The following is a 44,110-nucleotide window of genomic DNA, read 5'->3' on the forward strand; positions in this document are numbered from 1 at the left end:
CGGTGCTCTTGCACCAGACGTACCGCACGCTCACGCACTTCGGGGGAATACTTCTTGGCTTTGCTCATGGCTCCATTCTCTCAAGTGTTGGAGCCTCCGCAAATCCCGGGGCGGTTCAACTTTCGATCGAGATAGACACCTGAGACCTTCTCCTTGGAACTGCGTTTGACTCAAGCTCGGCGGCAACGCCGCGGGACTCGAAAAGCGGCCCAGCAGCGCACCGCGCAATAGTGTGAACAGGCCCTAGGAACCGTCGAGCCCATGTAAGGTATTCCCGTTCCATCCCCCATTCAAACAGAGCAGAACATTTGAGCGACTCCACGTCGCTCGCCCTCCCCCGATCACTTGCGGCATTACCGATTATCAAGTTTCCGAACTGAAAATGACTCATAAATGCTTGATTTTAAGGAAATAGAATCCGGAATATTACGCTCTGACAACATTGCCGCGACGGCCGCAAAACGCCACGTATACTCGCCGCATGATGACATTTCCTCCTATCTGCGATTACGAAGGCTCCAACTACCGGCAGCGTTTTTGGGAAGGCCAGGGGCGCGAGTACGAAGACCTTTCCGAACGCGTCGCCTTGCGCCGTCTGATGCCCGGTAGCGGGTCGGTTCTGATCGAAATCGGCGCCGGCTTTGGACGTTTGGCTTCCGAATACAGGGGCTATAAAAAAGTCGTATTGTTCGACTACTCGCGCTCGCTGCTGCGTGAAGCGCAGGCCCGTCTGGGTAACGACCCACGCTTCATCTATGTAGCCGGAAACTGGTACGACATGCCATTCGTCGACGGTTTGTTCGATACGCTAGTGCAAATCAGATCGCTGCACCATACCGCCGAACCGGCCACACTCTTCGATCAGTTGGCCCGTATAGGCCGGCCGGGCGGCAATTACGTACTGGAATTTGCCAACAAGAAAAACCTGAAGGCGATTCTCAGGTACGCACTGCGTCGTCAGAGCTGGTCGCCATTCGAAACCGACCCGGTCGAGTTCACGCATCTGCACTATGATTTTCACCCGGCCTGGGTACGCGAACGGCTCAGGAACGCCGGTTTCACGACCGGTCAGTCCCTATCCGTGTCCTATTTTCGCGTGCCATTTCTGAAACGTTACGTCCCGACACCGTGGTTGGTCGGGATCGACAGTCTGATGCAGCACACCGGACAACTCTGGCAGCTGTCGCCCAGTGTATTCATGCACAATCACGTACCGTCGAATGGAAGACCGGCCCCGGCCGGCCAGTTCTTCGCCTGCCCCAAGTGCGCCACACCGCTTGAAGACGAAGGGCATTCCTCGCTGAGTTGCGGGGGCTGCGGCCTGAAATGGGCGGTCGAAGACGGGCTATATGACTTCAAGACGCCCATTCCCGTCTGAAGTCGCCGCTCACAGTTCCACGCACGGTACAGTTGGCCGACTTGGATTGCAGCACAGCCATGACAGGCGTAAGGCAACACACTTCTTCCTGTCACCAGCTGCATCTGCAAGCCGATACGCACCTCCTGATACAGTTCTGAAACCTATCCTGGAATAGGTTTCAATCACGACAGCAAACTGCATCAGGAGGCGACGCACGCATGCCGCAGCAAGTCCCGCTTTATCAAGTCGATGCCTTTACAGACACCCCCTTCAGGGGCAACCCCGCCGCCGTGTGCGTACTCGATGAGGCTGCGGACGTAGGCTGGATGCAGTCGGTCGCGGCCGAGATGAATCTATCCGAAACCGCCTTCGTGTGTCCGGAAGGTGACGGTTATGGGTTGCGCTGGTTCACGCCGGCCGCCGAGGTTAGCCTCTGCGGCCACGCGACGCTGGCCAGCGCCCATGTTCTGTGGGCGACCGGCCGGATGGAACAGGATCGGCGCATCGAGTTCAAGACCCTGAGCGGTCTGCTCACCGTCGAGCGATACGAAGCACACATGGAAATGGATTTCCCGGCCGATGCGGCACGCCCTTCCGAAGTACCCGGCGGGCTGTTTGAAGCGTTGGGTATCTCGCAAGCGCTCGAAGTGCTGCGCGGCAAGACCGATCTCATCATCCGCCTTGCCTCAGCCGGAGAACTGCGCGACTTGCGCCCGGATTTTCGTCTACTGGGAGGAATCCCCGGCATCCGCGGAGTGATTGTCACTGCCGCCTCCGACAGCGGGGACTACGATTTCATGTCGCGATTCTTTGCCCCTGCCGTCGGTGTCGATGAAGATCCGGTCACCGGCTCTGCGCATTGCCTTTCGGGGCCATACTGGTCGGCCGAACTCGGCCGCGAGGAGCTGCGCGCGTATCAGGCCTCGACCCGCGGCGGCGCGCTTCATCTGCGCGTGTGCGGCGAGCGCATCCGCATCGGCGGGCAGGCTGTCACCGTTTCCGAGGGGGTGCTGCATGTCTGAACCGACCTGTTGGCTGAACGGCGAATTCGTTCAGGCGTCCGAAGCCAGTATTTCAATCTTCGACCACGGCCTGCTGTATGGCGACGGCGTGTTCGAGGGTATCCGCTTCTACAACCGCCGTGCGTTCCGGCTGCACGAACATCTGCTGCGCCTGCAGCGCTCCGCTGCCGCCATCCTCCTGGAGTTGCCCTACTCCCTGGATGAATTCGCGGCAGCCATCGAACATCTGGTCGCAGGCTTTCCGGAGCCGGACGGCTATCTACGGGTCGTCGCGACCCGCGGCAAGGGTGCACTCGGCGTGGATCCGCGAAGCTGCCCGTGTGGCAGCGCCTTCATCGTCGCCGACCAGCTGGCCCTGATCAGCGAGGAGCGCAGACGCCAGGGCGCCAGGCTGATCTGCGCCACCACGCGCCGTCTGCCCGCGGATGGGCTGGATCCGCGCATCAAGAGTCTGAACTACCTGAATCACGTGCTGGCCCGCATTGAGGCCAACAACGTCGGCGCGGACGAGGCCGTGCTGCTCAACGCGCAGGGGCACGTGACCGAAGGAACGGCGGATAACATCTTCGTGGTGCGCGACGGCCGGCTGATGACCCCCCCGGTCAGCGACGGCGCGCTGGAGGGCGTAACCCGCAGCGTCATCTTGGAACTGGCGCCGACGCTCGGCATCGTGGCCGAGGAATGCACGCTGAATCTGTACGACCTCTACACCGCGGACGAATGCCTGCTGAGCGGAACCGGCGCCGAACTCATACCGGTGGCCGAAATCGACGGCCGGCGCATGCGCGATTGTCCCGGTCCGGTGTCCGAGGCGCTGCAGCGTGCGTATACCGCAACCGTGCGGAGTTCGGCTGCCGACTAATTCCCGAAGGGCGCGCTGAAAATGAGCGAGCAAGACATATCAAGAGGACAGGTGAGGGAGTGAGCGGCGCGCAACGCCGCAGATCGCCCGCGTAGCCGTTTAGTCAGCGTATCCCCGACAGACTCTCCGACATCAATTGCGCCAGGGCCTGCGCCTCGGTATCCGCCGAGGCGCCCAGGCGTTCGCAGACGTTGCGCTGGTCCGCCTCGGCCCGGTTCTGTCCAAGCTTGAACTTGGCTTCCAGCTCTTCGATTGCCAATCTGAAACCGACGATGTGCTCCAGCATCTTGTCGAAACGTTCGGCATGCTCTATCCATCGCCAAGGATTTTCATCCGCCTCGAACGTTTCGCTCATGCGCCCGACGAGTGCGGAAAGTTCGCTCTTGTCTTCGAGCACTTCAACGCGCCCGCGTACATGTATCGCCGCGTAGTTCCAAGTGGGCACGCCGGGGCGCTCGTACCAGCCGGGCGAGACATAGGCGTGCGGGCCGTTGAAGACGGCCAGGGCCTGCGCCCCGCTTCCGAGGTCCTGCCACTGAGGGTTGGCGCGGGCGAAGTGTCCGTACAGCCAGGATTTTCCGGAAGGGTCGGTCTCGTACACCAGCGGTAGATGGGAAACCTGAGGCAACCCTTCCCGCACGGTGATCATCAACGCAAACGGATACGCGCGCAGCAATGCCGCAATACGTTCGCCGTTCTCTTCCCTGAAGTGTTCGGGCAGGTACATCAAGCGCTCTCCTTGGCTCTATTTTCGCTGCGGGGCTGTCGTGTCGCCAGGAATTCACCCAGCAGGCGTCCGGTGTGCGTGCCTTTCCTGCGCCGCGCGACCTGCTCCGGACTCCCCTGCGCCACCACTCGGCCGCCGCCGTCGCCGCCTTCCGGCCCCATGTCCACTATCCAGTCCGCTTCTGCGATCACATCGAGATTGTGCTCGATGACGATCACCGAATTGCCCGCCTCTACCAGGCGGTGCAGCACATGGATCAGGCGTTCTACGTCGGCCATGTGCAAACCGACGGTCGGCTCGTCCAGGATATACAAGGTGCCGGCTTCGCCCTTGCGCCCGCGCGCTGGCGCCGCCTTGGCCAGCTCGGTGACCAGCTTGATGCGTTGCGCCTCGCCGCCGGAGAGCGTGGGGCTGGGTTGGCCAAGGGTCAGATACCCGAGCCCCACGTCGCGCAGCAGTTCCAGCGCACGGTGTATCGCCGGCTGCGCGCTGAAAAACGGCAAGGCCTCATCGACGCTCATCGCCAGCACATCTGCGATGCTGCGGTCCTTATAGAGCACGGCCAGGGTTTCGGAATTGTAGCGGGCACCGCCGCACACCTCGCAGGGGACTACCACGTCGGGCAGGAAGCTCATCTCCACGCGCCGCATGCCCTGCCCTTCGCAGGCCGGACAGCGGCCTCCACCGCTGTTGAACGAGAACCGCCCCGCAGCATAGCCCCGAATACGCGCCTCGGGCATCTGCGCGAACAACTTGCGAATCGAGTCGAAGAATCCGACGTAAGTAGCTGGACAGGAACGGGGAGTCCGGCCGATAGGCGTCTGATCGACTTCGAGCACACGCAACAGATCACGGTAACCTCCCAGACTGGCACAACCCTGCAGCGCAGGCCGGCGACCGCCCTTGCGGCCGAGCAAACGATGCAGATTGCCGTGCACGACCTCGCGCACCAGGGTGGACTTACCGGAACCGGACACGCCGGTGACGCAGACCAGACGCTGCAGCGGAATGCGCACGTCCACATTGCGCAGATTGTTGAGTTCGGCCCGACCGATCTCCAGCGCTGGCTCCGCTTTCCTATCGACACGACGACGTTCATGCAACGGATGCTGCAAGGGCTGGGCAAGACAGCGCGCCGTCTGTGACTCGGCATGCGTCAGCAACTCGTCGACGCTGCCCTCTGCGATCACACGGCCGCCTCCCGACCCCGCGCCTGGTCCGATATCGATGACGTGATCCGCTCCCCGGATCGTGTCTTCATCGTGTTCGACCACCACCACGGTATTGCCCTTGCGCTGCAAAGCATGCAGCGTGTCCAGCAGCAGCCGGTTGTCACGCGGATGCAGGCCGATGGTCGGCTCGTCGAGGATGTAGCAGACGCCGCGCAGGTTGGAGCCAAGCTGAGCGGCCAGACGAATACGCTGCGACTCGCCGCCCGACAGCGTCGGCGCGGCGCGGTCCAGCGACAGGTAGCCGAGCCCGACCTCCTGCAGAAACGCCAGACGGTTGCGGATCTCCGGCAGGATGTCACGCCCGATTTCCGCCTCGCGGCCCTTCAGCTCCATGCGTTCGAACACCTGCGCAGCGTCCGTCACCGGCAATTCGCTGTAGGCAGCGATGGAACGTCCGTGCAGCTGCACGGACAGCGCCTCCGGATTCAGCCGCCGGCCATGACAGGCAGGACATGCCCGCTCCTCGTCCTCGTAGCCGGCGTTCCAGGCGCCTTCCTCGCCGGTCTGTTCGGCATCGAAGTCCTTTAGCAGCTTCCCGGTGCCGAAGCAGCGCTCACACCAGCCGCGCTTGGAGTTGTAGGAGAACAGGCGCGGATCGGGCGCCTCGAAGCTGCGCCCGCAGCCGGGGCAGGCCCGTTCGCTGGAGAAGGTGAGTTCCTTGCGCCTCCCCTGTACGGCGACCTTCAGCACGCCCTTACCGTAGTCCAAGGCACGCACGATCAGATCCGCGAGTTCTCGCTCGTGTGCGGCATCCGACAGCACGCTGCCCACAGGCAGCTCGATATCGTGCTCCTGGTAGCGCTTGAGCCGCGGCCAGGGATCGGTCGGCAGGAGTTCGCCGTCGACGCGCAGCGTTGCGTGTCCACGGGCGGAAGCCCACTGTGCTAGTTCCGTGTAGTAGCCCTTGCGCCCGCTCACCAGTGGCGCGAAAAACTCCAGTCCGCGACCGCGCTGTTCCCGCAACAGGCGAGCCAGGATCGCTTCCGGCGTCTGCGGCTCGATGGGAACGCCGCAGTCCGGGCAGTGCTGGGTGCCGAGTTTGACGAACAGCAAACGCAGAAAATGATGGATTTCGGTCAGCGTTGCCACGGTGCTCTTGCGACCGCCGCGGCTGGTGCGCTGTTCGATGGCGACCGTCGGGGGAATGCCGGTCACCGCATCCACCTCGGGACGGGACGAGGGCTGCACGAACTGGCGCGCATAGGCGTTGAGTGATTCGAGATAGCGCCGCTGCCCCTCGTTGAACAGGATGTCGAAGGCGATGGTGCTCTTGCCGGAGCCTGACACGCCGGTGATCACCGTAAAGCGCTCGCGCGGAATACTTAGGTCGACACCCTTGAGATTATGTTCGCGCGCATTACGGATGCGAATGGCTTCGTCGGCCACGAGCGGCGCATGTGCTTCGGCAGGAGCCTCCCAGAGGCGCTGCAACGACGCCTCGTAGTCACGCAGCGCCGCCCCCGTGTGCGAGGCGGCGCAATCCATGATCGCCTGCGGCGGCCCCTCGGCGATGAGCCGGCCACCGCCATCCCCGCCCTCGGGTCCGAGGTCGATCAACCAGTCCGCGGCGCGCATGACGTCGAGATTGTGTTCGATCACCACCAGCGAGTGTCCCTGCGCCACCAGCCGCCGGAATGCGCCCAACAGACGGGCGATATCCTCGAAGTGCAGGCCGGTGGTCGGCTCGTCGAACAGGAACAACTGGGAACCCGTGGCGGTATGCGCCAGGTGTTTGGCGAGCTTGAGGCGCTGGGCCTCGCCGCCGGACAGCGTCGGCACCGGCTGCCCCAGGTGCAGATACTCCAGACCGACCGCGGCCAGCGGTTCGAGAACGCGCAGGACATCGGGCGCGTCGGCAAAGAACGTCAGCGCCTCGGAAACGGTGAGTTCCAGCACGTCCGCAATCGACAACGCCTGTTCGCGCCCCTGGCCGTGCACCCTGACCTCGAGCACCTCGTCGCGATAACGCCGGCCGTCGCAGTCCGGACAGCGCAGGTACACGTCGGAGAGGAACTGCATCTCGACGTGCTCGAAGCCCGAGCCCGAACAGGTGGGGCAGCGCCCGTTGCCGGAGTTGAAGCTGAAGGTGCCGGCCGTATAACCGCGCTCGCGGGCCAGCGGATCGGCCGTGAAACGCTTGCGAATGGCATCGAAGGCGCCGACGTAGCTGGCCGGGTTGGAGCGTGCCGTCTTGCCGATCGGACTCTGGTCGACCGACACTACGCCCTCGAAAGCCTCGGCGCCGCGGATTTCGCGGTGCGCACCCGGTTGCTCCTGCGGCTGGCCCTGCATGGCCATCAGCGCCGGATACAGCACGTCGCCGATCAGTGTGGACTTGCCGGAACCCGACACGCCGGTCACGCCGACCAGACACCCGAGAGGAATGCGCACGTCGATGTCGCACAGATTGTGTTCGCCGGCGCCCAGCACTTCCAGCCAACGCGTCTCATCACCAACCACGACGGTTTCGCTCGATGTGCCCACCACGCGGCGACCGCTCAGATAGTCCGCGGTAAGCGAGGAGTCGACCGACTTCAGCTCCCGGGGTGGGCCGAAGAAAACCACCTCGCCGCCGCGTTCGCCCGGCCCTGGCCCCATGTCCAGAAGCCGGTCGGCCGCGAACATGATCTGCGGATCGTGCTCGACCACCAGCAGCGAATTGCCGGCGTCACGCAAGCGGCGCAGCACGCCGACCACACGCTCGATGTCGCGCGGATGCAGGCCGATGCTGGGTTCATCGAGCACGAACAGCGTGTTGACCAGAGAGGTGCCCAGCGCGGTGGTCAGATTGATGCGCTGCACCTCGCCGCCGGACAGGGTGCGCGACTGACGATCCAGGGTCAGATAGCCCAGCCCCACCTCGTTCAGATACGCGAGCCTGGAGCGGATCTCTCCGAGCAGCAGATCAGCTGCCTGATCCAATGGCGCGGGCAAATGCAGGCCGGTAAAGAACGAGCGGCAGCGCTCGAGCGGCAGGCACATCAGATCGTGCACGTTCAGTCCCGGAAGCGCGCGCAGAGTGGTCTCACCCAGTTCCACACCACTGGGCGGAAAGCGTGCCTCGGGTTCGAGCACCGCGTCCGCCTCAGCCCGGCCACCGAGACGCCATAATAGGCTCTCCGGTTTGAGCCGGGCGCCGTGACAGTCGGGACAGGCATCGTAGCTGCGGTACTTGGACAGCAGCACACGGATGTGCATCTTGTAACTCTTGCTCTCCAGCCATGCGAAAAAACGCTTGGCGCCGTACCACACGCCGTCGTCCCAGTCGCCCTCGCCTTCAATGACCCAACGCCTATGCGCTTCGTCCAAGTCACGCCAGGCCACGTCGAGGGGAATGCCGCTGCGCCGGGCGAAGCGCAGCAGATCGTCCTGCACCTCGCTGTAGCTCTGGGTCTGCCACGGTTTGACGGCGCCTTCGGCAAGGCTTTTGCCTTCGTCCGGAATGACAAGGCGGTAATCGATGCCGATCACGCGGCCGAATCCGCGACAGGTCTCGCAGGCGCCGACCGGAGAGTTGAAGGAAAAATGGTTGGACGTGGGCTGAGCGTAGTCGATATCGCAGGCAGCGCAATGCAACCCGGCAGAGAAACGCTCTCCCTCTCCGGCCTGCTTCTGCTCATCCAATGCATACACCGTCAGACGCCCATGCCCGCGTGCCAGCGCCGTTTCCAGCGCTTCGAGCAAGCGCCCGCGATTGGCTTCGCTGAGGCGCATCCGGTCCTGCACAACCTCGATGCACGCGCCGTCACGGCTGTGAATGCGCGTATAGCCCTGCTGCTCCAGATATCCCTCGACCTCGGCCGCGGCGAAGTTCTGCGGCACCTCAATCGCGAAGCAGACCATGATTCTGACCGCCTCGGCGCCACCCTCTCCAAACAGATGTTCGGCGATGGATTCCGGGGTGTCGCTACGGACCTCGCGTCCACAGCCTCGACAATAGAGACGCGCGGCACGGGCATACAGCAGCTTGAGGTGATCGTTGAGTTCGGTCATGGTACCGACCGTGGAGCGCGAGGTGCGCACCGGGTTGGTCTGATCAATGGCTATCGCCGGCGGAATGCCTTCCACCCGGTCGACGGCTGGCTTGTCCATGCGGTCCAGAAATTGCCGGGCATAAGGCGAGAAAGTCTCGACGTAGCGCCGCTGACCTTCGGCATAGACCGTATCGAAAGCGAGCGAGGACTTGCCGGAACCGGACACTCCGGTAACCACGACAAGCTCTCCCAAGGGCAGCTCGATATCGAGGTTCTTCAGATTGTTCTGACGGGCGCCGTAAATACGAATGCTGCTATCGGGCATCGGGGGGAATCGGCCTGATCTGAAACGAAGGGCAATGGTACACCAGCGGTACGGATCGGATGCAGATCGTACCGATGCGCCGCGCCCACTAATAATCCACGGAAAATAGTTTTAAAGTTAACCTCCAGCTACGAGATGTATCTCGATGGCAATAACAAAAACTAGGGTTTGCCCTGACGCCTTGCGCAAGCTACGGGTCTATCTCGTTTTTTCGCTGAGCTATATGGGTCTCGAATATCTCGGCCTCGTCGGCATGCGGGATCCCAACGGCATCAGTTCGGTATGGCCGGCTGCCGGCCTGGCCCTGGCAGTGCTGTGGCGTTTGCCCTTGGATCTATGGATATCGGTCATCCTCGGAGTCCTGACCGGCAACATTCTGATTTCAAGCTACTTCGGTTCCGAACTGCCGTTGTCGTTGATCGCCGGAGTCAGCCAGGTTGCGGAAGCCGCGCTGGGTGTTTGGGTAATCCACAACTTTTCCATCAACATGCAGTTGAAGACGACGGGAGATGTTCTGCGCTTTGTACTTCTGGTCTGCCTCGTCACACCGCTAGCGACCTCCTTGCTGCTCGCCCTGCTGGCACATCTCGCCGCGCTGCTACCGCAAATCCAGCCGATGCACGATCTGAACCGCGTACTACTCTGGTGGGTTGGGGACGGCATGGGCATCCTCATCGTGACTCCACTGCTGCTGCAATGGTGGCCATGGCCGCAATGGCGGCGCCGCAAGCTGCTGGAACTCTGCGCGCTGCTGACTGCCCTGACGGCTCTGACAGTCGCGCTCACCTTGAAAATTCTGCCGGTGGCGCCGAACAGCCTGCTGTTCGCCCTCATCCCACTGATGCTCGTCGCGGTCTATCGTTTCGGCACGCGAGGAGCTGTCATCGTCACCTGCACGACGGCCTTGGTCCTGCTGTTCAGACATAGCGGACACGACTATCAAAGCATCGACACTGTCGTTCGAGTCACATTCCTCGGCGTCACTGCACTGGTTTTACTACTGCTCGCAGCCTCCCAGAACGAACGCCGCGACATGCTGTACCTTGACGAGGCCACCGGCCTGCCCAACCGTCGCGCGTTCCTGCGGGAGATGGCGGCACGCGCCACCGATCACAAACTCGACGAACACTATGCACTGATCTACTTCGATCTCGACCAATTCAAACTGATCAACGATCTATACGGCCATGCGGTCGGCGACGAAATCTTCCGTGAACTTACCCATTCCCTGCGCAGCAACCTGCCCCTGAGCTGGCACATGGCCCGCCTGGGCGGCGATGAATGCGCAATCGGCGGCAAGATCGAGGAACCACGCCAAGGTATCGAACTGGCCGAATCCCTCAAATTGCAGATAGAGACTTTCCGCCCACGCTCCGTCGACAGTGGGCTGCGCCTCAACGCCAGTCTGGGGATCACGTTCCGGCATGCGGGTGAATCCCCCGAAACCTTGCTAAGCAGAGCCGACATGGCCTGCCACCTGGCCAAGGAATCGGGCCGCAACCGTACCTATGTCCTGCATGCGACCGATGTCGAGGCGCGCTTGCAACTCGTCGACATGCATCACGCGGCACAGCTGCGCAGAGCGCTTGAAAGCGGCCGTTTCGCACTCTACGCCCAGCCGATCGTACCGCTCACGCCACACCCCGAACGACGTCCCTATCACGAACTGCTCCTGCGCACGCTGGATGAACATGGGCGGATCGAGAGTCCTGCCAACTTCCTGAACGCGGCTCGGCGCTACGGCATGACCAAACTCATCGATTTCTGGGTACTGGAACAGGCATTCGCATACCTGCAGGGTAATCCGCAGAGGGTTATCAGTATCAATCTCACGGCGATCACGCTTAACGCGCCAGACTTCGTCTCTCGCGTCGGCGAGTTGCGCGGGCGCTCCGGCATCTCGCCTTCCCAGCTGATCTTCGAAATCACCGAACAGGCCGCACTGGACAATCTCACGCGCGCAGCAAGCACTTTGAGTCGACTTCGCGCGCAAGGCTATCGGTTCGCGCTTGACGATTTCGGCGCCGGCGTCGCGAGCTTCGCCTACCTGGAGGACCTGCCTGTCGATGTGGTCAAGATCGATGGACGATTCGTGCGCGACCTGGGGCACAGCCCGAACAGCCGCATCATCATCGAAGCCCTGCTTAAGCTCGCCCAGCTGCGCGACATAGAGGTAGTCGCCGAATGGGTGGAAGATGCCGAAACGAAGGACACGCTGAAGAATCTCGGCGTCGGCTGGGGTCAGGGCTACCATCTCGGCCGCCCGCATCCGCTGGCGGATATCGACTCCCGCAGCGGATCCGGCACGCAGCGACACGACCGGTACGAGGATGCGGACACGCTGAACCGATGAGTGGGTATATCACCTGCCCGCCTCACACCAGTGCCCCCAGAGGTTCTAAACTTATCCAACAGGTCGCAATCTGGTAATGCCGTCATGCCCCTCCCCACCGCCATAGCGCGAAGATTCCCCCGTGGGGCCTCGCTCATGCTGCTCGCCTTGCTCTTCCCATTCGCAGCGTACGCAGGCGAACCCCCTCTGCCGCCGGGTGCGCCCTGGTTCAATGTCCAACGCCCGCTGACTTCCGCCGACCTGCGCGGGCGCGTGGTCCTGCTCGATTTTTTCACGCCAGGCTGCATCAACTGCATCCATGTCCTGCCCGACATGGCTCGGCTCGAGCACGAGTTCGACGGCCGTCTGCTTGTTCTCGGCGTGAACTCGCCGAAATTCTCCGCGTCGCAACGCAGCGCCAACATCGACGGATTCATCGCGCGATACCACATACGGCATCCGATCGTGACCGATAAGGGTATGACGCTATGGAAGGCTTATCACGTGTTCGCCTGGCCCACGCAGATACTTCTCGGCCCGGACGGCAAAATCGTGGGGCGTTTCGTCGGCGAAGGCCAATACGCGCAGATTCGAGAAGCGGTCATACGGACCCTGGCGAGGGCACGCCAGGACAACACCCCGGTGCAGACCGCACTGCCACTGAAACCACCTCCGGCCACGACGAAAGGGCTGCTGCAACCCGGCAAGATCGCAGTATCCCAGCACTACATCGCAATCAGCGACAGCGGCCACAATCGTATCGTTCTGTTGAATCGCAACGGCAAGGTCATCCGGATCATCGGTAGCGGAACCGCCGGCGCCAAGGACGGTGCTCCCGGCACGGCCGGCTTCTCGGGACCACAAGGACTGGTCTTCCACGCCGACGCACTATACGTCGCAGATACCGGCAACCAGCTGATCCGGCGAATCGCTCTAGCCTCCGGCCGAGTCCGCACCGTCGCTGGGAACGGAGAGCGAGCCTATGGGGTCCACGGCACGCATCCGGCACTCGAAACCGCCCTGAATTCACCCTGGGGCCTGGAGGAGGTCGGTCACGAGCTGTTCATCGCCATGGCCGGCGACCATCAGATCTGGAAATTGGATTTGACGCAGGATCGGATCGGGCCATTCGCCGGCAGTGGCGCGGAAGGCATTGCCGACGGGCCGGCGTCGCGGGCCAGCTTCTCCCAAAGCAGCGGACTGACCTATCACTCGGGCACGCTCTACGTGGCCGATCCAGAGTCATCCGCAGTACGCGCAGTCAACCTCGAAAACGGACAGGTCCGCACGCTCGTCGGACAAGGCCTGTTCAACTTCGGACTGCGAAACGGGCCCGCGGCGCAAGCCTTGCTGCAGCATGATCAGGGCCTGGCCTGGCTCGACGGCAAACTCTACATCGCCGACACCTTCAACAATGCCGTGCGCGTGCTCGACCTCGCGACATCCGAGGTCACTACGCTGACAACGGGTCTGGCGTTGCCGGGCGGTCTTGCAGTGCTGGACTCACATACCCTGCTGGTGGCGGATACCAACGCCAACCGTATCGTAGCGATCGATACGAAAACCGGTACCGTGAGGAACTGGCCGCTCAGCGGTCTTTGAGGAAGAGCGCCTGTGCCCGGCGCACCGGCGCAAAACTCAGACGATGGCAGTCGCTCGGTCCGAATTTTCCCAATGCATCGAGATGCAACGCGGTGGGATAACCCTTGTGACGCGCAAACTCGTAGTCGGGATACGCTTCGTGCAGGCGTAGCATTTCCTCGTCGCGAGTCACTTTGGCCAGAATGGAAGCGGCACTGATGGCTTCCACGCGTGCATCGCCGCCGACGATGGCCTCTGCAGTGCATAACAGATTCGTCGGACAACGATTGCCGTCGATCAGAGCATGCTCGGCCTGCGGCGTCAGCGCCTCGAGAGCCCGACGCATCGCCAACATGCTCGCGTGCAGAATATTGAGTTCGTCGATCTCCTCGACGCTCGCCCCGGCCACCGCCCAGGCCAACGCATCCTTTCGGATCGTCACGGCCAAGATTTCGCGCCGACGGGCGCTCAACTTTTTCGAATCGGCCAGGCCGGCAATCGGCCGCGCCGGATCGAGAACCACCGCAGCGGCCACCACGGGGCCGGCCAGTGGCCCTCGCCCGGCTTCGTCAACCCCCGCCACCAAGCGCATCAATCCTGCCCCCGGGCAAGCGCCAGAACCGCGTCGGCAGCCTTGGCACTGCCGCCGGCTCGCAACTGATGGTGGATCGCGTCGAAAACTTCCAACTGCCGCTCGCGAGCGGCGACGTCGCGCAGCAAAGGTCCGACCGCGGCGGCCAGCGCCTGCGGCGTAACGGCATCCTGAATCAGCTCGGGAACGACATCCATCTGCGCCAGCAGGTTCGGCAGCGAATAACGGTCCACCTGCATGAGTTTGAGGCGGCGTAACAGGGTATACGTCAGGCCAGCAAGGCGATACGCCACGACCATTGGGCGCTTGAGGAGCATCGCCTCCAGCGCCGCAGTTCCCGAGGCCAGCAGGACTGCGTCCGCCGCCGCCATCACCTCATGCGAGCGGCCATCGAACAGCTGCAGCCCGAGCCGCGGCGCAACCTGCTGCCACTGCGCCTCGAACGCGGTGCGGGCGGACGCACTGGCCATGGGTGCTATCACGCGCAATCCCGGAATCTCTTCAGACAACTGCGCCGCAGCCATGAGGAAATCGCGCCCCAGGCGATTGATCTCGCCCAGACGGCTGCCGGGCAGCAAGGCCAGCACCGGCCCCTCGCCCCGCAGGCCAAGTTCCTGCCTTGCAGCCTGCGGATCGGTCCGATCGGGAATGCTCTCGGCGAGCGGATGCCCGACGAAGGTCACCGGCACGCCGTGCGTGCGGTAGAAATCCGCCTCGAACGGAAACAGCGTGAGCATGGCATCGACGCTGCGGGCGATCTTGCCCACCCTGTATTGCCTCCAGGCCCAGACGGAAGGGCTCACATAGTGCACCGCAGGAATCCCGCCTTCACGCAATTTGCGCTCCAGGGCGAGATTGAAGTCAGGGGCGTCGATGCCGACGAAAACGTCCGGCGGATCGTCGAGGAAGTAACGCGCCAGACGATGGCGCAGGCGCAGGAGTTCCGGCAGGCGGCCCAGCGGTTCTACCAGGCCCATCACCGCAAGACGCTCGGACTGCGCAAAGGCGCGGCAACCTGCCGCCACCATGCGTGGACCGGCGATCCCTTCGAAGCGCGCATCCGGCACACGTTCGCGAATCGCCTCGATCAGCCCGGCCCCAAGCAGATCGCCCGAGGCTTCGCCCGCCACCAGGCCGACGCGCAGGCCCATCAGCGAATGATGCTGCGCTTGCTGCTTTCCAGAAAATGCAGCAGACGATCGATTTCCGGATGTTCCACTTCGGAACGCAAGGCATCCAGCGCCTCATCCAGGCGCAAACCCGATCGGTACAGCGTCTTGTAGGCGCGTCTCAGGCGCGAGATCTGCGCGGCATCGAAACTATTGCGGCGCAGACCTTCCGTGTTCAGTCCGTGTGGTTCCGCCAGATTACCGCTGGCCATCACGTAGGGCGGCACGTCGCGGCTAACGGCTGAGCCCATGCCGGTAAAGGCGTACGCTCCGACGCGCACGAACTGGTGAATCAGCGAGAAGCCACCTAAGGTCGCGTAGTCCTCGATGGTCACGTGTCCGGCCAGCGTCGCGCCATTGGAGAAAGTCGTGTGGTTGCCCACCACGCAATCGTGCGCCAGATGCACATAGGCCATAATCCAGTTGTCGTCGCCGATCTTGGTATGGCCCAGATCCTGTACGGTACCCCGATTGAAGGTACAGTACTCACGGATGAGGTTGCGATCGCCGATGATCAGCTCGGTCCGTTCGCCTTTGTATTTCTTGTCCTGAGGCGCGGTGCCCAAAGATACGAACTGATAGATGCGGTTGTTCTTGCCGATCCGGGTCGGCCCTTCGATGACGGCGTGCGGACCGACTGTGGTCCCGGAATCTATGCGCACGTCGGCGCCGATGACGGCGAAAGGCCCCACCGTCACGTCGTCCGCCAACTCCGCACGGGGATCGACAGCAGCCTGCGGATGAATCATTGATCAAGCTCGCGACCGGCGCACATCAGTTCAGCAGTCGCAGCGATCTGGCCGTCGACACGGGCAATGCCGTCGAACTTCCACATATCGCGCTTGACACGCTGCAGTTCCACGTGGAGTTCAAGCTGATCGCCCGGTTCCACCGGCCGTTTGAAGCGCGCCTTGTCGATGGAGACGAACAGGTAGAGGAAATTCTCCGGCGGCTTCTCCCCACGCGTTTCATAAGCCAGCAGTCCCGTCGCCTGGGCCATAGCTTCGAGTATCAGCACCCCAGGCATGACCGGTCGGGTCGGAAAGTGTCCCTGGAAAAACGGCTCGTTGAACGAGACATTCTTGATCGCCTTGAGCCACTTGCCCAACTCGTAGTCGACCACACGATCGACGAGCAGGAACGGATAGCGGTGCGGCAGGCGCTGCAAAATGTCGTGGATATCAATTTCTTTCAAAGGCTTGACCTCGGATTGGTCCAACTATTCGGATTGCCCGGCCGACGCGCCCAGACGCGCCACCTCGGCTTCCAGCTGCTTGAGTTTGCGCGCCATCTCATCGAGATGTCGCAGGCGTGCTGCATTTTTCTGCCATTGGCGCATGGGCTGAGCCGGCAGACTCGAAGAGTAGGCCCCGGCTTGCTCCAGGTCGCTGGCGACCAGACTCATTCCCGTCACGTGCACGCCATCGGCGAGTTTCAGGTGCCCGGCGATGCCGACCCCGCCCCCAATCGTGCAACCACGACCAATGACCGCGCTGCCGGCGATCCCGACACAGCCGGCGATCGCACTATGTTCGCCGATACGCACGTTGTGCGCGACCTGGATCTGATTGTCCAGCTTGACCCCGTCGCCGAGCACTGTGTCCTCGATTGCGCCGCGGTCGACCGTGGTGTTAGCGCCGATGTCGACCTCATCGCCGATGATCACGCGACCGACCTGGGGTACTTTGATCCAGCGCCCGTTTTCCTTCGCGAGACCGAATCCATCGGCGCCGATCACCACGCCGGGATGAATCCGGCAACGCTCGCCAAGCCGGCAATCGCTGCCGACGAATACCTGTGCGACCAAGTGCGTACCTGCCCCCACAGTCGCGCCGGACATCAATACGCACCCCGGCCCGATCACGGCGTTCGCGCCGATGCGACAACCGTCGGCAACCACGGAGTGCGGACCAATGCTAACCCCCGCCCCAATCTGCGCATCGGGGGCGACCACCGCGCTGGCATGTACGCCAGGCGCGGGTTTGCGTTCCGGATGCAGCATAGCAACCGCCCGAGCGAACGCGGCATGCGGATTGCGCACGACCAGCGCCGGCACCGGGCACTCCGCCGCCCATTCCTCACCAAGCACTACCGCGCCTGCCTGCGTACGATGCAGTTCACTCAAATGGGCACGCGAGACCATGAAGGCCAGCGTGGAAGAGGAACCATGAGCGAGCGAGGACACGCGCTCCACGCGAATATTGCCATCGCCCTGTAACCGGGCGTCAAGCGCCTCCCCCAGTTCAAACAATGTCCTACTCATGCCATCCCCACACACATATGCCGCAGCGCGGCATGCGTTGCGGCATATGGACCCGAAGCCGTCTGGACCTCAGTTATTGCTCTTAGCCAGTTCCGCAAGCACCTGCTTGGTCAAATCGACCTTATCGCTGGCATAGACGACTCCATTGCTGAGCACCAGATCATAGCCTCCATCCTTGGCTACCTTCGTGATGGCGTCGAAGATCTTTTTCTGCAGGCCCTGCAGAAGCTCGTTGCGTTTCATGTTGAAATCATCGCGGAACGAACCCATGTCGCGATTGAAACTGCTCATCTTGTCCCGCAAGGCTTTTTCGGCTGCACTTTTCTTGTCGGCCGACATCACCGAAGCGTTCCGCTTCAGATCGGCCTCCTGCTTCTGAATTGCACCGCGCTGCGCGGTGAGGCTTTTCTCGCGATTACCGAATTCCTGCTTGAGCTGCGCGCGGGCGGCCTCTGCCTGAGGCGCCTTGGCCATGATTTCCTGCACGTTGACGAAACCGACCTTGAGCCCGGCCGCCGATGCCGCTGGCATGGCCAACGCCGCAGCCATGAAAACGGCCATAGTCGCAAACACTTTACGCATAGTCATGCTCCACCTCAGAAATATGTACCGATGTTGAACTGAAACACCTGTGTCTTGTCGCCGGACTTCTTATCCAGCGGTTTCGCCACACTGAACGACAGCGGCCCGATCGGCGACAACCACTCCATTGCCAAACCTGCCGACTTTCGCAACTCGTTCGTCTTGAAGTCCTTCACGCCCGCAAACACATTGCCGGTATCAACGAACGCACTCATGCGCACCGAACTCGCATTGGTCAGGAAAGGCGCCGGGAATATCAGGCTGGCGCGTCCAACCAGTTTGAGATCGCCCCCGGTAGGTTGTCCGGTCACTGGATCGAGCGGCCCCAGCGAGCTGTCCTTATAGCCGGCCACCGAATCGATGCCACCGGCGTAATACTTGTCGAAGAACGGCAGACTGGCCGTCCCGTCATACCCCTTCCCATAGCCTACGGTGCCACTCAAGGAGCCGGTGAGCCAGCCGGTGATCGGGACATATTGATGGTTGAAATAGCCCACCTTGTAATACTTCACCGTGCTTCCGGGCGTAATCAGATCCAGGCTGATCCCCTGGTAGTTGCCCTTGGTCGGGAACACCGTCTTGTTGCGGGTATCGTGATTGAGGCCCAATCCCAACTTGAACAGATTGTAGTTCCTGCCGTACTCGGCGATGTAATCGGTCACCGACTGCGCCGGATTGGAGCCCACTTTGACCTTGACCGCCTGATAGCCATAGCTCGCATTCAGCGAATCGTATTCCGACAAGGGCACACCGTAACTCACAGCAGCGCCCAATCTGTCTGCGGAGTAGTCGACGATATCAGCGCTCGCGGTATCCGTCTGCTGATAATAGAGATTGATGCCGCGGCTAACGCCATTCAGCGTGTAATAAGGATTAACATAATTAATCTGATATAGCGTATTGATCTTGCTGGTATTGATCGCGAACTTCATCTGGTTCCCGGTACCCAGGAAATTGCTGCTGCTGACCCCAGTGGAGAGAATCACCCCCTCGAACTGCGAGTAGCCGATGCTCACCCTAAAGCTACTGGACAAGCGCTCCTTCACGTGCACGATCAGATCCACCTGATTGTCGCTACCGGGTACGCGGCGGGTATCGATATTCACGGACTCGACGTACGGCAGACGCTGCAGGCGTACTTTCGAACGATCGATCAGCTTAGTCGAGTAAAGCCCACCCTCCATCTGACGCATCTCGCGGCGTAAGACCTGGCCTGAAGTAGTCTGATTACCCACGAAATGTATCTCGCGCACGTATACACGCCGACCCGGATCAACAAAAAAGGTCAGACCGACGGTCTTGTTCGCCTTGTCAACCTGCGGGATCGGATTGATGTTAGCGAAAGCATAACCGTCGTTACCGTAGCGGTTCTGCAGCGCTTTTACGGTATCGATGACCTTCTTGCGCGAGAACACTTCACCGGCCTTGATCTGCATCAGTTTCATCAGCTCTGCCCTGGGATACAGCAGGTTGCCGGCCAGCTTCACGTCCTTGACGCGGTACTTGTCGCCCTCATGCACGTTGATGGTGATGTACATGTCGCGATGGTTGGGAGTCAGAGCGACCTGCGTCGAATTCAGTGCGAAATCGATGTAACCAGCATCGAGATACTGTGAACGCAGCTTCTCCAACGAGGCGCTCAAACGCTGCTTGGAATATTTGTCTCGCTGGCTGAGGAAGGCCCACCACGGTGGTATGCCGACGTCCAGCTGATCGAGCAACTGCTGTTCCTTGAAGGCATGATTACCGACGACGGTCACCTGCTTGATGGTCGCCGTCTTGCCCTCCGTTATCTTAATGTCGATGTCCACGCGATTGCGCGGCAGATCCTTGACCGTAGTGTCGATCTTCACGTTGTATTTGCCGCGCGCATAGTACTGATCGCGCAGTTGATTCTGCAGGTCGTCCAGCACCTCGCGCTTGAATACCTGCCCTTTGGCGATGCCTGCCTGCTTGAGCGCCTGTTTCAGCTGATCAGTCTTGATCAGGCTGTTGCCGCTGAACTTTATGTCGTTGATCGCCGGCCGCTCCTGAACCTTGACCACCAGCACGTCGCCCTGACGGTATACGTCGACACGGTCGAAGAACCCCGTACGGTACAGAGCATCGATGATCCGGGGGGTTTCCGAGTACTTGAATTCGTCACCCACATGCACCGGCAGGTAGCTGAACACGGTCCCGGGAGTAATCCGCTGCAGGCCCCGCACTTCAATATTGGCGACTTTGAAACTGTCCTTGGCCGGCGCCGCATCGGCGGCCACAGCATGCGTCACGACGCCTGTCCCCAGCCACAACGTGAGTATCAGCGCCAGCAAGCGTTTGAACGTCATCAATTGAACAGCCTGTATAGATCGTTGTAGAGAGCCAGCGCCATCAAGGCGCCGAGCAGCGTCAAACCGATTTTCTGCCCGACGACTTGCGCGGACTCCGAAAGCGGTCGTCCGCGCAGCAGTTCGATGAACTGATACAGCAGATGGCCGCCATCCAGCACGGGCACCGGCAGCAGATTCAGCACACCCAGACTCACGCTGACGATACCCAGGAACCCAAGAAACGCGGACAAGCCGATCGCGGCGGATATTCCGGCATACTCGGCAATGGTGACCGGCCCGCTCAGGTTGCGCACCGAAGCCTGGCCGACGACCAACCGCCCCAGCACACGCAGGGTCAAAACGGTCATGTTCCAGGTTCGCCGCGCTCCCTGGGCAAGCGCCTCCAGCGGCCCATAGCGTACTTCGGTGCGTAAGGTATCACGGAAGACGGCAGGGACAACCCCCTGAATCTGCGCGTCTATGAAACCGCGTGTTTTTCCGTCGACTTGCCGCGGAGCTGGCGTGACGGTCACCTCACGGCTTTCGCCGTTGCGTTCCACGGTGAGTGTCAGCGGCTTTCCGGGATGCGCCTGAATGGAAGCGATCCAGTTCGTGACCGAAACGACCTTCTCGCCGTTCATGGCGATGACCCGATCGCCGGCCTTGAGTCCCGCGCGTTCCGCCGCGCCACCAGGCATCGCCTTGGCGATCACCGGCACGGACGGACGCCATATGCCCAGCCCCATGCGCCCCAGCACATCGGGCTTTTCACCCAGCAGGTGGAGGCCGCTGACGTCCAGATAGCGTGTCAATTCCGCGCCATCCTGGGTACGCACCCTAAGGTCCAGCGTATTGCGCGCCAGCGCGTCCTCGAGAAGCGCCATGCGCGCCTGCTCCCAGCTCTGCACTGCACGGCCGTCGACCTGCAGGATCAGATCGCGTTTTTGCAAACCCGCTTCTGCCGCCACGCTGCCCGGAGTCACCGTGCCGACATAGGGGCGAATTCCCTGCACCCCGATCATGTACATGCAGGCATACAACACGATCGCCAGCAGGAAGTTGGCGACCGGCCCAGCGGCGACGATTGCCATACGCCGCAGAACCGGCTTGCGGTTGAAAGCCCGATCCAGAAGTTCGGGCGGCACCTCGCCTTCACGCTCGTCGAGCATTTTCACGTAGCCGCCCAGCGGAATCGCGGCAATCGCATACTCCGTCCCGCTAGCCGCTGTACGTCTCCACAGCGGCCGGCCGAAGCCCACGGAAAAGCGCAACACGTGGACGCCCATACGCCGGGCCACCCAGAAATGGCCGAATTCGTGCACTGTCACCAAAATGCTGATGGCGACGAGGAAAGCCAGCAAACTCCACAGCACGCTCATGCCGTACGCCGCCTATGCGCGTAGCGCGTCAGCAGCCGGCCTGCATGTTGACGCGCCTGCTGGTCCCAGGCGACGACGGTATCCAGATCCTCCGCAGGCGCCACGCCCAGCGCCGCGAGCGTCTCCTCGATGACGCCCGGAATGGCAGTAAAGGCCAAGCAGTCGTCGAGAAATGCCGCAACCGCGACCTCGTTAGCCGCATTCAGCACCGTAGTGGCCGTACCGCCCGCCCCCAGTGCGTCGTACGCCAGGCGCAGGCACGGAAACTGAACCTTATCTGCCGCCTGGAAATCAAGCCGGGCCACTTCGAGCAGATCGAGCGGCGCCACGCCTGCTTCGATGCGCTCGGGCCAAGCCATGGCATGCGCGATGGGCGTGCGCATATCCGGGTTCCCCAATTGGGCAAGCACGGAACCGTCCGTATAGGCGACCAGCGAATGGATCACACTCTGGGGGTGCACCACCACCTCGATACGCTCCGGCGGCACGTCGAACAGCCAATGCGCCTCGATGACTTCGAGCCCTTTGTTCATGAGCGTGGCCGAATCCACCGAGATCTTGCGCCCCATGCTCCAGTTCGGATGCGCACAAGCCTGTTCTGGGGTCACTGCCTCCAGGCTGTCGACACTCGCCTCGCGAAACGGTCCGCCGGATGCCGTGAGCAGGACCCGCGACACCCCGACCTGGTCGAGCCCACGATCGAAGTCCCTGGGCATGCACTGGAACACGGCATTGTGCTCGCTGTCGATCGGCAACAGCGTAACGCCTCGTTCGCGCACCTCACGCATGAACAAGGGCCCGGCCATCACCAGGGATTCCTTGTTTGCCAGCAACACTCGCTTGCCCGCGCGCACCGCAGCGAGCGTCGGCTCCAAACCCGCCGCACCGACGATCGCAGCCATCACGACGTCCGCGTCGGGTAACTCCGCCAGTTCGACCAGCCCTTGCGGCCCGGCCAGCACCCGCGTATCGAGTCCGGCTGTCGCGAGCCGCATCTCCAGCTCCGAAGTGCAGGACTCGTCGGCGATCGCCGCGAAGGCCGGGCTATGTTGTTCGCACAGCGCCGCGAGTCGTTCAACGTCGCGATGAGCGCTGAGCCCAACTACACGGAAACGCTCGGGATGTCTTGCCGCCACATCAAGCGTACTGGCGCCGATGCTGCCGGTAGCGCCGAGAACTGCAATACCCTGGGGCATCATCCTACGTTCCCCCCCAAAAGCCATGTCAGACCGATCAGGAAAATCGGTGCCGCCGCCAGGTGGCTATCCATACGATCAAGAACGCCGCCATGTCCCGGCAGCAGATGGCCGCTGTCCTTTGCCCCGGCAACCCGTTTGAGCAGGCTTTCGAACAGGTCTCCGCATACCGAGGCGAATACCGTCAGCATCGCAAGCAGCACAAATCCAATCCGCATACCTGAAGAGCTGTCGCCAAAGAAAAGAGAGGCTCCGATCAACGACGCGATGAATGCGGCGAGCAACTCCCCCATCAGACCCTCCCAGGTCTTGCCTGGACTCAGTTGAGGCGCCATGTGGCGCCTTCCGAAACGTTTACCCGTGAAATAGGCGGCAGTATCCCCAACCGCGGCGAGTACGATCAGGAAAATCAACAACCGAGAATCATACCGATGTATAAGAACCAAGGCGATCCAGGCCGGCACGAGCGTCGGCAAGCCGGCTATCCGCAGCCCCCAGTGGAGCCTGACATCGGACGACCAGCGTGACTGCCACAAAGCGAGCAGGACCGCCACCGCGGCCCACCATAGCCCACCGACCGCTAGCGGCAGCCAATCCCATCCGGCCGCCACGCTCGACCAGGCCAGCCACGAGAACAACGCGATGACGCATACGTATGTGCCCTGCCCGATCACACCGCGCAATCCGGTCAGCACGGCCCACTCGCTCGCGCCGAACAAAATGACGACCAGACTGAACGCAGCAAAAAGCGTGTTCGACAGACCAAGGATCACCAACAGCGCGAGCGCAGACAGTGCCAGGCCGGTGAAAATGCGCGTCTTATGCATTGTCCGCCTCGATCTGTTCGCCGGTCAGCCCGAAACGGCGCTGCCGTTTGCCGAAATCGGCAATCGCCTCGTTCAGGGCTGCGGCGCCAAAATCCGGCCATAACGTATCGGTGAAATACAGCTCTGTGTAGGCGAGCTGCCAGAGCAGGAAATTGCTCAGGCGTCGCTCACCCCCGGTACGAATGAACAGGTCCGGTTCGACCAGTCCTGCGGTGGCCAGATATGGCGCTAGAACAGAATCACCCTTCTCTACGGTTTCAAGTCCGCCTTCCGTCCGAGCTGCTTCTGCATAGCCTCGTGCAGCCTGCTCGATATCCCAACGCCCGCCATAGTTGGCCGCAATGACCAGAATCATGCGCCGGTTCCCGCGGGTATGCGCTTCCGAACGCTCCATCTCCGCGCGCAAATTGTCGCTGAACGCACTGCGATCACCGATGAAGCGCATGCGCACACCCTGCTCGTGGAGCTTGTCCCGCTCGCGCCGCAGCGCGGAAAAGAACAACTCCATGAGTGTCTTGACCTCATTCGCGGGGCGGCGCCAGTTCTCGCTGCTGAAGGCGAACAGAGTCAACACCTCCACACCCCGTTCGAGACAGGTAGCTATGATCTCGCGTGTTGCGCCCACTCCGCGCCGATGCCCCTCAGGCCTCGGCAGATGCCGGGCACGCGCCCACCGCCCATTGCCATCCATCACGATGGCAATGTGGCGTGGAACGGCGGAAGTCTGGTGATCAGGAGTCAACACGGACGATGGGAAGTCGTTGCGCGACGCAGCGGCACGCCGCGGGAGAAAAGAAGTGCCGCGCGGAATTGGTCGTGCATCCAGGCATATTCGCACCCCGCTTCCGCCACCGGCATCGAAACTGACGCACTGCGCGCGTCAGATCTCCATCAGCTCTTGTTCCTTGTGCGCCAGCGTTGCATCGATTTCCGCAATGTACTGATCGGTCAGTTTCTGCACCGCGTCCTGCGCTCGCCGTTCATCGTCCTCCGAAATCTCCTTTTCCTTCACCAGAGACTTGAGGTCGTTGTTGGCGTCCCGGCGGATGTTGCGAACTGCCACCCGGCTGCCTTCCGCCTCGTGGCGTACCACGCGTACCAGATCCTTGCGGCGCTCCTCGGTCAAAGGCGGCATCGGTACGCGAATGACCGTCCCGGCACTGGCCGGATTGAGCCCGAGATCGGAGGTCATGATGGCCTTCTCGATCGGCGCGACCATGGTCTTTTCCCAGGGAGTGATGCTCAAGGTCCGCGAATCCTCCACCCCGACCTTGGCAACCTGATTCAACGGCGTGGGACTGCCGTAGTAGTCGACCGTGATGTGGTCGAGCAGGCTCGGCGTGGCGCGGCCGGTACGAACCTTGGAAAACTCGGTTTTGAGCGCTTCCAGGCTCTTGCGCATGCGCGTATGCGCATCCTGATGAATGTCGTCAATCATGTGTCAGTCTCGCTCTACAAGAGTGCCAATCGGCTCACCCATGATGATGCGCTTCAGATGGCCGGGCTGATACACGTCGAACACGCGCAGCGGAATGTTGTTGTCGCGGCACAACACCAACGCCGTGGCATCCATCACACCCAGCTTGTTGGTGAGCGCATCGTCGTAGGTCAACCGCTCGTAGCGTTTGGCATCGGGATTTCGCATCGGATCGGAGTCGTAGACGCCGTCGACCTTTGTGCCCTTGAGCATCAGGTCGGCGTTGACTTCGCTGGCGCGAAGACTGGCTGCCGTGTCCGTGGTAAAGAAGGGGTTACCCGTTCCGGCGGCGAAGACCACCAGACGGCCTTTTTCCAAATGGCGCACGGCGCGTCTGAGAATGTAGTCCTCGCAGATCTGGTTGATCTTGAGCGCGGACATGACACGACAGTAGGCGCCTTGACGTTCGATGGCATCCTGCATAGCCAACGCGTTCATCACCGTCGCCAGCATACCGACCTGATCGCCGGTAACCCTGTCCATACCCGCTTCGGCCAAGCCCGCGCCACGGAACAGATTTCCGCCGCCGATCACTATGGCCAATTGCACACCCATGCGCGACACTTCGGCAGCCTCCGCCGCCAGGCGCCCGATCATCGCCGGCTCTATGCCGAAATCGCCACTGCCCATCAACACCTCCCCACTCAGCTTGAGCAGGACTCTGCGGTAAGCGGGTCTGGCGGTTTCGGAGGGTGTCATCAAGCGGCGTCCTTCAGGAGTTTTCGAACGGGCGGTATTAAACGGGAGAAGGCCGCAAGCGGCCTTCTCCGTGATCAGGGTCAGGATGCGTTGACCTGAGCCATGACCTCGTCGGCAAAGTTCTCGGACTTCTTCTCGATACCTTCGCCGACCTCGAAGCGCACGAAACGTTTGACGGTCGCGCCCTTTTCCTTCAGCAACTGCGCGACGCTAAGGTCGGGCTGCTTCACGAAAGGTTGGCCGAGCAAAGTGATTTCACCTAGGAACTTCTTGATCCGGCCCTCGACCATTTTCTCGACAATCTGCGGGGGTTTGCCGCTCTCGGCAGCCTGGGCGGAAAAGATTTCGCGCTCCTTGTCGATGTTTTCCTGCGGCACCTGATCCTCGTCGACGCAAATAGGCCGGCTGGCCGCAATGTGCATGCACAGGTCGCGCGCAAGTTCGGCGTCGCCGCCTTCGAGGTCCACCAGCACGCCGATACGCACGCCGTGGCTGTACGAGCCGAGGCGCTCGCCTTCGCTCTCCAGACGCACGAAACGACGCACCTGAACGTTCTCGCCCACCTTGGAAATCAATTCCTGACGCGCCGTTTCGACCGACTTGCCATCAAGATCGAGTTCCATCAGCGCTCCGAGATCGGCAGGCGCTTCAGCCAGCGCTCGCGCGGCAACCGAGGCCGAGAACTGCTCGAAACTCTCGTCCTTACCGACAAAATCGGTCTCGCAATTGACTTCCAGCAATACCGCGGCACGGGCATCGTCGGACATCGCGACAACCACCTGCCCCTCGGCTGCAATGCGGCCGGCCTTCTTCACCGCCTTCGCTGCGCCGGACTTGCGCATCGCCTCGATAGCAGCCTCCATGTCACCACCGGCCTCGGTAAGTGCCTTCTTGCACTCCATCATGCCGGCACCGGTGCGTTCACGGAGTTCCTTAACCTGACTTGCCGTGATCTGCATCGCCCTACAACCTCCAAAATACTGAATTCAAAAATGCCGCCGGACGTCAACACGCCCGGCAGCCAATGGGATCAGGATGCGGTCGCCTGTTCCGCGGCGGGCTCGGAGACCTCGACGAATTCGTCCGTAGCACCGCCCGATGCTCGCGCGGCCAAACGCCCCTCGTTGATCGCGTCGGCTGCGGCCGTCACGTACAACTGGATCGCACGCATGGCATCGTCGTTACCCGGAATGACATAGTCGATCTTGTCCAACGAATTATTGGTATCGACCACGCCGATGATCGGAATGCCGAGCTTGGCGGCTTCGTTGACCGCGATACGCTCGTAACCGACATCGACGACAAACAGCGCGTCGGGCAGGCCGTTCATATCCTTGATGCCGCCCAGGCTCTTCTCGAGCTTGTCCATTTCGCGGCGCAGCATTAGGGCCTCTTTCTTGCTGACGCGCTCGAAGCTGCCTTCCTTCTCCTGCGTTTCCAGATCCTTGAGGCGTTGGATCGACTGGCGCACGGTCTTGAAGTTGGTCAGCATGCCGCCCAGCCAGCGTTGGTTGACATAGGGCATGCCGCAACGCTCGGCCTCTTCGCGCACGGTGTCGCGGGCGGAGCGCTTGGTGCCGACAAACATGATCTTGCTGTTCTTGGACGCCAGCTTGCCGAGGAAATTCATGGCGTCATTGAAAAGCGGCAGCGTCTTTTCAAGATTGACGATGTGGATGCGGTTACGCTCCCCGAAGATGTACTCGGCCATCTTGGGGTTCCAATAACGGGTCTGATGCCCGAAGTGCACGCCGGCTTCAAGCATCTGGCGCATGGTTACGTTAGCCATTTGGCTGTCTCCTTGTACGGGTTGGGACCTCCATACGCCCCGTCTGACAACCCCTTAGATGACCCGCTCGGCTCTACAGCATCGAACTGCATACCGAAACCGTGCGATCATTGACCGGAGCACCCCGCCAGACGTGACGGCGCATGTGTGTCGTTCACTCATAAATAGTGTGTTCAATCGAAGCGGCGGATCGCCTTGTAGCGTCCGGCACCCCGAGCCAAGGCGCAATTGCGCGCGAGGCCGGCGCTTTATACCATAAACAGCTTACCCAACCAACCGCTGCACGGGTGTCATGCACCCCGGCGAATGCAGGATTTATGAGCGTAACAATCAAGACTGCCGAAGAGATCGAGAAGATGCGCGTAGCCGGCCGCCTGGCGGCCGAGGTACTGGAGATGATCACGCCGCACGTCCAGCCCGGAGTAACCACCGAGGAACTCGACCGGCTGTGCTACGACTACATCGTCAATGAACAGGAAGCCATCCCGGCCCCGCTCAACTACCACGGCTTCCCCAAATCCATCTGCACCTCGGTCAACCATCAGGTCTGCCACGGCATTCCCAGCGAGCGCCGACTCAAGAGCGGCGACATCATCAACATCGACATCACCGTCATCAAGGACGGCTACCACGGCGACACCAGCATGATGTTCATGGTCGGCAAGCCGAGCGTGATCGCACGTCGCGTCTGCGACATAGCGCATGAGGCCCTGTGGATCGGCCTGCGCATGGTTGCCCCCGGCATGCGTCTGGGCGACATCGGCCACGCGATCCAAACCTATGTCGAGGCCCAGCATGCCAGCGTCGTGCGCGAATACTGCGGCCACGGCATCGGTCTGGGCTTCCACGAGGACCCCCAGGTGCTGCACTACGGCAGGCCCAACACCGGCCTCGAACTCAAGGCCGGCATGACCTTCACCATCGAACCCATGGTCAACGCGGGCCGGGCACCCGTGCGCGTGTTGCCTGACGAGTGGACGGTGGTAACCAAGGATCACAGCCTGTCGGCGCAGTGGGAACACACGGTACTGGTCACGGAAACCGGCCACGAGATACTGACCTTGCGCAAGGACGAACGCCAAGCGCTCGCTCAGGGCGCCGCCTGATGACGGACCGCGCCGACATCGAGCACATCGATTGGCCTCCGACTCTGGAACCCCACTTTGATCTCGAGGGAGAACTCGGACGCCTGGAGCATGCCGACGATAAACTCTCTGCCAGGCGCGCACTTTTAGGCACCGCCAGGACAGCGCTCGACGAGGCATTCATGGCCGGCGTACTCGCCGACGACCTCGTACATGGCCTAGCCGCCATTCTCGACCGGCTGTTGCGTACCTGCTGGCGCGATGCCACGCTGCACGACAACGCTGATCTGGCGCTGGTCGCAGTCGGCGGATATGGACGCGGCGAACTCCTGCCCGGTTCGGATATCGACCTGCTTCTGCTCGCGGCGGAAACACCGAACGAAGCACAAGGCGAACAGGTCGCCGAGTTCATTCGACAACTGTGGGACATGGGTCTGCACGTGGGCCACAGCGTGCGCACGCTGTCCGAATGTGAGGCCGAGGCGGCGCAGGACATTACCATCGTCACCAATCTGATGGAAGCCCGCCTGCTTGCCGGCAGCGCCGACACCTACACCGAACTCCAGACCCGTACCGGGCCCGAGCGCATCTGGCCCAGCCGGCAGTTCTTCGCCGCCAAGCTTGAGGAGCAGGCCAAGCGCCACCACAAGTTCGGCGACACAGCCTATAGCCTCGAACCCAACGTCAAGGACAGCCCGGGGGGCTTGCGCGACATCCAGATGATCGGCTGGGTCAGCAAGCGTCATCTGCACGCCCGGCGCATGAGCGAACTCGTGCATCATGGTTTTCTCACCCACGACGAATACGGCGAACTCAAGGAAGGCCAGTCCTATCTCTGGCGCGTGCGCTTCGCCCTTCATTCCCTGACCGGCCGCAGCGAGGAACGCCTGCTGTTCGACCAGCAGCGCGCCCTCGCCAACCTGTTCGGTTACCACGACGAAAGCTCCAACCTCGCCGTCGAACAGTTCATGCAGACGTACTACCGCGCGGTCATGCGTCTCGAACGACTCAACGAAATGCTGCTGCAGCATTACAAGGAAGCCATCCTCTACACGGACGCCGTCGCCGAACCCGCCCCCCTTAACAGTCGTTTCCAGGTACGCCGGGGCTTCATCGAGGCGCGCCACGCTGATGTATTCAAGGAATACCCACCGGCCCTGCTGGAGCTGTTCCTGCTCAGCGCCCAACATCCCGAGATCGAAGGCGTGCGCGCCAGCACCATCCGCCTGCTGCGCCAGCACCGGCACCTCATCGACGACGACTTCCGCCACGACCTTCTGTGCCGCAACCTTTTCATGCAGATCCTGCAGCAGCCTCACGGCGTTACCGAACAGCTCCGGCGCATGAATCGCTACGGCATTCTGGCCGCCTACCTGCCCGCCTTCGCCCTGATCGTCGGGCGCATGCAGTATGACCTGTTCCACGTCTATACCGTGGACGAACACACCCTCATGGTGCTGCGCAACGTGCGCCGCTTCAGCGTTCCGGAACTGCGCGAGGAGCTACCCGAGTGCAGCCGGATCTTCGGCGAAATCGCCGCGCCCGAAGCACTCTATCTGGCCGCCCTGTTTCACGATATCGCCAAGGGACGCGGCGGCGACCACTCCGAATTGGGAGCCCAGGACGCCGAGGATTTCTGCCGCCTGCATGGACTACCCGAGGCCAGCGTCTCGCTGGTCAGTTGGCTGGTTCGCAATCACCTGCTGATGTCCATGACCGCGCAGCGCAAGGACATCAGCGACTTGGAAATCGTGCGCGAATTCGCACGCCTAGTCGGCACGCAGCAGTATCTGGAGCATTTGTACCTGCTGACCATCGCCGACATCCGCGCCACCAACCCCACGCTGTGGAATTCCTGGCGCCAGTCCTTACTCTCCGAACTCTACGAAGCCACCGCACGCGTGCTACAGCAGGGCATCGAAACCTCGCAGAGCGGGCACGAACTGACCGCCCAGGTGCAAACCGAGGCGCTCAAACTGATTCGCGCGCAACGCCTGCCGCAACGAGACACCGTGCAGCTATGGGAAGAGCTGAGTGAGGACTATTTCCTGCGCCACTCCGCTGACGAAGTCGCCTGGCACACCAAGGCCATCCTCCAGCACGGCGTCGATAGCGGACCGGTGGTGCGCATCCGGCCGCATACCGAGCGAGGCGGCAGCGAAATCTTCGTCTTCACCGAAGACTCTCCGCAGTTGTTCGCCCACGTCACCAATACCCTCGACAGACTTGGCCTGGACATCGTCGACGCCCGCATCACATCGGCCCGCCACGGCATGGTGCTGGATACCTTCATGGTGCTCGAGGACAACGGCGAGGCACTGCAGGACGGTTTCCGCCTGGACGAAATCGAGGATAGCCTGAAGGCCTCACTGGACAATCTCGACACCCCCCTGCCCCGGATAAAACGCCGTCTGCCACAGCGTCTGCGTCATTTCCAGGTACCGACACGCATCAACTTCAGCCATAACGAATCCCAGCACTGGAGCGCCATTCAATTGACCACCGGTGACCGTCCCGGCCTGCTGTCCGCCGTCGGTCAGGCGCTTGCGGACAGTCACCTGCGCCTGCACAACGCAAAAATCACGACCATCGGCGAACAGGCCGACGACATTTTCTACGTGACCGAGGACAGCGGCCAACCGCTCACCGACGCACAACGCCAGGCGGAGGTACACCGTGCCATCATGCAGGCGCTGGACGAAAACATCCCGGCCTCTGCCTCCGCCGGCTGAAGGACGCTGCCCACACCCAGCAGCATCACGCTATACTGACCGGCCACCGACGCCAGCCCGACCCGATGAACCCCGATCTCGAGCGCCTGCAACCCTACCCCTTCGAACGACTGGCCACCCTGTTCGCCGGCACCGAGCCCGCCGCCGATCGGCAGCCGATCGCCTTCTCGATCGGCGAGCCTAAACACCCGACCCCCGGTTTCATACGTGAAGCGGTGCTGGAACATCTGCACAGCTTGGCGAACTACCCGACCACGCGCGGCGAAGCCAAGCTGCGCGAAGCGATTGCAGGCTGGCTGTCGCGTCGCTTCGAACTGCCTCGAGGACGCGTGGACGCCGACCGCCAGGTGCTTCCGGTCAACGGCACACGCGAAGCGCTGTTCGCGTTCGCGCAAACCGTGATCGAACGCACCGACAATGCGCTGGTGCTGATGCCCAACCCGTTCTATCAGATTTACGAGGGTGCAGCGCTATTAGCGGGCGCAGAGCCGATGTATCTCAACTGCACCCCGGACACAGGCTTCTTGCCTGACCTCGACTCAGTCCCCACGGATGCATGGAAGCGCTGCCAGTTGTTCTACTTGTGCACGCCGGGCAATCCCTGCGGCGCCGTCGCCCCGGAAAGTTGGCTGCAGAAGCTCGTCGAACTGGCCGAACGGTACGACTTCGTCATCGCCTCCGACGAATGCTACAGCGATATCTATCTTGACGAACAGAACCCACCACCGGGCCTGCTGGGCGCCTGCGAGCGCATTGGCAACGTCGGTTTTGAACGCTGCGTCGTATTCCACAGCCTGTCCAAACGCTCGAACGCTCCAGGGTTGCGCTCCGGTTTCGTTGCCGGCGACGCCGAGTTGTTGAGGCGCTTCCTGCGCTACCGCACCTATCATGGCTGCTCCATGCCGCCGCCGACCCAGGCTGCAAGCGCCCTCGCCTGGGACGACGACGAGCACGTGCGCCTCAACCGCGACGCGTATCGCGCCAAGTTTCATGCGGTGCTCGAGATCCTAGGACCGGTGTTCGATGTCGGCGCCCCACAAGGCGGATTTTACCTGTGGCCGAAAACCCCTGTCGCCGATACCGATTTCGCCCGCGGACTATACGAGCGCGAGAACGTCGTGGTGCTGCCTGGGCGCTATCTATCCCGAGACAGCGCTGACGCCGACCCCGGCATCGACCACGTACGCATCGCCCTAGTCGCACCGCTCGATGAATGTATCGAGGGTGCGCGGCGCATTCGCCGCCATACCGAATCTCTTTAACCATCTAATCAGTAAACAGCCAGCCCGGAGTCTCCAATGAGCGACATCCAACCGATTATCGAAGAAGCCTTCGAACGCCGCGCCGACATCAGCCCGCGCTCCGTCGAAACCCATGTCAAGGATGCCATCCTAGAGGCCATCGAGCGTCTCGACTCCGGCGCCGCGCGAGTCGCCGAAAAGCTCGATGGCGAGTGGGTCGTCAACGAGTGGTTGAAAAAGGCCGTACTGCTGTCGTTCCGGATCTGGGACAACGAATTCATCAAGGGCGGCTTCACCAACTACTACGACAAGGTTCCGTCCAAGTACGCCGACTACAATTCGCGTGAATTCCGTACTGGCGGCGCACGCATCGTCCCCCCGGCGACGGCCCGCCGCGGCGCCTACATCGCCTCCAACGTGGTGCTCATGCCCTCCTACGTCAACATCGGCGCCTACGTCGATTCCGGCACCATGGTCGACACCTGGGCCACGGTCGGCTCCTGTGCCCAGATCGGCAAGAACGTACACCTGTCCGGCGGCGTTGGCATCGGAGGCGTACTCGAACCGCTGCAGGCCACTCCGACCATCATCGAGGACAATTGCTTCATCGGCGCCCGCTCGGAAATCGTCGAGGGCGCCATCATCGAAGAAGGCGCCGTCATCTCCATGGGCGTCTACATCGGTCAGAGCACCAAGATCTACGATCGCGAAAGCGGCGAGATCCTCTATGGCCGCGTTCCGGCCGGAGCCGTGGTCGTCCCCGGGAACCTGCCCTCAGACGACGGCAAGTACAGCCTGTACTGCGCCGTGATCGTCAAGCGCGTGGACGAAAAAACCCGCGCCAAGGTCGGCATCAACGAACTGCTGCGCTCCATTTAAGGCCCCGCAGCCATGCGCGACGTCCTGCGACTCATCGGCAACCTGCTCTGGCTCGTGTTCGGCGGGCTGCTGATGGCGCTCGCCTGGTGGCTGGCAGCCATCGTGATGATCCTCACCATCATCGGCATACCCTGGGCCCGCTCAGCCTTCGTCATCGGGCGCTTCACACTGTGGCCGTTCGGCTATCGCGTTGCCGAACGGCGCGAGCTGTTCGGCCGCACCGATCTGGGCAGCGGTGTATTGGGCACGTTGGGCAATGTCATCTGGTTCGTGCTGGCCGGCCTGTGGCTGGGACTCGGCCACCTCATCGCGGCGCTGGGCTGCTTCGTCACCATCATCGGCATCCCTTTCGGCGTGCAGCACATCAAGCTTGCCCAGCTATCGCTGTTCCCCATCGGCAAGACCATCGTCCCGATCGATTCATATACCCTATGACACCCGTACTTTACGGTATCAAGAACTGCGACACCGTGCGCAAGGCCCGCCGCTGGTTGGAGGAACACGACGTGGAGTATCGCTTCCACGACTTCCGTACCGACGGCCTGGACCTCCAGCGTCTGCAGGCCTGGGCCGACGAACTCGGCTGGGAGATACTGCTCAATCGCCGCGGCACGACCTGGCGCAAACTGCCTGAAGAGCGCAGGGAAAACGTCGATCAGGCGAGTGCCGTCGAACTCATGCACGAGCAGCCGTCGCTGATCAAACGCCCCGTGCTGGACCTGGGATCGCAGCGCCTGATTGGCTTCGATACCGCACGCTACGCCGCCTTGCTGGGCGGCTGAATCCATGACCGGCCACCGCTTCCCATGAGCGAAACTCTCGAACTGACCCGCCGCCTGATCGAACTGGCCTCGGTTACCCCCGATGACTCGGGATGTCAGCCCCTGCTCAGCCGGCGTCTCGGCCAACTCGGTTTCGAAACCGAAGAGCTGCTCTTCGGCCAGGTCACCAACAGCTGGATCCGGCGCGGCGATGCACATCCATTGTTCGTGTTCGCCGGGCACACCGACGTGGTCCCGAGCGGGCCGCAAGAGCGCTGGACTAGCCCACCGTTCACCCCCCGGCTCGCGGACGATGGCATGCTGTACGGCCGTGGTGCGGCCGATATGAAGGGCAGCATAGCGGCCTTCGTGACAGCCTGTGAACGCTTCGTAGCCGGCAATCCCAACCACAAGGGCTCCATCGCCCTGCTCATCACCAGCGACGAGGAAGGCCCCGCAATCGACGGCACGCGGCGGGTCGTGGAAACGCTGGAGGCACGCGGCGAAAAAATCGATTGGTGTCTGGTCGGTGAACCGTCGAGCACCGAAAGAGTCGGCGACATCGTCAAGAACGGCCGCCGCGGTTCGCTTTCAGGAAAACTCCTGATACAAGGAAGACAGGGGCACGTCGCTTATCCGCATCTGGCACGCAACCCCATTCATCTGGCGCTGCCGGCCCTAGCCGAACTCGTCGAAACCGTCTGGGACAACGGCAACGAGTTTTTTCCGCCGACGACCTTCCAGATTTCAAACATCAGTGCCGGCACGGGAGCCGGCAACGTCATCCCCAGCGAATTGACGGTCGATTTCAATTTTCGCTTTTCAACGCAGAACAGCGCGGAGCAGTTGCGCCAGCGGGTCGCTGCCGTGCTCGACGCGCATGAACTCCAGCATGAAATTTCCTGGGCACTGTCCGGCGAACCGTTCCTGACCGCTTCCGGCGAACTCGTCGACGCCGTCGCCCACGCCATCCGGGAAGTCACCGGTCGCGAAACCGAACTTTCAACTGCCGGCGGCACCTCGGACGGCCGGTTCATCGCTCCCACCGGCGCGCAAGTGGTCGAACTCGGCCCCGTCAATGCCACCATCCATCAGATAGACGAACGCGTCCTGGCCTCCGACCTCGACACCCTGAGTGAAATTTACGAAGCCGCTCTGCGTCGACTGCTGCTCTGAAACGAATAATCACAGTAGCGTTCGCCAAAAAACGAAACCGGCCCCGTTAAGCGGGGCCGGTTCGTATCATCTACGCGAAAACCGAATTCAGGCGCTCTTGCGCGGGCGACCGCGGCGCTTTTTCGGTTCCGCGGCTTTTTGAACCTTGGCAAGTTCTTTCGCATTCCAGGAAGTAACGAACTTGGTCAGCGCTTTTTCCTGCCGTTCAAAAAGCTTCAACGCCGTGCGTTCGCGTTTCTGAACCGCCTTGAGTTCCGCCTTGAGTTCATTGATCTGAGCTTCGGCCTTGTCCAGCTTGGCTTGAAAACGAGCCTCGATTTCCCGCTCGAATTCCATGACCAACGACATTGCCTTTGGCGGACGGCCGCGGCGTTTGGTTGCGGTTCCGGCAGCGGATTTCGGCGGACGGCCACGACGACGCGGCGCTGTAGCAGCGCCCTCGGTCTTACGCGGGCGACCTGGACCGCGCTTTTGGGGAACTTCAGCCTGATCTGCCACAACCGAAGTCTCTGCCTGTGAATCAGCCTGCGTCGTATTTTGTTCGTCGTTCATTAAAAACCCCACAACAATACTATTGAAATGAATTGTCCCGTTCGATCACGCCCAAAAATACTACATATCGAACATTTATTCTAATCTATTTTAGGGCACATTATATGAATCCACCAGCTTCACGCAAGTATCAATAATTCAAACCAAAACATCGCTACGGAGTCTCTCTGAAGCTTCATACTTGTAACTCTCAGGAAGCGCATACCGACAGACCAGATCCAGACGCGAATTGACCAAAAAACTTTCGGGCAATTTCTAATGAATAGTCAAAACCGGATATGGTCGGACGAGCTGACGGAAGCCGTGATGCAAGCGCTTTTTCAGCGAAGACGCCGTAACGCCACCAAACTCATAAAAGCGAACAACATGAGCGGAAAAGCCGCACTCAGCAGAGGGGACAGGCCATAAACCAGCCCAACCTGGTTGGTCAGCCTGTTGAAGAAATAAAACCCCACACCGATAATCACACCGATAAACAGACGTTGCCCCGCCCCTCCGGATCTCAACGAGCCGAATACAAACGGAACCGCAAGCAAAAGCATCACTAGCGCCGAAGCAGGCGTCGTGAAACGCTGCCAGAACGCCAATTCATAACTTGCCGAGTCCAGCTGATTGGCCCGTAGATAGCCAATGTAACGTACCAATGCGAAGGCATTCATATCCCTCGGACGAGTATCGAGAAGACCAAAAAGATTGGGCTCGATCAGCTGATTTCTGGCGATCTCGGACCGACGCTCCGTCGTCACCTCCGTACCATCGAAGCGCGTGATCGCAACCTGCTCCAGCACCCAGCGGTCATCTTTATAATGCGCCGCCTTGGCTTGAATCACCGCCTGCAACCTGTGTCCGCCCCCAACTTCGTAAATAGTCACGTCACGCAGGCGTTGACCGGGCAGCACATGCGCAATATGAATGTAACGGTTGCCGTCGCGCGCCCATACGTTCTGCTCCGAAGCGACGACCGATGACCCGGTCTGCGCCTGAAGCTTGAGCGATTGCGCCATCTGTTCTCCGATCGGCGCCACCCATTCCCCCAGCGCCACCGCCACAAACATCATCAGAATACCGGCACGCAATGCTGCGCGCACGACCCCTGAAACCGATACGCCGGCCGCACGCATCGCGATCAGCTCACTGTTTGCGGCCAAGGTCCCCAGACTCAGCAAGGAACCGATCAGCACCGCAGTAGGGAACAACTCGTACATACGTCTGGGTTCGGTATAGAGGGAATACAGGAAGGCCTGCGCCAATCCCCCCTGCGCGGTGCTGTCCAGTTGCCCTAGAAACCCGAATACCCAGTCGAGCAGGCCGAGCACCAACAAGGCAAGCAAGGTACCCGAGATGACGGTACGCATAAGGTAGCGATTCAAACGCTTCACTGTGCACCCGCTCGTCGAATGCTACGTCGAGGACGCTGCCGCGATCGCCACCACCACATCAGCGCCCCCAATGCCAACAACACCAAATGTGGCCACCACATACCCAGCCAGGACGGTACATCCCCGTGTTCCATCCAGGACTTGGAAATCAGAATCAGATTGGCGTAAAACACGTAGAGCAGAATTGCCAGGGCCAACTGCCCGAAACGTCCCTGGCGAGGGCGCGCATAGCTCAACGGCACGGCAATGAATGTGAGGATCAACACCGACAGAGGCACGGACAGGCGCCATTGCAGTTCAGCCAAATCCGCCACGCCCCCTTCGCGCCACAGCTCAAGGCTGGAACGGGCATTGCGCTTCCCCGCCCCAGTTCCCACCGACGGCATGACGATCATCGTCTGATAATGCTTGAACTTCAAAATGCGGTAATCGGCCGTTCCCGCACGGCCGTCGTAGCGCACGCCGTCGTTGAGCGACAAAACTCGCTGTCCGCTAGCTGCGTCCGTATGCTGCGTACCGCTTTTAGCCAACACGACCACTGGCGTATGTGCATTGCCGGCCTGCACGAAAATATTCTCCAGACGACGCCCGCCTTTTCCCAGCGCACCGACAAACCCCACCGCACGGCCCGAAACCAGGCTCAGGAAACGCCCGGCTTCCACCGCCGCCAGACTCATGCGTTGCTGACCTTCGCGCTGTATCGTATTGCTTTTTGCGGAGGCCCATGGAAACACGAAAAACATCAGCCACAACAACAGCGCCGCCAACGGAACCGCCAACAGAAGCAAACCCCGGTAGAGGGTGCGCTGCCCGACGCCGGCCGCCTGCAGGGCGGTCATTTCACTGTCGCGATAAAGTCGGCCAAGCGTGAGCATGACGGCCAGGAACAAAGCTACCGGCGTCAGCAGCACCATGGCCTTGAGGCTCTCGACCGCCACCAGCGGCGCGAGCAGATCCACTGGCAGGCTGCCTCCCGCGCTCATTCCCAGCAAACGCACGAAAGTCCCGCCGACGATGACCAAGCCGAGGACCAGCCCCACAGCCACCTGCGTGATAAAGACTTCCGTGATCAGATAGCGATCGACAATACGCATGATTTTATGTCGGCAGCGAGGCCCCACAGAAACTTACGGGCCGCGCACATGGCTTTCGGACGTCCGGAACAAATGGCTGCACGGCGTTCGCTCCCTCGCCTATCGGGTTGTCATGCATCAGCCGTAGCGCGACGCATGCCTTGCACCTCATCCCAGTTGCACATTTTTCCGGCATATCACTTGAAACGAACGGTTCGCTTATCGGACGCGCAAGTTTGCCATAGAATGGTGCGGGTAAGCTTAACAACAACCGCGAGCGCCTTCGGGCCGCGCACTTTCCGCCAGGAGTTCCTCTATGCAGTTCAAATCCGTCAGCTCCGCTTTCGATCGTATCAAAACCCCTTGCCTCGTCGTCGGCGTATTCCAGAAAACGCGGACTGACGCTACCTTCGCCGCGCTCGACGCCCTGACCGAAGGCTGGCTAGGGAAGCAGATCAAACGCGGTGATATTGACGGCTCCAAAGGACAAGCGCTGTATCTCTACGATCCACCGGGTCTGAAAGCCGAGCGTCTGCTGCTGATCGGCTGCGGCGACGCCAAGGCATTCGACGAACGCGCCTACATCGAGGCCAGCCGTAGCGCGGCCCGTGCATTGAATGCCGGCGGCGCCAGGCAGGCTGTGAGCACCCTGTCTGCACTGGAGGTAGAACAGCGCGACACCGTATGGAAGATTTCGCAGGCAGTGTTGGCTACCGAGTACGCGCTTTATTCCTTCGACGAATTCAAGAGCGAGCCGAACACCAACCGATCAGCCCTCCGACGCCTCGATCTCTGGCAGCCCGAAACTCCGCCCAAGGGTACGCTGGAGCGTGCTTGCGCTACGGCTCACGGCGTCTCCTTCGCGCGTGATCTGGCCAACCGCCCAGGCAATGTCTGCAACCCGAGTTATCTGGCAAAACAGGCCAAAGCGCTCAAAAAACGCTTCGACAGCATCGAACTCGAAGTGCTCGACGAAGCGACTATGGAAAAACTCGGCATGGGTGCTTTCATGGCCGTTTCGCGCGGCAGCGAACAACCCGGAAAACTCATCGTCATGCACTATCGCGGCGGCGACAAAAATGCCAAGCCCATCGCCCTCGTCGGCAAGGGCATAACCTTCGACACGGGCGGCATTTCACTCAAACCCGGCGCGCAGATGGACGAAATGAAGTACGACATGGGGGGCGCGGCAAGCGTCTTCGGTACCTTGGCCGCCTGCGCTGAGTTCGAGTTGCCACTCAACGTGATCGGCGTCATCGCCGCGGCGGAGAACATGCCTGACGGGCGTGCCAGCAGGCCGGGCGACATCGTCAAGACACTGTCCGGGCAAACTGTCGAAATTCTCAACACCGACGCCGAAGGCCGACTCGTGCTGTGTGACGCCCTCACCTACGTCGAGCGCTTCGAACCGCGCTCAGTGGTCGACATGGCCACACTTACCGGCGCCTGCATCATCGCTCTGGGCCACGAGGTAAGCGCCGTGCTGGGCAACCACGCGCCTCTGGTCGATGCCCTCAAGCAGGCCGGGCAGGAGAGCTTCGACCGCATCTGGGAATTGCCGCTGCTCGACGAGTACAACGAACTGCTCAAGAGCAATTTCGCCGATATGGCCAATATCGGCGGGCGGGCCGCTGGCACCATCACCGCCGCAAGCTTCCTGTCGCGCTTCACCCGCAAGTTCCACTGGGCGCATCTCGACATCGCCGGCACCGCGTGGGTCAGTGGCGACAAGAAGGGAGCAACCGGCCGACCGGTGCCGCTGCTGGTCGAATACCTCTCCCGCTGCGCAGCCGAAACCGCCGCCTGATCATGACGCGGGTGGATTTCTACCTGTTGCCGAGCACCGACGAGACGGCGCGCCTGCGTGTCGTCTGTCGGCTCGCCGTCAAGATATTCGGCCTCGGCCAGCAACTGCACATCCATACGGCCGATGCGCAACAGGCACAGAAGCTGGACCGTCTATTGTGGACGTTTCAGGACACCAGCTTCCTGCCGCACTCGCTCGTCGGTTCGGAATCCGCCACCCCCATCACCATCGGATACGACAACGCACCCGCCACGGATGGCGACGTGCTGATCAATCTCGCGCCCGATACGCCGCATTTCTTTAGCCGCTTCGAACGCGTCGCGGAAGTCGTCGACGAACAACCCGATGTGCGCGTTGCCGGCCGCACTCGCTACCGCTTCTATCGCGATCGAGGCTATGCTCTGCAGCATCACCAGTTGGGCTCCTGAACACCCTGACCGGCCCCAATTCGCCGAGAGCAACGCATGAAGAAAACGCATCCCGACGAGGACAAGATCCCGACACTGCGTGACTTGGTCTTCCCGGGTAACGAAGAACTGCGCCGTCCGCCGGAGCACGAAGGCGAGCGCATCGAACCGCGTCTGGAACCCGACGAGGACATCCGTATCGACGCCTCTTCGCCAGCCGAGTCCGGACAGGAGCATCCGTCAGATCCGTTCATCCTGCTGCCCGAATACGAACTTGACTGGGAAGACGAACAAACCACACCGCACGCACAGACCCCATCGGAAGCAGCCGCCCCCCCTCCCGCAGACATCGACGAGATCACCAGAACCGATGAGGTGGAGACCTCCCCGGCTCCGCCTGAAAAAGAAACCGACAGCGCTGCCATAGAATCGAAAATCGTCCAGGAGAGCACCGACAACGGCATCGAAGTGGAAGAGGAAGTCAGCATCGAGGATCTGATGACTTATTTCCACTACCCTAGGACGCAGGATTCTTCGAGCCTTGCGCCGGCGCAGACAGCACCGCAGGGAACGGGGCCTGAAACGGTCGCGCCCAACCCGCAACAAGCCTTTGCCGATGAGTCGCTGACCGAAGAAGACATTCGTGACGCCGTCCGCGGCGCACTCGATCAGGAATTCGGCAGACTGACCGACATCGTCACCCAGGCCGTTCTAGCCCGGCTACGGCACTGAACAACAGGTCAGTCTGCACGCAGACAGGTTACCCCGCCGCCCCGCTTTCCTTTCACATCCCTCGGAACAATCGCCGAGCGCCGCTATAATCGGATCCTTTTGAGCCCGAACCGGACATACGGACACGATGGACAAGACTTACGACCCGCACGCGATCGAACAACATTGGTACTCAACCTGGGAGAGTCGCGGCTACTTTGCGCCCAAAGGTACGGGTCAGCCCTATTGCATCATGATCCCTCCGCCCAACGTCACCGGCACGCTGCACATGGGGCACGCGTTCCAGGACACCCTGATGGATGCGCTTATCCGGCACCATCGCATGCGTGGCGACGACACGCTGTGGCAGGCAGGTGCGGACCACGCCGGCATCGCCACGCAGATGATCGTCGAGCGCCAGTTGAACCAGCAGGGGGTGACGCGCCACGAACTCGGCCGTGAGGAATTCCTCAATCGCGTATGGCAGTGGAAGCATGAATCCGGCGGCAACATTACCCGCCAGCTGCGGCGCATGGGCGCATCCCTGGACTGGAGCCGCGAGCGCTTCACCATGGACGCAGGACTCTCCGAGGCGGTCACCGAGGTTTTCGTGCGCTTGCACGACGAAGGCCTGATCTACCGCGGCAAGCGCCTGGTGAATTGGGATCCGGTGCTGCACACCGCCATCTCCGACCTCGAGGTTGTCTCCGAAGAGGAGCAGGGGCACCTGTGGCATCTGCGTTACCCACTGAGCGACGGTAGCGGCCACCTCGTCGTCGCGACCACACGCCCGGAAACCATGCTGGGCGATGCTGCGGTGGCTGTGCATCCGGCCGATGCCCGCTACGTCGAACTAGTCGGCAAAACCGTCAAGCTGCCGTTGACCGGAAGGCATATTCCGATCGTTGCCGACGAGTACGTCGATCCCGAATTCGGTACTGGCTGTCTGAAGATCACTCCGGCGCACGACTTCAACGACTACGCCGTCGGCCAACGCCACGACCTGCCGCTGATCAACGTATTCACCCCCGATGCAGAGATTAACGACGAAGCGCCACAGGCCTACCGCGGCCTGGACCGTTACGAGGCACGCAAGCGCGTGGTCGCGGACCTGCAGGCCCAGGGCCTGGTCGAGCGCATCGACGACCACACACTCATGGTCCCGCGGGGAGACCGTTCCGGCGCCGTCATCGAGCCCTATCTGACCGATCAGTGGTACGTCAAAGTCGAACCGCTGGCCAAACCCGCAGTGCAGGCGGTCAAGGACGGACGCATCCGCTTCATCCCGGAAAACTGGGACAAGACCTACTTCGACTGGATGAACAAGATCGAGGACTGGTGCATCTCGCGCCAGTTGTGGTGGGGGCACCGCATCCCGGCATGGTACGACGAGGCGGGCAACATCTACGTCGCACACAGCGAGGAGGCCGCGCGTGAGAAATACGGCCTGGCGGCCGATCTCGCCCTGCGCCAGGACGAGGACGTGCTCGACACCTGGTTCTCTTCCGCGCTATGGCCGTTCTCAACGCTCGGCTGGCCGGAAAACACCGACGAAGTGAAGCACTACTACCCGACCAGCGTGCTGGTCACCGGTTTCGACATCATCTTCTTCTGGGTCGCGCGCATGATCATGTTCGGCCTCAAGTTCATGGACGACGTCCCCTTCCACGAGGTCTACGTGCACGGCCTGGTGCGCGATGCCGAAGGCCAGAAGATGTCCAAGTCCAAGGGCAACGTGCTCGACCCCATCGACCTGATCGACGGTATCGCGCTCGACGAGCTGCTGGAAAAACGCACGCGTGGACTGATGCAGCCGCAAAAAGCCAAGCAGATCGAGAAGGCCACGCGACGCGACTTCCCGGACGGCATCCCGGCCTTCGGCACCGACGCCCTGCGCTTCACCTTCGCCGCGCTGGCCTCCACCGGCCGCGACGTACGCTTCGACCTGGCGCGCATCGAAGGCTACCGCAACTTCTGCAACAAGCTGTGGAACGCGGCTCGCTACGTGCTCATGAACACCGAGGGTGAAGACACCGGTCGCGACGAGCAGGCGCCGGTGAACCTCTCGCTGGCCGACCGTTGGGTCATCTCCCGCCTGCAGCGAGTGGAAGCCGAAGTCGCCGGACATTTCCAGGGCTACCGTTTCGACCTGCTCGCCCGCGCCCTCTACGACTTCACCTGGCACACCTACTGCGACTGGTATCTCGAGCTGGCCAAGACGGTGCTCACCGACGACTCGGCCTCGGATGAGAGCAAGCGCGGCACCCGGCGCACTCTGGTGCGTGTGCTCGAAACGCTGCTGCGGCTGCTGCACCCGGTCATGCCCTACATCACCGAGGAGATCTGGCAGTCGGTGGCCCCCCTGGCCGCGCGAGAAGGCGAAACAATCCTGCTGCAGCCCTACCCCGAAGCCGACCAGACCCGCATCGATGCGGAGGCGGAGCAGGAAATGGAGTGGGCACAATCCTTCATTCTCGGTGTGCGGCGTATCCGAGCGGAGATGGACATCGCCCCGGGCAAGCCGCTGCCGGTACTGCTCGACGGCTACAGCGAAGAGGATCGCAGGCGCTGCGATGCGAACCGCCGCTTCCTGGACGGACTGGCCCG

Annotated in this window: 36 protein-coding genes; 16 read left to right on the top strand and 20 right to left on the bottom strand. The window is 61.6% G+C overall.

Annotation, left to right across the window (positions count from 1 at the left end; translation table 11 throughout):
• Positions 1-481: 481 nt before the first annotated feature.
• From P8014_RS09570 to ilvE, 3 genes are all read left to right on the top strand, one after another.
• A complete protein-coding gene (locus P8014_RS09570; protein WP_337817090.1) occupies positions 482-1,378 on the top strand; it encodes a class I SAM-dependent methyltransferase in 897 nt (298 codons plus the stop codon).
• Positions 1,379-1,578: 200 nt separating this feature from the next.
• Positions 1,579-2,382 carry a PhzF family phenazine biosynthesis protein gene (locus tag P8014_RS09575; protein WP_337817091.1) on the top strand — a complete coding sequence of 268 codons (804 nt, stop codon included), beginning with the start codon at positions 1,579-1,581 and terminating at the stop codon, positions 2,380-2,382.
• Positions 2,375-3,244, top strand: a complete 870-nt coding sequence (ilvE, locus tag P8014_RS09580) for a branched-chain-amino-acid transaminase (protein WP_337817092.1) — start codon at positions 2,375-2,377, stop codon at positions 3,242-3,244. The genes P8014_RS09575 and ilvE overlap by 8 nt, the downstream gene beginning before the upstream one ends.
• Before the next feature lie 103 nt (positions 3,245-3,347).
• On the opposite strand, the gene P8014_RS09585 is transcribed toward ilvE, so the two are convergent.
• Entirely contained in the window at positions 3,348-3,971 is a 624-nt protein-coding gene (locus P8014_RS09585; protein ID WP_337817093.1) for an FMN-binding negative transcriptional regulator, read from the bottom strand.
• Positions 3,971-9,502, bottom strand: coding sequence for an excinuclease ABC subunit UvrA (uvrA, locus tag P8014_RS09590; protein ID WP_337817094.1), 5,532 nt, complete (start codon positions 9,500-9,502; stop codon positions 3,971-3,973). Before uvrA ends, P8014_RS09585 begins: the two co-directional genes overlap by 1 nt.
• A 145-nt stretch (positions 9,503-9,647) precedes the next feature.
• Between uvrA and P8014_RS09595 the strand changes: the two genes are divergently transcribed.
• Entirely contained in the window at positions 9,648-11,855 is a 2,208-nt protein-coding gene (locus P8014_RS09595) for an EAL domain-containing protein (protein WP_337817095.1), read from the top strand.
• Positions 11,856-11,990: 135 nt separating this feature from the next.
• Complete coding sequence (locus tag P8014_RS09600; RefSeq protein ID WP_337817096.1) at positions 11,991-13,436, top strand: thioredoxin-like domain-containing protein; 1,446 nt, start codon at positions 11,991-11,993, stop codon at positions 13,434-13,436.
• Here the strand turns inward: P8014_RS09600 and rnhB are convergent.
• From rnhB to rpsB, 15 genes are all read right to left on the bottom strand, one after another.
• Entirely contained in the window at positions 13,423-14,007 is a 585-nt protein-coding gene (gene rnhB / locus P8014_RS09605; protein WP_337817097.1) for a ribonuclease HII, read from the bottom strand. The genes P8014_RS09600 and rnhB overlap by 14 nt on opposite strands.
• A complete protein-coding gene (lpxB, locus tag P8014_RS09610; protein ID WP_337817098.1) occupies positions 14,007-15,158 on the bottom strand; it encodes a lipid-A-disaccharide synthase in 1,152 nt (383 codons plus the stop codon). Before lpxB ends, rnhB begins: the two co-directional genes overlap by 1 nt.
• The gene (lpxA, locus tag P8014_RS09615; protein WP_337817099.1) at positions 15,158-15,925 is read right to left on the bottom strand and encodes an acyl-ACP--UDP-N-acetylglucosamine O-acyltransferase; all 768 of its coding nucleotides are present in this window, start codon (positions 15,923-15,925) and stop codon (positions 15,158-15,160) included. Before lpxA ends, lpxB begins: the two co-directional genes overlap by 1 nt.
• Positions 15,922-16,371 (bottom strand): 3-hydroxyacyl-ACP dehydratase FabZ, encoded by a 450-nt coding sequence (gene fabZ / locus P8014_RS09620; protein ID WP_337817100.1) that lies wholly within the window; start codon positions 16,369-16,371, stop codon positions 15,922-15,924. The genes lpxA and fabZ overlap by 4 nt, the downstream gene beginning before the upstream one ends.
• 24 nt (positions 16,372-16,395) lie before the next feature.
• Positions 16,396-17,439, bottom strand: a complete 1,044-nt coding sequence (gene lpxD, locus P8014_RS09625) for a UDP-3-O-(3-hydroxymyristoyl)glucosamine N-acyltransferase (protein WP_337817101.1) — start codon at positions 17,437-17,439, stop codon at positions 16,396-16,398.
• Positions 17,440-17,508: 69 nt separating this feature from the next.
• A complete protein-coding gene (locus tag P8014_RS09630) occupies positions 17,509-18,021 on the bottom strand; it encodes an OmpH family outer membrane protein (RefSeq protein WP_337817102.1) in 513 nt (170 codons plus the stop codon).
• A 14-nt stretch (positions 18,022-18,035) separates the two neighbouring features.
• On the bottom strand, positions 18,036-20,351 hold the full coding sequence (gene bamA, locus P8014_RS09635) for an outer membrane protein assembly factor BamA (RefSeq protein ID WP_337817103.1): 2,316 nt from the start codon (positions 20,349-20,351) through the stop codon (positions 18,036-18,038).
• Positions 20,351-21,712: an RIP metalloprotease RseP gene (rseP, locus tag P8014_RS09640; protein WP_337817104.1), complete on the bottom strand. Its 1,362-nt coding sequence runs from the start codon at positions 21,710-21,712 to the stop codon at positions 20,351-20,353. The genes bamA and rseP overlap by 1 nt, the downstream gene beginning before the upstream one ends.
• The gene (ispC, locus tag P8014_RS09645) at positions 21,709-22,911 is read right to left on the bottom strand and encodes a 1-deoxy-D-xylulose-5-phosphate reductoisomerase (RefSeq protein ID WP_337817105.1); all 1,203 of its coding nucleotides are present in this window, start codon (positions 22,909-22,911) and stop codon (positions 21,709-21,711) included. The genes rseP and ispC overlap by 4 nt, the downstream gene beginning before the upstream one ends.
• Entirely contained in the window at positions 22,908-23,735 is an 828-nt protein-coding gene (locus P8014_RS09650) for a phosphatidate cytidylyltransferase (RefSeq protein ID WP_337817106.1), read from the bottom strand. The genes ispC and P8014_RS09650 overlap by 4 nt, the downstream gene beginning before the upstream one ends.
• Complete coding sequence (gene uppS, locus P8014_RS09655) at positions 23,728-24,477, bottom strand: polyprenyl diphosphate synthase (RefSeq protein WP_337817125.1); 750 nt, start codon at positions 24,475-24,477, stop codon at positions 23,728-23,730. The genes P8014_RS09650 and uppS overlap by 8 nt, the downstream gene beginning before the upstream one ends.
• Positions 24,478-24,615: 138 nt before the next feature.
• Entirely contained in the window at positions 24,616-25,173 is a 558-nt protein-coding gene (frr, locus tag P8014_RS09660; protein ID WP_337817107.1) for a ribosome recycling factor, read from the bottom strand.
• 3 nt (positions 25,174-25,176) lie between these two features.
• Positions 25,177-25,911 (bottom strand): UMP kinase, encoded by a 735-nt coding sequence (gene pyrH, locus P8014_RS09665; RefSeq protein WP_337817108.1) that lies wholly within the window; start codon positions 25,909-25,911, stop codon positions 25,177-25,179.
• 80 nt (positions 25,912-25,991) lie between these two features.
• Positions 25,992-26,870: a translation elongation factor Ts gene (gene tsf, locus P8014_RS09670; RefSeq protein ID WP_337817109.1), complete on the bottom strand. Its 879-nt coding sequence runs from the start codon at positions 26,868-26,870 to the stop codon at positions 25,992-25,994.
• 71 nt (positions 26,871-26,941) lie between these two features.
• Positions 26,942-27,700 carry a 30S ribosomal protein S2 gene (gene rpsB / locus P8014_RS09675; RefSeq protein WP_337817110.1) on the bottom strand — a complete coding sequence of 253 codons (759 nt, stop codon included), beginning with the start codon at positions 27,698-27,700 and terminating at the stop codon, positions 26,942-26,944.
• 317 nt (positions 27,701-28,017) lie between these two features.
• Between rpsB and map the strand changes: the two genes are divergently transcribed.
• From map to dapE, 7 genes are all read left to right on the top strand, one after another.
• Complete coding sequence (map, locus tag P8014_RS09680; RefSeq protein ID WP_337817111.1) at positions 28,018-28,806, top strand: type I methionyl aminopeptidase; 789 nt, start codon at positions 28,018-28,020, stop codon at positions 28,804-28,806.
• A complete protein-coding gene (glnD, locus tag P8014_RS09685; RefSeq protein ID WP_337817112.1) occupies positions 28,806-31,517 on the top strand; it encodes a [protein-PII] uridylyltransferase in 2,712 nt (903 codons plus the stop codon). The genes map and glnD overlap by 1 nt, the downstream gene beginning before the upstream one ends.
• A gap of 65 nt (positions 31,518-31,582) precedes the next feature.
• On the top strand, positions 31,583-32,779 hold the full coding sequence (gene dapC / locus P8014_RS09690) for a succinyldiaminopimelate transaminase (protein WP_337817113.1): 1,197 nt from the start codon (positions 31,583-31,585) through the stop codon (positions 32,777-32,779).
• 36 nt (positions 32,780-32,815) lie between these two features.
• The gene (gene dapD / locus P8014_RS09695; protein ID WP_337817114.1) at positions 32,816-33,637 is read left to right on the top strand and encodes a 2,3,4,5-tetrahydropyridine-2,6-dicarboxylate N-succinyltransferase; all 822 of its coding nucleotides are present in this window, start codon (positions 32,816-32,818) and stop codon (positions 33,635-33,637) included.
• 12 nt (positions 33,638-33,649) lie between these two features.
• A complete protein-coding gene (locus P8014_RS09700) occupies positions 33,650-34,072 on the top strand; it encodes a YccF domain-containing protein (RefSeq protein ID WP_337817115.1) in 423 nt (140 codons plus the stop codon).
• Positions 34,069-34,419 (top strand): ArsC family reductase, encoded by a 351-nt coding sequence (locus P8014_RS09705; protein ID WP_337817116.1) that lies wholly within the window; start codon positions 34,069-34,071, stop codon positions 34,417-34,419. Before P8014_RS09700 ends, P8014_RS09705 begins: the two co-directional genes overlap by 4 nt.
• A gap of 24 nt (positions 34,420-34,443) precedes the next feature.
• Positions 34,444-35,574 (top strand): succinyl-diaminopimelate desuccinylase, encoded by a 1,131-nt coding sequence (gene dapE / locus P8014_RS09710; protein ID WP_337817117.1) that lies wholly within the window; start codon positions 34,444-34,446, stop codon positions 35,572-35,574.
• Positions 35,575-35,661: 87 nt separating this feature from the next.
• Here dapE and P8014_RS09715 read toward each other — a convergent pair whose 3' ends face one another.
• The 3 genes from P8014_RS09715 to lptF form a co-directional block, all read right to left on the bottom strand.
• Positions 35,662-36,126, bottom strand: a complete 465-nt coding sequence (locus tag P8014_RS09715; RefSeq protein WP_337817118.1) for a hypothetical protein — start codon at positions 36,124-36,126, stop codon at positions 35,662-35,664.
• Positions 36,127-36,446: 320 nt separating this feature from the next.
• Positions 36,447-37,505 (bottom strand): LPS export ABC transporter permease LptG, encoded by a 1,059-nt coding sequence (lptG, locus tag P8014_RS09720; protein WP_337817119.1) that lies wholly within the window; start codon positions 37,503-37,505, stop codon positions 36,447-36,449.
• The gene (gene lptF, locus P8014_RS09725; protein ID WP_337817120.1) at positions 37,502-38,599 is read right to left on the bottom strand and encodes an LPS export ABC transporter permease LptF; all 1,098 of its coding nucleotides are present in this window, start codon (positions 38,597-38,599) and stop codon (positions 37,502-37,504) included. The genes lptG and lptF overlap by 4 nt, the downstream gene beginning before the upstream one ends.
• Positions 38,600-38,894: 295 nt before the next feature.
• On the opposite strand from lptF, the gene P8014_RS09730 reads away from it, so the two are divergent.
• The 4 genes from P8014_RS09730 to P8014_RS09745 form a co-directional block, all read left to right on the top strand.
• A complete protein-coding gene (locus P8014_RS09730) occupies positions 38,895-40,385 on the top strand; it encodes a leucyl aminopeptidase (protein WP_337817121.1) in 1,491 nt (496 codons plus the stop codon).
• Between the two features lie 2 nt (positions 40,386-40,387).
• Complete coding sequence (locus P8014_RS09735) at positions 40,388-40,813, top strand: DNA polymerase III subunit chi (RefSeq protein ID WP_337817122.1); 426 nt, start codon at positions 40,388-40,390, stop codon at positions 40,811-40,813.
• 36 nt (positions 40,814-40,849) lie between these two features.
• On the top strand, positions 40,850-41,524 hold the full coding sequence (locus P8014_RS09740) for a hypothetical protein (protein ID WP_337817123.1): 675 nt from the start codon (positions 40,850-40,852) through the stop codon (positions 41,522-41,524).
• Positions 41,525-41,651: 127 nt separating this feature from the next.
• Positions 41,652-44,110, top strand: a 2,459-nt coding sequence (locus tag P8014_RS09745; protein WP_337817124.1) for a valine--tRNA ligase, incomplete at its 3' end; no start/stop codon positions are given.

The sequence above is a fragment of the Acidihalobacter sp. genome, assembly GCF_037381185.1.
In the GTDB taxonomy this organism is placed as follows: Bacteria; Pseudomonadota; Gammaproteobacteria; order DSM-5130; family Acidihalobacteraceae; genus Acidihalobacter_A.

Excerpts from the sequence above, each read along its gene's own strand:
- P8014_RS09570 (WP_337817090.1), top strand. The coding sequence starts at position 482 with ATGATGACATTTCCTCCTATCTGCGATTACGAAGGCTCCAACTACCGG.
- P8014_RS09575 (WP_337817091.1), top strand. The coding sequence starts at position 1,579 with ATGCCGCAGCAAGTCCCGCTTTATCAAGTCGATGCCTTTACAGACACC.
- ilvE (WP_337817092.1), top strand. The coding sequence starts at position 2,375 with ATGTCTGAACCGACCTGTTGGCTGAACGGCGAATTCGTTCAGGCGTCC.
- P8014_RS09585 (WP_337817093.1), bottom strand. The coding sequence starts at position 3,971 with ATGTACCTGCCCGAACACTTCAGGGAAGAGAACGGCGAACGTATTGCG.
- uvrA (WP_337817094.1), bottom strand. The coding sequence starts at position 9,502 with ATGCCCGATAGCAGCATTCGTATTTACGGCGCCCGTCAGAACAATCTG.
- P8014_RS09595 (WP_337817095.1), top strand. The coding sequence starts at position 9,648 with ATGGCAATAACAAAAACTAGGGTTTGCCCTGACGCCTTGCGCAAGCTA.
- P8014_RS09600 (WP_337817096.1), top strand. The coding sequence starts at position 11,991 with ATGCTGCTCGCCTTGCTCTTCCCATTCGCAGCGTACGCAGGCGAACCC.
- rnhB (WP_337817097.1), bottom strand. The coding sequence starts at position 14,007 with ATGCGCTTGGTGGCGGGGGTTGACGAAGCCGGGCGAGGGCCACTGGCC.
- lpxB (WP_337817098.1), bottom strand. The coding sequence starts at position 15,158 with ATGGGCCTGCGCGTCGGCCTGGTGGCGGGCGAAGCCTCGGGCGATCTG.
- lpxA (WP_337817099.1), bottom strand. The coding sequence starts at position 15,925 with ATGATTCATCCGCAGGCTGCTGTCGATCCCCGTGCGGAGTTGGCGGAC.
- lpxD (WP_337817101.1), bottom strand. The coding sequence starts at position 17,439 with ATGAGTAGGACATTGTTTGAACTGGGGGAGGCGCTTGACGCCCGGTTA.
- P8014_RS09630 (WP_337817102.1), bottom strand. The coding sequence starts at position 18,021 with ATGCGTAAAGTGTTTGCGACTATGGCCGTTTTCATGGCTGCGGCGTTG.
- bamA (WP_337817103.1), bottom strand. The coding sequence starts at position 20,351 with ATGACGTTCAAACGCTTGCTGGCGCTGATACTCACGTTGTGGCTGGGG.
- rseP (WP_337817104.1), bottom strand. The coding sequence starts at position 21,712 with ATGAGCGTGCTGTGGAGTTTGCTGGCTTTCCTCGTCGCCATCAGCATT.
- ispC (WP_337817105.1), bottom strand. The coding sequence starts at position 22,911 with ATGATGCCCCAGGGTATTGCAGTTCTCGGCGCTACCGGCAGCATCGGC.
- P8014_RS09650 (WP_337817106.1), bottom strand. The coding sequence starts at position 23,735 with ATGCATAAGACGCGCATTTTCACCGGCCTGGCACTGTCTGCGCTCGCG.
- frr (WP_337817107.1), bottom strand. The coding sequence starts at position 25,173 with ATGATTGACGACATTCATCAGGATGCGCATACGCGCATGCGCAAGAGC.
- pyrH (WP_337817108.1), bottom strand. The coding sequence starts at position 25,911 with ATGACACCCTCCGAAACCGCCAGACCCGCTTACCGCAGAGTCCTGCTC.
- tsf (WP_337817109.1), bottom strand. The coding sequence starts at position 26,870 with ATGCAGATCACGGCAAGTCAGGTTAAGGAACTCCGTGAACGCACCGGT.
- rpsB (WP_337817110.1), bottom strand. The coding sequence starts at position 27,700 with ATGGCTAACGTAACCATGCGCCAGATGCTTGAAGCCGGCGTGCACTTC.
- map (WP_337817111.1), top strand. The coding sequence starts at position 28,018 with ATGAGCGTAACAATCAAGACTGCCGAAGAGATCGAGAAGATGCGCGTA.
- glnD (WP_337817112.1), top strand. The coding sequence starts at position 28,806 with ATGACGGACCGCGCCGACATCGAGCACATCGATTGGCCTCCGACTCTG.
- dapC (WP_337817113.1), top strand. The coding sequence starts at position 31,583 with ATGAACCCCGATCTCGAGCGCCTGCAACCCTACCCCTTCGAACGACTG.
- dapD (WP_337817114.1), top strand. The coding sequence starts at position 32,816 with ATGAGCGACATCCAACCGATTATCGAAGAAGCCTTCGAACGCCGCGCC.
- P8014_RS09700 (WP_337817115.1), top strand. The coding sequence starts at position 33,650 with ATGCGCGACGTCCTGCGACTCATCGGCAACCTGCTCTGGCTCGTGTTC.
- P8014_RS09705 (WP_337817116.1), top strand. The coding sequence starts at position 34,069 with ATGACACCCGTACTTTACGGTATCAAGAACTGCGACACCGTGCGCAAG.
- dapE (WP_337817117.1), top strand. The coding sequence starts at position 34,444 with ATGAGCGAAACTCTCGAACTGACCCGCCGCCTGATCGAACTGGCCTCG.
- P8014_RS09715 (WP_337817118.1), bottom strand. The coding sequence starts at position 36,126 with ATGAACGACGAACAAAATACGACGCAGGCTGATTCACAGGCAGAGACT.
- lptF (WP_337817120.1), bottom strand. The coding sequence starts at position 38,599 with ATGCGTATTGTCGATCGCTATCTGATCACGGAAGTCTTTATCACGCAG.
- P8014_RS09730 (WP_337817121.1), top strand. The coding sequence starts at position 38,895 with ATGCAGTTCAAATCCGTCAGCTCCGCTTTCGATCGTATCAAAACCCCT.
- P8014_RS09735 (WP_337817122.1), top strand. The coding sequence starts at position 40,388 with ATGACGCGGGTGGATTTCTACCTGTTGCCGAGCACCGACGAGACGGCG.
- P8014_RS09740 (WP_337817123.1), top strand. The coding sequence starts at position 40,850 with ATGAAGAAAACGCATCCCGACGAGGACAAGATCCCGACACTGCGTGAC.